This is a genomic window from Lysobacter tyrosinilyticus, assembly GCF_054779815.1.
The window spans coordinates 626,506-684,176 of record NZ_BAAGXN010000001.1; the positions used below are offsets into that span (position 1 = coordinate 626,506).

General features: G+C 65.4%; 36 protein-coding genes (2 of these 36 only partly in view). 17 read left to right on the forward strand and 19 right to left on the reverse strand.

The window, feature by feature from the left end; genetic code table 11:
- The 5 genes from ACYVGK_RS02640 to ACYVGK_RS02660 all read left to right on the forward strand — a co-directional run.
- Window positions 1-827 carry the 3' portion of an HlyD family type I secretion periplasmic adaptor subunit gene (locus tag ACYVGK_RS02640; protein WP_460731668.1) on the forward strand. It extends 571 nt beyond the left edge of the window, so 827 of the gene's 1,398 nt are visible here — the last part of the coding sequence; the start codon falls outside the window, past its left edge; its stop codon occupies window positions 825-827.
- Window positions 827-1,525 (forward strand): hypothetical protein, encoded by a 699-nt coding sequence (locus tag ACYVGK_RS02645; protein ID WP_460731669.1) that lies wholly within the window; start codon window positions 827-829, stop codon window positions 1,523-1,525. The genes ACYVGK_RS02640 and ACYVGK_RS02645 overlap by 1 nt, the downstream gene beginning before the upstream one ends.
- 50 nt (window positions 1,526-1,575) lie before the next feature.
- Entirely contained in the window at window positions 1,576-15,069 is a 13,494-nt protein-coding gene (locus tag ACYVGK_RS02650; protein WP_460731670.1) for a cadherin domain-containing protein, read from the forward strand.
- Window positions 15,066-15,617: a toxin-activating lysine-acyltransferase gene (locus ACYVGK_RS02655; protein WP_460731671.1), complete on the forward strand. Its 552-nt coding sequence runs from the start codon at window positions 15,066-15,068 to the stop codon at window positions 15,615-15,617. The genes ACYVGK_RS02650 and ACYVGK_RS02655 overlap by 4 nt, the downstream gene beginning before the upstream one ends.
- A 162-nt stretch (window positions 15,618-15,779) precedes the next feature.
- Window positions 15,780-15,971 (forward strand): hypothetical protein, encoded by a 192-nt coding sequence (locus ACYVGK_RS02660; RefSeq protein ID WP_460731672.1) that lies wholly within the window; start codon window positions 15,780-15,782, stop codon window positions 15,969-15,971.
- Between the two features lie 251 nt (window positions 15,972-16,222).
- On the opposite strand, the gene ACYVGK_RS02665 is transcribed toward ACYVGK_RS02660, so the two are convergent.
- The 4 genes from ACYVGK_RS02665 to ACYVGK_RS02680 are packed head-to-tail and all read right to left on the reverse strand — an operon-like array spanning window position 16,223 to window position 20,462.
- Entirely contained in the window at window positions 16,223-16,987 is a 765-nt protein-coding gene (locus tag ACYVGK_RS02665) for a DeoR family transcriptional regulator (protein ID WP_460731673.1), read from the reverse strand.
- Between the two features lie 34 nt (window positions 16,988-17,021).
- A complete protein-coding gene (locus ACYVGK_RS02670) occupies window positions 17,022-18,356 on the reverse strand; it encodes a D-tagatose-bisphosphate aldolase, class II, non-catalytic subunit (protein ID WP_460731674.1) in 1,335 nt (444 codons plus the stop codon).
- Between the two features lie 23 nt (window positions 18,357-18,379).
- Window positions 18,380-19,312, reverse strand: a complete 933-nt coding sequence (locus ACYVGK_RS02675; RefSeq protein ID WP_460731675.1) for an ROK family protein — start codon at window positions 19,310-19,312, stop codon at window positions 18,380-18,382.
- Window positions 19,305-20,462, reverse strand: a complete 1,158-nt coding sequence (locus tag ACYVGK_RS02680; RefSeq protein WP_460731676.1) for an SIS domain-containing protein — start codon at window positions 20,460-20,462, stop codon at window positions 19,305-19,307. Before ACYVGK_RS02680 ends, ACYVGK_RS02675 begins: the two co-directional genes overlap by 8 nt.
- 572 nt (window positions 20,463-21,034) lie before the next feature.
- On the opposite strand from ACYVGK_RS02680, the gene ACYVGK_RS02685 reads away from it, so the two are divergent.
- The 4 genes from ACYVGK_RS02685 to ACYVGK_RS02700 all read left to right on the forward strand — a co-directional run bounded on the left by ACYVGK_RS02685 (window position 21,035) and on the right by ACYVGK_RS02700 (window position 27,699).
- Window positions 21,035-24,043, forward strand: a complete 3,009-nt coding sequence (locus tag ACYVGK_RS02685) for a TonB-dependent receptor (protein WP_460731677.1) — start codon at window positions 21,035-21,037, stop codon at window positions 24,041-24,043.
- A 228-nt stretch (window positions 24,044-24,271) separates the two neighbouring features.
- Complete coding sequence (locus ACYVGK_RS02690; protein WP_460731678.1) at window positions 24,272-25,351, forward strand: RICIN domain-containing protein; 1,080 nt, start codon at window positions 24,272-24,274, stop codon at window positions 25,349-25,351.
- A gap of 162 nt (window positions 25,352-25,513) precedes the next feature.
- Window positions 25,514-26,878 (forward strand): Gfo/Idh/MocA family protein, encoded by a 1,365-nt coding sequence (locus ACYVGK_RS02695; RefSeq protein ID WP_460731679.1) that lies wholly within the window; start codon window positions 25,514-25,516, stop codon window positions 26,876-26,878.
- Between the two features lie 353 nt (window positions 26,879-27,231).
- The gene (locus tag ACYVGK_RS02700; RefSeq protein WP_460731680.1) at window positions 27,232-27,699 is read left to right on the forward strand and encodes a hypothetical protein; all 468 of its coding nucleotides are present in this window, start codon (window positions 27,232-27,234) and stop codon (window positions 27,697-27,699) included.
- Between the two features lie 45 nt (window positions 27,700-27,744).
- Here ACYVGK_RS02700 and ACYVGK_RS02705 read toward each other — a convergent pair whose 3' ends face one another.
- Complete coding sequence (locus ACYVGK_RS02705) at window positions 27,745-28,479, reverse strand: DsbA family protein (RefSeq protein WP_460731681.1); 735 nt, start codon at window positions 28,477-28,479, stop codon at window positions 27,745-27,747.
- A 185-nt stretch (window positions 28,480-28,664) separates the two neighbouring features.
- Here ACYVGK_RS02705 and ACYVGK_RS02710 point away from each other — a divergent pair, with 185 nt between their 5' ends.
- Both ACYVGK_RS02710 and ACYVGK_RS02715 read left to right on the forward strand, forming a co-directional pair.
- The gene (locus ACYVGK_RS02710; RefSeq protein WP_460731682.1) at window positions 28,665-30,257 is read left to right on the forward strand and encodes an FAD-binding oxidoreductase; all 1,593 of its coding nucleotides are present in this window, start codon (window positions 28,665-28,667) and stop codon (window positions 30,255-30,257) included.
- Window positions 30,258-30,421: 164 nt separating this feature from the next.
- Window positions 30,422-31,438: a hypothetical protein gene (locus ACYVGK_RS02715; RefSeq protein ID WP_460731683.1), complete on the forward strand. Its 1,017-nt coding sequence runs from the start codon at window positions 30,422-30,424 to the stop codon at window positions 31,436-31,438.
- Window positions 31,439-31,516: 78 nt separating this feature from the next.
- Here the strand turns inward: ACYVGK_RS02715 and prpF are convergent, their stop codons facing one another.
- The 7 genes from prpF to ACYVGK_RS02750 all read right to left on the reverse strand — a co-directional run bounded on the left by prpF (window position 31,517) and on the right by ACYVGK_RS02750 (window position 43,111).
- Window positions 31,517-32,704: a 2-methylaconitate cis-trans isomerase PrpF gene (gene prpF / locus ACYVGK_RS02720; RefSeq protein WP_460731684.1), complete on the reverse strand. Its 1,188-nt coding sequence runs from the start codon at window positions 32,702-32,704 to the stop codon at window positions 31,517-31,519.
- Window positions 32,705-32,770: 66 nt separating this feature from the next.
- A complete protein-coding gene (locus ACYVGK_RS02725; protein ID WP_460731685.1) occupies window positions 32,771-33,220 on the reverse strand; it encodes an SRPBCC family protein in 450 nt (149 codons plus the stop codon).
- 152 nt (window positions 33,221-33,372) lie between these two features.
- Window positions 33,373-35,985 carry a Fe/S-dependent 2-methylisocitrate dehydratase AcnD gene (gene acnD / locus ACYVGK_RS02730; protein WP_460731686.1) on the reverse strand — a complete coding sequence of 871 codons (2,613 nt, stop codon included), beginning with the start codon at window positions 35,983-35,985 and terminating at the stop codon, window positions 33,373-33,375.
- A 145-nt stretch (window positions 35,986-36,130) separates the two neighbouring features.
- Window positions 36,131-36,766, reverse strand: coding sequence for an ATP-binding cassette domain-containing protein (locus ACYVGK_RS02735; protein ID WP_460731687.1), 636 nt, complete (start codon window positions 36,764-36,766; stop codon window positions 36,131-36,133).
- On the reverse strand, window positions 36,753-37,472 hold the full coding sequence (gene modB, locus ACYVGK_RS02740; protein ID WP_460731688.1) for a molybdate ABC transporter permease subunit: 720 nt from the start codon (window positions 37,470-37,472) through the stop codon (window positions 36,753-36,755). The genes ACYVGK_RS02735 and modB overlap by 14 nt, the downstream gene beginning before the upstream one ends.
- Before the next feature lie 7 nt (window positions 37,473-37,479).
- Complete coding sequence (gene modA, locus ACYVGK_RS02745; RefSeq protein ID WP_460731689.1) at window positions 37,480-38,250, reverse strand: molybdate ABC transporter substrate-binding protein; 771 nt, start codon at window positions 38,248-38,250, stop codon at window positions 37,480-37,482.
- 139 nt (window positions 38,251-38,389) lie between these two features.
- Window positions 38,390-43,111, reverse strand: coding sequence for a DEAD/DEAH box helicase (locus ACYVGK_RS02750; protein ID WP_460731690.1), 4,722 nt, complete (start codon window positions 43,109-43,111; stop codon window positions 38,390-38,392).
- A gap of 206 nt (window positions 43,112-43,317) precedes the next feature.
- Between ACYVGK_RS02750 and ACYVGK_RS02755 the strand changes: the two genes are divergently transcribed.
- The 4 genes from ACYVGK_RS02755 (at window position 43,318) to ACYVGK_RS02770 (ending at window position 46,305) form a co-directional block, all read left to right on the forward strand.
- On the forward strand, window positions 43,318-44,010 hold the full coding sequence (locus tag ACYVGK_RS02755) for an alpha/beta hydrolase (protein WP_460731691.1): 693 nt from the start codon (window positions 43,318-43,320) through the stop codon (window positions 44,008-44,010).
- Between the two features lie 11 nt (window positions 44,011-44,021).
- Window positions 44,022-45,167 carry a sensor histidine kinase gene (locus ACYVGK_RS02760; protein WP_460731692.1) on the forward strand — a complete coding sequence of 382 codons (1,146 nt, stop codon included), beginning with the start codon at window positions 44,022-44,024 and terminating at the stop codon, window positions 45,165-45,167.
- Window positions 45,164-45,898: a LytR/AlgR family response regulator transcription factor gene (locus ACYVGK_RS02765; RefSeq protein ID WP_460731693.1), complete on the forward strand. Its 735-nt coding sequence runs from the start codon at window positions 45,164-45,166 to the stop codon at window positions 45,896-45,898. Before ACYVGK_RS02760 ends, ACYVGK_RS02765 begins: the two co-directional genes overlap by 4 nt.
- Before the next feature lie 116 nt (window positions 45,899-46,014).
- Window positions 46,015-46,305, forward strand: a complete 291-nt coding sequence (locus tag ACYVGK_RS02770) for a DUF6916 family protein (protein ID WP_460731694.1) — start codon at window positions 46,015-46,017, stop codon at window positions 46,303-46,305.
- Here ACYVGK_RS02770 and ACYVGK_RS02775 read toward each other — a convergent pair.
- The 4 genes from ACYVGK_RS02775 to ACYVGK_RS02790 all read right to left on the reverse strand — a co-directional run bounded on the left by ACYVGK_RS02775 (window position 46,282) and on the right by ACYVGK_RS02790 (window position 48,582).
- Window positions 46,282-46,764, reverse strand: coding sequence for a GNAT family N-acetyltransferase (locus ACYVGK_RS02775; RefSeq protein WP_460731695.1), 483 nt, complete (start codon window positions 46,762-46,764; stop codon window positions 46,282-46,284). The two genes, ACYVGK_RS02770 and ACYVGK_RS02775, sit on opposite strands and share 24 nt — an antisense overlap.
- An 89-nt stretch (window positions 46,765-46,853) precedes the next feature.
- The gene (locus ACYVGK_RS02780) at window positions 46,854-47,396 is read right to left on the reverse strand and encodes a phage tail protein (RefSeq protein WP_460731696.1); all 543 of its coding nucleotides are present in this window, start codon (window positions 47,394-47,396) and stop codon (window positions 46,854-46,856) included.
- Window positions 47,397-47,460: 64 nt separating this feature from the next.
- Window positions 47,461-47,991 carry a phage tail protein gene (locus tag ACYVGK_RS02785; RefSeq protein ID WP_460731697.1) on the reverse strand — a complete coding sequence of 177 codons (531 nt, stop codon included), beginning with the start codon at window positions 47,989-47,991 and terminating at the stop codon, window positions 47,461-47,463.
- Window positions 47,992-48,051: 60 nt separating this feature from the next.
- Complete coding sequence (locus tag ACYVGK_RS02790; protein WP_460731698.1) at window positions 48,052-48,582, reverse strand: phage tail protein; 531 nt, start codon at window positions 48,580-48,582, stop codon at window positions 48,052-48,054.
- 319 nt (window positions 48,583-48,901) lie between these two features.
- Here ACYVGK_RS02790 and ACYVGK_RS02795 point away from each other — a divergent pair, with 319 nt between their 5' ends.
- Complete coding sequence (locus ACYVGK_RS02795; RefSeq protein WP_460731700.1) at window positions 48,902-54,727, forward strand: putative Ig domain-containing protein; 5,826 nt, start codon at window positions 48,902-48,904, stop codon at window positions 54,725-54,727.
- A gap of 133 nt (window positions 54,728-54,860) precedes the next feature.
- Entirely contained in the window at window positions 54,861-55,781 is a 921-nt protein-coding gene (hemC, locus tag ACYVGK_RS02800) for a hydroxymethylbilane synthase (RefSeq protein WP_460731701.1), read from the forward strand.
- Between the two features lie 13 nt (window positions 55,782-55,794).
- Here the strand turns inward: hemC and ACYVGK_RS02805 are convergent, their stop codons facing one another.
- From ACYVGK_RS02805 to ACYVGK_RS02815, 3 genes are all read right to left on the reverse strand, one after another.
- Window positions 55,795-56,436, reverse strand: coding sequence for a DUF481 domain-containing protein (locus ACYVGK_RS02805; protein WP_460731702.1), 642 nt, complete (start codon window positions 56,434-56,436; stop codon window positions 55,795-55,797).
- 152 nt (window positions 56,437-56,588) lie between these two features.
- The gene (locus tag ACYVGK_RS02810) at window positions 56,589-57,536 is read right to left on the reverse strand and encodes a dimethyl sulfoxide reductase anchor subunit family protein (RefSeq protein WP_460731704.1); all 948 of its coding nucleotides are present in this window, start codon (window positions 57,534-57,536) and stop codon (window positions 56,589-56,591) included.
- A gap of 31 nt (window positions 57,537-57,567) precedes the next feature.
- Window positions 57,568-57,671, reverse strand: the 3' end of a protein-coding gene (locus ACYVGK_RS02815; RefSeq protein ID WP_460731705.1) for a ribonuclease E inhibitor RraB. The gene runs 247 nt beyond the window's last position; only the last 104 of its 351 coding nucleotides appear in the window; the start codon falls outside the window, past its right edge; the stop codon is at window positions 57,568-57,570.

A 57,671-nucleotide genomic window follows, 5' to 3' on the forward strand; every position in this document is an offset into this window, starting at 1 on the left:
GATTGCGACAAGAGGGCCTGCAGCGCAATGGCGATCGCGGCATGGTCGACGCCGAAGTCGTCAAGCTGGAACAGCAGCTCCCGTTGGCGACCGAGCAGCTCGCCAAGATGGAAGAGCTGAGCAAGGACAACTACGTGCCACGCCTGCGCGTTGCTGAGGTCAAGGAGCGCGTGATCGGCATGCGTCAGGACCTGGCGATCCGTCGTCAAGAACAGAGCAAGGCGGTGGCCGGCGAGGCGGCCGTCGGCCAGCAGCAGGCCAAGCTGCGCAGCGAATTTGCACGCGAAGCGCTGGACGCGTTGACCGAAGCCGAAGCCGCGCGCGCATTGCGCGCCGAAGAACTCAAGAAGGCGACCGACAAGGCCGAGCACACGCTGCTGCGCGCACCAGTCGCCGGCGTGATCCAGCAGTTGCAGGTCCACACCGTTGGCGGCGTGGTCAAGCCGGCGGACGCGTTGATGGTGCTCGTGCCCCACGACGGCGAGCTGGTGGTGGATGCGATGGTCCGCAACCGCGACGCCGGCTTCGTGCACAGCGGTCAATCGGTCGAGGTCAAGCTCGAGGCCTATCCATTCACTCGCTACGGTGTGGTCGAGGGTGAGATCGAACACATTGGCGGCGACGCTGTGCAGACCGAAAAGGAAGGCCTGCTTTTTCCTGCGCGCATCCGCATGCGCAAGCCGTGGATCCAGATTGACGGCCGTCGCGTTCTGCTTGCGCCGGGCCTGGCTGCTACCGCAGAGATCAAGACCGGGGATCGCAGAATCATCGAATTCCTGTTGTCGCCGTTGGCCCGCAAGGTGAGCGAGGCGGGAAGGGAGCGGTAATGAAGGTCTTGTCGCTCGCCATTCTTCTATGTCTGCCGGCTTGCGAACCACTCGCCAGCGCGACTGCTCAAGTACCACAACTTCAGGGATGGGAACAAACGATGTACGAAGCCGACGCCACCGTCGCAGTAGAGTTCAACGGCACTACAGACTGGGCCAAGCCCGGTCTCGATCCGCTGAACCCTCCCATATTGCGCATACCCCGAAGCTATCTGAGTCCAGCTGCCATCGAAGCAGTGCGCGACGACCGTCTGATCGCGCGCAACATCGAGCTCGCAATACCGTTCGAACGTTCCGGCTTCGCGAACACGGAGCACGAGCTTACCCAGGACGTACTGATCGTCACCCTGGCCGAATCTGCCGATGGCTGGGCGGAGCGCAGCCAGCGCGCGCTGAAATACGTCCAGCAGCTGCAAGGCACAAGTCATGATCCGGAGGCCGGGCTGGATCGCGTCGTCATCGACGACTCGCCCGGAATTTCGATCCGGCATCGCTATATCCATCCCAGTGGCCGCGACGACGAGTTCGTGCAGCTGGATTGCGTGAGCTTCGACGATCCAGCAACGCAGGACACCTGCCGTCTGGAAATCATGCCGGTGCGCAACGTCCTGGCATCAATCCACTTCAAGGCAAGTGGCGTCCACCAGTGGCAGCAGCGCGCGACAGAGCTAAGGCGGCTCGTGTCGAGCTGGCAATAACTGCGCTACCAACAAACAAGAACACATTACACAGGAAGTATGGGGCCTCCATGGATTTCTTGCAGTTCATCCAGAACCAACGCGCGCTGCTCAACGGTCCGAATCCGCTTCGCGGAAACGTCTATTCCAACCTGATCGAGTACTACAAGCAGAACTTCAGCGCGAGCCAGATTGCCGGCACGATCGAACAGCTGACCATGCAGGCGTCGATCACGACCAACTCCGGCGTGTACGGCGCCGGTGCAGCGATCGGTAACGCTGCTGCAAAGCTCAGAGCGGGTGAACGCTATAGCCTGACCCTCGACGACTTCTCTAAGAACATCATCGAGCGCATGCTCGATGGGATCGAGCGCGAACTGCTCACCGGACGCGATGGTCTGCTCACCGCGCAGGAACTGCATTACCTGGATTACTCCGTATGGAAGCAGCTCGGCATGGGGGAGCTGTTTCCAGGAAATGCCCAGCGTTGGGAGGATCGCCAGGCGGGATTCAACGCTATCGACAGCGGCAGCGTCATTTTTGATTCCGCCGTCTACGACAAACACCAGTACGGTGGAACTCCAATGGCCCCGACGCGGGCCATGCTTGAAGAGAACACCGCGGACTGGTCCCAATGGAAGTTCCCCTTCAAGCAAAGCACCTTCGCAGCGCTGCTGGTGCAGTTCGGAAGCAGTGCGCAGCTGAAGGCGTCGAGTTTTGGCTTCACTGACCAACAGTTGTATGCCCTGACTCCAGACCAGCGGACGTCCTACGTCACGTCGGCTGACGGTCGGTATCGCGGCTATCTGGAGACCAGTAACACGGGTGGCAAAAGCGCCGTGGCGTTCAAGATTGTCGACACGACGATTGGGGGCGATGGCGGGGAAGTCGTCGCCTACTACGACCCGAAGGCCGATCTCTACGGCAACCGCCTGTTCGGTCTGGCGAAGCCGGGCGCCGAGACGGTCGAGACACTCCTCAAGGCCGTGTTTGGCCGAAGTGACAAGGGCAAGCGCGAATATGAGGAGTTCCTGAAGATCGGGCATGACCAGCTCCTGAACTACACGGGCTTCATGCTGGATGCCGGCTCGCATCGAAATATCCTCCCTATCGCCTATAACCCACGCGTTCCAGAGATTCTGGAGCCGTTTCGATGCTTTATCGCCGGGACTCCCATCCGGCTCGCCAACGGCCAGACGACCGTCATCGAAAACATCGCGACCGGCGATGAGGTCGCGGCGTTCGATGGCTTTGGGCCGCTCGTGCCGGGCGTCGTCACAGCGTTGCTGAGAAACAGCACTGACGCTATCTTCATGCTGGAAGGAGGCGTCGGTGTAACGCCGTTCCATCCGTTCCTATGCGAAGACGGCACCTTCCACACCGTGGAAGAAATCCTGCGAGACGGGCTTCGTGTCGTGCGCGCGGGTGGAGACCTGGTGGCGCTGCGCGGGCAACGCATCGAGGGCGAGGAGCTGGCGAATGTCGGCGGTTATCGATCGAGCGAAGGTGGCTTCGTCGTCGACACCTACAATTTCACGGTCGCCGATTACCACACCTACGTTGCCGGTGGCTTCAGGGTCCACAACACGTCGTTGGTCGACGCGTTGCCCGGCGGGTTCGAGGCGCGCTTCGGCGTTACCCGCCCGGATGGAACACAGATGGTCATGGCGACCGGTCCGGATGGCCGCTTCGGCTTCTTCTCGGGCCACGACATCGATGGCGACGGCCATACCGATCTCGAATCCTACAAGATCATTCATCCCGATCTGGAAGGTCGAGAACAGAACAACACACTAGAGTCGGGGGAGTTCAAAGACCTCGACAACAATCATCGCTTCGATACGCTCGAGACCACCTATACGTACGGGTCCATCACCGTCACATTCACGCGCCAGGGTGAGGAAGGCACCCAGGACCGCGCGCGCACGGATTGGCGGACTGTCAACGACTCTGCGACGTTCCATGGGATCGATGTAGGCAGCATCGGCAACATTTTCGGCTCGACACTGGGCCGACTCCTCTCCGACAACCAGCTTGCTGGCACGATCAGCTCGATCGTACTGGGCGCAGTTGGCGAGAACCTGGCCGAAGCCTTCGCCAGGAGTGGAATGTCGGACATCGGCCTCGCTGACGCGATGGACGAGATGTTCGCCGATCTGCCCAATGACCTTCGCAACGGGGCCATCGGTGCGGTGTCGTCCTATCTGACGGCTGAACTGATCAAAGACCTCGGTCTGGAGGGCACGCTGGGCCAACTGGCACAGTCCGCAAGCTCGGCGGTCCTCACGCAGATCATCAAGAACGTGGCCGACATGGCCGCGGGCGTACAGGGCGTGACGGTCACCAGCAACATCAATCCTGCGATGTTGTGGAATGTGGTCGGTTCCTTCATCGGAACCAAGCTCGCCTCCAAGGTCGTCGACTTCGAGACCATGGAAGGACAGATCGGCGCCCAACTCGGCACGGCGGTGGGCGCGATGGCGGGGGCCAAGTGGGGCGCCGAGATTGGCGGAGAGATCGGCGGCTTCGTTGGCGCAGCGGTTGGCGCATTCGTGGGCTACATCCTCGGTGGACTTCTCGGAGAATCCATTGGGACGAAGCCACAGGCTCGCACCACAGTCATCTGGAGTGATCAGAGTCACAACTTCGTCATCGGAGACACGCGATCGAAAGGCCATGGGTCAAGGCCTGCAGCAGCGGCAGTTGCTCAGACGGTTGCCCACTCCCTCAATTCGATCATCGATGCCACTGGCGCCAAGCTCGTGAATGGTGCCGAAGTCCGCGCTGGCGAGTACGGCTTCAAGTCAAAGGACTACGTCTACTGGTCCGCGCCGAACGTCAAGTCGCGCAACGTCCAGGACATCGTCCAGCACGGCATCTACGTGGCGGTAAGCGACATGGTTACCCGCCTCGTAGGCGGCGACGTCTATAGCAAGCGAGCGCTGGTATCCAGCATGCGGCTCACGGGTGCGCCGGCGTCTGCAGAGATGCCGAACGTTTCCGGGTCGTTCGACCTCAACGGACTGTTCGGCGACATCGCGATGGCGCGGGACTTCGCCCGCTATCTTGAAAACCGCGCCTTCATCCAGGCTTCCATCCTGGCGGATCCGCACAGCACCTTTGCGGCTGGTTGGGCGGTGACTCTGGCGCGTGCCAGCGAACTGGGACTGCGTAAGCGCAGCTTCACCGACTGGATCGGCGGATTCGGTGCATTCCTGGATCAGATCAACGATGGCACCGTCGATGGCGTTGCAGCAACGCCTGGCAACGTGGTGATGCACCTGGAGGACAACGCGCGATTCTTTGCAGTCCTCGGCGCCGACGGCAATCTGGCGCGGATCATCGAGGACACTGTCGATACCCAATCGAAGGAGCGTATCGCCGGTACCACGGGTAACGACGCCATCACGGTCATCCTGGACACGATTACGAACGCGTCCGGATTGACGATCAACGACGCCGCCGCCAGTGGACCTCATGTCATCGACTTCACCGCCATCATCGACGGTGGCGCCGGCGACGACGTGATACGCGTTGGAGACCTCGGCAACGATGCGCTTGGCGGCGACGGAAACGACGTGCTTGTCGGCGGAAGGCTCGATGACTGGCTGTTTGGCGACGCAGGCAACGACACGCTGTTCGCGGCCAACGTGGCCAACACCGGCTTCCAGATCACCGACACCGCGGCCGAAGCCGCTGCAGTTGCCGGTTGGGGCGGCAATGGCGACGTGCTCGACGGCGGCGATGGAGACGATCGGCTTTACGGCAGCGCGGGCTCGGAGTGGCTCAAGGGCGGCGCGGGCGTAGACCGCCTGGTGGGCGGAGCGGGTGGCGACATTCTCGAAGCGGGCGCAGGAGACGATCGTGGCCCGAACGGTGAAGCGACCATTCTGGGCGGCTCCGGTTCCGATCAGTACATTTTCGGCTTTGGCGACGGCAAAGACGTCGTCTTCGACGAAGCCAACGCGGATATGTCGCGCGGTACCCAGGACCCGCTGGAACAGCTTTACCAGCAAATCCGAGCCGGCACGCAGGCGCGCAACTGGGCCGGCGGCGGCGCCTACGAAATCGACGGGTCGGTCCGCGGCGGCGAAGATGCGATCGCGTTCCGCGCCGGCGTCACGATGGCGAACATCGTGCTGCGCCGGTCAGGCAACGATCTGACCATCGCGCTGATGGCGCCGGATGCCAACGGCAACGGCGTGCTTACCGGCGACGAACTCACCGTGCAGGACTGGTTCCTGGCCGGACGCCGCGTCGAATGGTTGCGCTTTGCCGATGGCGAAGAAATCCGCCTCGGCGACATTACGTCGATGGTGATCGGCAGCGGCGAATCCGACGTGATTCTCGGCAGCTACGGTGCCGACTTCCTGTACGGCGGTGCCGGCGATGACGTGATCCGCGCGCTCGCGGGCGACGATTTCGTCAACGGCGGCTCGGGCAACGACTTCGTCGCCGGCGACGGCGACAACGATTGGGTATTGGGTGGCTCCGGCAACGACACGGTGTTGGGCGGTAGCGGGCACGACACGTTGTTTGGCGACGCGGGCGACGACTTTGTCTACGGTGGGCTGGGCGCCAACTCGGGCTCGGATCTGATCGCCGGCGGCCGTGGCAACGACACCGTGGTGGGCGGCGCCGGCGACGACGTGTTCCGTTACTCGCGCGGCGACGGCCAGGACGTTGTGATGGACGACTTCGTCAACAACTGGGATCTGGTCTGGCGGAGCGGCGTCTACGTCAACGGTTACGTGCTCCAGGCCAACGGCACCGTCACCAAGGACGGCGTCGTGTATTTCGATGGCTCCAAGTGGGTGGGCCAATACGACTGGAACGACGAAACCCAGACGTTGAAGCGCCACGGTGGTGCGGTCGACGGCAACATCGCCAGCAACGCGGGCACCGACACGCTCGAGTTCGGCGTGGGCATCGACATCCAGGACGTGCAGCTGCGTCGCAACGGAAACGATCTGCAACTGGCGATCGGCGACGAGAACAGCGTTTCTGCGTTCGATGCCGCTAACGATCAGATCACCATCAAGGACTGGTTCACGGTCGGCAAGTCGATCGAGAATTTCGTGTTCGCCGCGACCGGAAGACATGCGGTCGACACGATGAATCTCGACGGTGGCAGCGAGGGCGACGACACGGTCGCGGGCACTGCCGGTGCGGATTGGCTGACTGGCAATGGCGGTGATGACTTCATCGACGGCGGCATGGGCGATGACATCCTGGCCGGCAATGCCGGAAACGACACGCTCCGGGGCGGCACCGGAGTGGATGTGTTGTTCGGTGGCGCCGGTGACGACGTGCTTGAAGGCGGCGCGGGCGCGGACTTCGTCGGAGGTGGCGAAGGCCTGGACATCGCGTCGTACTCGACGCAAGGAACCGGTCTGCATGCCTACCTCGATTCCACCTATTCCCGTTTCAACACTGGGGATGCGTTGGGCGATTCGCTGGTATCCGTCGAAGGATTGCAAGGTTCGGCTGGCGGCGGTAACCACCTCGGCGGCGACGGCGGCGCGAATGTGCTGATCGCTACCAGGAACGACGTGCTCTACGGCGGCGCCGGCGACGACAGTTACGAGGTGGGCAGCGGCGACACCGGTGTGCGCATTGCCGAAGGTCGCTACCTCATCGAAGAATTATTCACGAGCAGTGGCGCATTCAATGCCGACACATTCCAGGCCAGCTGGGATGTTCTGCAGACCATCGTCGGCGATGAACGTCGGGGCATCCCCGACCGTTACATCTACAAACTCACTATCACCCGCAAGGCTGATGGCGCTGTCATCTACTTCGATAATTCCATCACATCCACCTCGGAAGCGCCGGCGGTCCCAGCGTTCTCGACCTGGAATACGCAGAACATCGACAGCAAGTTGCTGGCGACGGGCAAGGGAAGTCAGGTCATCCGCGAGGCGTTCGGTACCGGCGATGGCGGCCGTGACCAGTTGGTGCTGGAAGCGGGCATCAGTCTGTCGGACTTCACCATCACGCGCACGGCTGGCGGTCTGTCTGTCGCGGGCAGCAACTTCTCGGTCGCCATCGACGGCGGCAGCGCCGCCGTGGAAACGCTGCAACTCAACGATGGCCTTTCGGCCGATCTGAGCAAGCTCGTTCTCACCGGCGAGAACGCCACCACCGACGGCGACGTGATGTTCGGCACCACAGGTGCGGACACGCTGGACGGCCTGGCCGGCGACGACGTGATTTCCGGCCTCGCCGGCAACGATACGCTGCGTGGTGGCGACGGCAACGACACGCTGGAGGGCGGCATCGGAGCCGATACGTTCGACGGCGGCAACGATAGCGTCAGCGCAGGCGCGGCAGCCCAGGCAGGAACCGCGTACGGCGACACGATTCGTTACATCACCTCGGATGCGGGCGTCATCGTGGATCTGGCGACGTCCACGGCCAGTGGCGGACATGCCACCGGTGACGTGATCGCAAAGGATGCCAATGGCGTCAGCTCCATCGAGAACGTCTCGGGCAGCGACGGCTTCGGCGACACCTTGTCGGGCGACGCGCGTGCCAACCGGCTGGCGGGTTACGGCGGCAACGACGTGCTGGATGGCCGCGCCGGCGACGACGTCCTGGTGGGCGGCGCCGGCGATGACACGCTTTACGGCGGCGACGGCGCGGATGGTCTCTCCGGCGACGATGGCAACGACCATCTCGAAGGCGGTCTCGGCAAAGACCTGATCAGCGGCGGCTTCGGCAACGACACGCTGCTGGGCGATGGTGGCGACGACCAGCTTAGCGGCGATGAAGGCGACGACACGCTGTACGGCGGAACCGGCAAGGACACGCTGGGCGGTTGGGACGGCAACGACGTGCTGTTCGGCGATGCCGACGACGACAAGCTGGCCGGTGGCGCGGGCAACGACCTCCTTGATGGCGGCGCCGGCAACGACATCCTCGGCGGCGAAGCGGGCAACGATCAGCTCAAGGGCGGCACCGGCGACGATACCTATGTGTTCGATGCCAACAGCGGCGCCGACACGATCATCGATGCCAATGGCCTAAAGAACGAGATCGTCATTGCCGACGTCGATGCGTCGCGCATCTGGTTCAGCCGTTCCGGAAACAACCTGCTGATCTCAGTCATCGGCGGTTCGACCGTGATCACGCTGGACAACTTCCTGCTCGGTGACGCTTCCAGTACGAAGATCTACAAGATCACCACCACCAGCGGTGCGCTGTTCTTCAATGCGGCGACGCCGCTGATCGACGCCATGGTGCAGGCTTCGGCCGCTGTTCCGGCTGCAATGCCGCAGTCCGTGTCCGATCTGCTGAACACCTATTGGCATGCCGGCGGCAAGGCGGTTCCCACGGTCGCGGACCAGACCCGCGTCACCGACGAAGACGTCGTGATCTCGGGCCAGGTCAACGCCGTCGACCACGACGACAACATCACCGGCTACGCCCTGTCTAAGGGTCCGAGCCTGGGCGCGGTCGTGCTTGATGCCAACACCGGTGCATGGACCTACACGCCGGGCGCCAACGCCAACGGGCAGGACCAGTTCGTAGTCAAAGTCACCGACGCGAACGGCAACAGCGTCGAGCAGCGGATCGATGTCGAAGTACGTCCGGTCAACGATGCTCCCAACGCACTCACCGGCCCGGCGACGCTGGCGGTCGACGAAGGCGCCGCGAACGGCACCGTGCTGGGTACGTTCACCGGATCCGATGTCGACGGCGATACGCTTACCTTCCAGCTAATCGACAATGCCGGTGGCCGCTTCGCGCTCACACCGGGAGGGGTGCTCAGTGTCGCCAATGGCAGCGCGCTCGATTACGAAGCTGCCACGAGCCACACCCTGCGCGTACGCGTAACCGATCCGGCCGGTGCCTTCTTCGAGAAGAGCTTCGTGATGGCCGTGCGCAACATCAACGAAGCGCCGTACATCGTCGCGCCGCCGTCGACGACGGTGCCGGCGGTACTCGCCGAGAACGCTACAGGCGGTACGGCCGCAAGCTTCGTCATGGGCGACCCGGACAACACCACGCCGAGTCTGGTGCTGACGAGCAATCCGAACGGCTGGCTGGAAGTGGTGGGCAGCAGTGTGCGAATCCGCAGTGGCGCCACCATCGACTTCGAACAGCTGGCCGCGGGTGCGACGCTGGAAGACACCGATGGGGACGGCATCAAGGAGATCCGTTTCAACGCCGCGGTTCGCGCTACCGACGGCACGCTGACCTCAGGCCAGGACACGCTATTCTCGTTCCTGATCGAAGACGTCAACGAGGCGCCGACCAACCTCACCCTGACCCCGAGCGTCAGCTCGGTCGCCGAACGCGATCGCCCTGCCTCGGGCGCCACGCGTCCCGCGATCGTGCTCGGGACGCTGGCGGCATCCGATCCGGACACCGCCGGTAGCAGTGACTTCGCGACCTTCGCCTACACGGTGGTCAACGACAGCCGCTTCGAAGTCGTCGGCAATCAGCTGCGATTGAAGGCCAACCAGTGGCTCGACTACGAGGCCGGCGCCACAGTCACGGTGCGTATACGCGTCACCGACCGGGGTGGCCAGGCAGGCGGCTTGAGTTACGAGAAGGACTTCAGCTTCACCGTCGACAACCGCGACGACTATCTGTACGGCACCGCCAACGGCGAGACGCTGACGGGCCAGGCCAATCGCGACGTGATCTATGGCTACGGCGGCGCCGACACGCTACTGGGCGGCACGGGCAACGACGACCTCTACGGCGGCGATGGCAACGACGTCCTGCAAGGCCAGGACGGCGACGACCAGCTGTGGGGCGAACTGGGCGACGACACGCTGCAGGGCGACCTGGGCAACGACACGTTGCGCGGTGGCGACGGCAACGACCTACTGTATGGCGGCGCGGGCAACGATGCGCTCTACGGTGAAGTCGGCAATGACACGCTGTATGGCGGCGCTGGCAACGACATCCTCGACGGCGGGCTCGGCAACGACACCCTGCGCGGTGATGCCGGCGATGACCAGCTGCTCGGCGGCGACGGCGACGACACCTTGTTTGGCGATGCAGGTGCCGATCGCTTCGATGGCGGTGTTGGCTACGACACGGTCACGTATCAATCGTCCGGTGCCGGCGTGAGCCTCGACCTGACCATCGGCGGCACACTGAACGATGCGGCGGGCGACACGTATGTCGGCATCGAACGCGTGGTCGGTTCGAGCTACGCCGACACGCTGATCGGTGGCACCGGCGACGACGTGCTCGAAGGCGGCAATGGCGACGACGTGCTGCGCGGCGGCGCCGGCAACGATCTGCTCGACGGCGGCGCCGGCAACGACGTCCTCGATGCCGGCCCGGGCGGCGACCAGCTGATCGGTGGCGCGGGCAACGACATCCTGATCGGCGGTACCGGCAGCGACGTGTATCTCATCGACTTGAACTCCGGTGTCGACGAGATCCAGAACTACGACCCCAACGGCACCGACATCGATGCCATCGGGTATTCCGGCATCAATCGCAACCAGCTGTGGTTCGCACGCAGCGGCGACGACCTGGTCATCTCGGTGATCGGCACCGCGGTACAGACCACGGTCAAGAACTGGTACCTGACCGCGACTGCCTCCGATCGCGCCAACTACAAGATCGACTTCATCGTCTCCGGTTCGCACTACTCCGACACGATCGACGCCGAGGCGCTGGTCGCCCTGATGGCCGGCTACACCAAGCCGGCCACGCAGGCGGCCTACGACACGCTGCACGCCAACCTCGCGTTCGAGAACCGCTGGAAGCAGTACTGGGACGCCAATGGCGAACCGGTGATCTCGAGCGTAGCCAACCAGACAATCAACGAAGACGGCACGCTGACGCTACAGTTCACGGTCACCGACGACATCACGCCGGTCACCGGCCTGACGGTCGTCGCCAAGGCGCTCAAGCCCGGCACCCAAACGCTGGAGACGGTGCTGGTCAACACGCCGACCGTGAGCGCACCGGACGCCAATGGCGTGCGCACGGTGACGGTCAGCACCAAGGCCAACACCAGCGGCCAGGTGCAGATCAGCCTGCAGGCTACCGACCCGGGCGGTCTGGTCAGCGAGCGCAGCTTCCTGCTCACCATCGATGCGCGTGCTGATGCGCCGACGATCAGCGTGGCGAAGGCGGTCGCGGCGACGCCGACGCTGGACTCGGGCACGCTGGCGCTGGACATCCAGGCGGCCCTGGCCGACCAGGACGGTTCGGAGACGCTGGAAGTCCGCATCTCCAATCTGCCGACCGGCCTGATCCTCAACCAGGGCACCAACCTGGGCAACGGCGTGTGGAGTCTGACGCCGGCGCAGCTGACCGGCCTGGCGATCGTGGGGCCGAGCGCCTGGTCGCAGGATCTCACTGGCGCCAGCGCGTTGACGGTCACCGCCATCGCGCGCGAAACGTCCAACGGCAACACCACGCAGACCACGCGTTCGCTCGCCTTTGTAATCAATGCGCGACCGACGGATATCGCCGCCGACCGCACGTTGGCGATCAACGAATCGACGGCGACGGCGGCCGTGGCCAATGGCACGCTGGTGGCCAACTTCTCGCGCACCGATGCCGACAACGATGCTGCGAGCTACTCCCTGCTCAACGATGCGGGCGGCCGCTTTGCCCTCTCGAGCGCCGGCGTGCTCACGGTGGCCAATGGTGCGCTGTTGGATCGTGAGGCCGCGGCCTCGCACGTGATCCGCGTACGCGTCACCGACTCGGGCGGACTGACGTACGACAAGGACTTCACGATCACCGTCAACAACGTCAACGAGGCGCCGACCACGCCGACGGTGAGCAGCCAGCTGATCGTAATGGCGAACGAGAACACGGCTCTGGCGGGACAGGTCGTTGCCAATCTGGCGGCCACCGATCCCGATGGCACCGCACCCGTCTTCGTCATCACCAGCGATCCGCGTGGCTGGTTCACGATCTCCGGTAGCCAGCTGAAGATCGCGTCCGGTTTGAGCTTCGACTTCGAGGCGCTCAAGGCCGCCGGACTCACCGTAGGCGACAGCGACGGCGATGGCCGTCAGGAAGTGGTGTATTCGGCGGTGGTGAAGGCCACCGACGGTACCCTGGATTCCGCGTCGACCCGCACGATCACGCTGCGTATCGAAGACGCTAACGACACGCCGTACGACATCACCGGTGATCGCGCGCTGACGGTTGCGGAGAACGTCGCCAACGGCACCCTGATAGCGAATTTCGCCGGCGCGGATCCGGACGTGGGGGACGGGCTGACGCTGAGCCTGGTCAACAATGCGGGTGGTCGTTTTGCCATCACCCCGGCCGGCGCTCTGACTGTGGCCAACGGCGCACTGCTCGATTACGAAGGGGCGACGTCGCACACCATCACCGTTCGGGTGACCGATGCCAGCGGTGCCACCTTCGACAAGAACTTCGTCGTTGGCCTCACCAACGTCAACGAGGCGCCATCCGCCCCGGTCGTGACGTCGCAACCGATCACGATCAGCGCCGAGGGAACGAGCTTGGCCAACCAGGTGGCGGCGACCTTGTCCGCTACCGATCCCGACGGTACTGCTCCGGGCTATCAGCTGGTCAGCGATCCCAAGGGGTGGTTCACGATCTCCGGTAACCAGCTCAAATTCGCGCCCACTTTCAATTCCGACTTCGAAGCCCTGGTGGCAGCCGGTGGCGTCACGCTGACCGACGCCGATGGGGATGGGCAACTGGAAGCCTCGTACGCGGCGACGGTGCGGGCCACGGACGGCAGCCTATCGTCCGTCGGCACCGCGACCGTCACCGTGCGGGTCGAGGACGTCAACGAAGCACCGACTGTCAACGCCGCAAGCTTCACCGTCAACGAAAACTCGCCGGGCGCCGGACAGACCCTGATCGGAACCATGGGGTATTGGGATCCGGACAGTCAGTCATACAACCGCGATCCGCGGTTCTCGCTGACTGGCGGCGACACCGCGCGCTTCTCGGTCAACGCCACCACCGGCCAGCTCTATCTCCAGGGATCGCTCGACTACGAAACCGCGACCAGCCACCAGGTCCAGGTGACGGTGCGCGACCGCGCCGGTACCGGCTTGAGCAGCAGCGCCTGGGTGACCATCAACGTGGGCCCGGTGGATGAGCGGCCCTACATCCAGTTCGCCAATTCGCGTCTGTACAAGTCGGATCCGGAAGGCTCGGCGACGTCGTTCGTGGTGCTGAGCGTGGAGAAGTGGCACTTCTGCCAGGACTGGAACACCGATACCTGGAGCGGTGCGACCACCTACAACGAGTACTGGGTGCCGGAGCAGGTCTCCACGGCAGGCGCGCTGCAAACGTACGGTGACGGTACGGGCGCGATCCTGCTCAAGGCCACGTTCACGGAATGGATCTCCGGGGATGGGGAAGATCCGCGCGGTGGCGGCGCCGGTTATTACCTGGTCCAAGACGACACCGTCAGCTACAAGGTCACCGTGGTCTCGCAAGATCAGGCCGGCAATCGCAGCGATCCGATCGTCATCAGCGTCACGCTGCAAGGCCAGTCCCTGGCCCCGATCGTTCTCGATCTCGACCGCAACGGCCTCAACCTCGTCAGTCCGAACACCAGCACGACGCTGTTCGACATGGACGGTAACGGCACCACCGAACGCACCGGCTGGGTCGGAGCGGGCGATGGCCTGCTGGTGCTCGACCGCAATCACGACGGACGCATCAACAACGGTACGGAAATCTCCTTCGCCGGCGATGTCGCCGGCGCGGTTTCCGACCTCGAGGGTCTGGCCGCTTACGACAGCAACCACGACGGCCAGCTGTCCGCACTCGACGCACGCTTCGCCGAATTCCAGGTCTGGCAGGACGCCAACCAGGACGGTATCAGCCAGGCCAACGAATTGGCATCGCTGTCCGATCGCGGCATCGAGTACATAGCACTCGCCGGCGTGCGTACGGGAGCACAGGCTCGTCCGGACGCCAACGTGATCTACGCGAATACCACCTTCGGCTATGCCGATGGCAGCGCTGGCGTAGCGGGTGACGTATTCCTGGCGTACCAGACGAGCGTCGCGAGCCTGCTGGCTTCCGCCGGTGTCGAAACGTCGGTGCCCGCGACGGTGGTTGCATCGGACCCGCCGCCGAGAATTGTGAACTGCGAGTTGCGGGAAGTGGACGAAGAGGTACCGTCGACTTCGATTGGTGTCGACGACCGTAGCGAACGTGACCGAGGAACCGGCGATGCCGCACCAGGCCGCGTCAACCGCACTGCCGATCGGGATCTGGTGGAGCAACACAACGTTGCACCGCGGGCGGCCCTCAAAGATGCACCTGATCGTCCGGAGCCTGTCGTGCAACAGACTGCTCCGCGCCGACTGACTGAAACGGCACCGGAGAAGATCGTGCACGCATTGGCCGCGGCTGAGTCGTCACCGGAGGACTTCGAACCCACAGACGTCGCTACACGCTCGGCATTGCACGATGGCCTCGCGATCGCACAGAAGAAGCGCTTCCAGATGATCGAAGCCATGGCCACGTTCTCTGCCGAGCCGTTCGTGCAGCAGGACTTCGGCGCAAACATCAATGACCCACGTGCGCTTGAACTTTTGACCGCACTTCCCGATTACAGGATCGCCAGCCGATGACCGACTCCATCCAAACTACCCCCGCGTCCCCTGCCGGTGCTCCGCATACCATCGCCGAAGCGCTGGGTCAGATCGTCTGGCTGCTGAGCCAATCCCCCCTGCATCGCGAGTTGAAGCTGAAGGACCTCGAATGGTCCTTCATGCCCGCAATCGTGAAGGAGCAGTTCCGGATCTTCCGGTTCGGCCCGCTGGCCGCTCTGGACGGCGTCAATCTGGAGTCTTTCCAGAAGGCTGGCATGAGCCGAGAGGGCCTGGAGCAACTACCGCTGGGCATTGCCGTCTGGGCGTACCTCTCTGAAGCGGCCGAACAAAAGTTGGAGCAAGGCGAACACCTTGCACTTGAGGACTGGAAATCCGGCGACCGACTCTGGCTCGTGGAATTCGTAGCGCCGTTCTCCAGTAGCGACAACAAACTCGGTGAGGCGATGATGTTCGACCTGATGCAAGGACCGTTCAAGGGCAAGACCTTCTATCTGCACCGCACGGATCCGAACACTGGCCGCCGGGACAAAATCAAGCTCAACGGAGTCCCGGCCGAGATGGGGTAGTGAGCCAGCCCTCGTCACTACTGTCCCTCCGGCGTTTGTTTGCCAAGGGCCGCAGGTGGGTTCAACAGTTCATTCAAGCCGAAGCCGTTTTGCGGCACGACGGCTTAATTCAGGCGTTCGCGAACCTCCGCTTCGATCCGAAGCGGACACCGTGCTTGCGTCGTGCTGCCGGACTCAAGTTCGCAGGCCTTCCCGAATCACGAGTTCGGCCTGACCGCCACGCTGGACGTGGGTGTGGAGGCGCGGTTGAACAAGTCGGTTAGCCTGTTCGGTTCGCTGTCCTATGGCGAGCGCCTGGCAGGAAGCAACTCCGAGCAGCGACAGGCGAATGTGTGTGTGCGCATCCGCTGGTGAGTGGGCGCTACCAACATCGTCTGTGCACGTAGTCGATCTGCCAAAGAGAGCCCCGGATGTCCGGGGCTTTCTTTTTTAGTGTTTCGCGCCGCATCTCAACGGCGGAGCTGCCGAGGCTGCGAAACACGGGGCCGTAGCCTCTTGGGCGCTTGAAGGCCGCTTCCAGCGCCGGCCAATTTATTCTTTAAGTGAGTGGCCAATTTTTGCTTTAACGAACAGCTGCTGCGCAGTGCCTATCCGCTAGCCGATGGCTAGGCGATGATCACTTCAATCCCCAGCCGCTGCAGTCCCTCGCGATATTCGGGGCTGATGCTTTCGTCGGTAATGAGCGTGTGGATCTCGTCGAGCTTGGCGATGCGATGCAGGCTGACGCGGCCGAACTTCGAGGCGTCGGTTAGCACCACGATCCGACGCGCACGTTCGACCATGCGGTGGTTGAGGCTGGCTTCGGCCTCGTGGTGCGTGGTCAGGCCGAACTGCAGGTCGAGGCCGTCCACGCCCAGGAACAGGGTGTCGAAGCTGTAGTTGCTCAGGCTCGCCGCGGCCTGGCCGCCGTGCAGCGACAGCGAATGCTTCTGCAGGCGTCCGCCGGTCAGCAGCAGCTGCACGCCTGACGCATTGGCCAGTTCCCAGGCCACGTTGAGGCCGTTGGTCATCACCGTGACATCGTTGTGATCGCGCAGATGCCGCGCCAGCATCACCGTGGTCGAGCCCGAGTCGATGATGATGTTCTCGCCCGACTTCACCAGCTGTGCCGCGCGCGCACCGATCCGTTCCTTGAGCGGGAGGTTGAGCGCGTCCTTTTCGTGGATCGCCTGTTCCTGCGGCGGCGTGCGCATCAGGGTGGCGCCGCCATGGTTACGCGTGGCCAGGCCCTGCGACTCGATATGGGTGAGGTCGGCCCGGATCGTCACCGCCGAGACCCCGAAGCGCTCGACCAGCTCGGTCACCTGCACGTTGCCGTGCTGGACCAGCATTTCCATGATCTGTTGCCGGCGTTGACGAGTGTTTCGCATGGCGCTGCTTCTTGGGCTCGATGAGGGCGAAAGCTTACCGTTCCGAAAGAATCGGTGCTTGCGAGTTTGCGTTTTCGTTGCGCGCGCCAGCCTGGTTGCGGGCGCAGGCGCGGGCGTACTCGGCCAGGCGGCCGGCGATCCGGTGCTGGATCAGTGCGTGCGGTTCCGGCTCCAGGCGGCCTTCGACGATCGCGGCGTGCTGCTCGGGCAGGAACTGGCTCAGCAACGTCAGCGGGATGGCGTGGCGCTGCAGATTGTCGAGCAGCCGGGTCACCGCGCCGCGCACTTCCGGCTCGCCCCAGTAATAGCGACAGCGATCGCTGAGCGCATAGCGGCGCAGCAGGCGCAGTTGCTGCTCGTCGCCGTGGTAGTGGTTCTGCCAGTGCTTCGGTCGCGCGAGCATGCACCGCTCCAGCACCTCGGGCAGGTGCGATTGCGCCGTTTCCGGCAGCAGCTCACTTTCGATCGCCGCCAGTGCAAACAGTGCTTCGCGATAGGCGAACGTAGCCGCCGGGCCGACCTTGAGGATCGCGAAGTGGTCGCGCACCAGCGCGTGCAGTGAGGCTTCGCGCTGGTAGTCGGTGGAGTGCGCCTCGAACACGATGCGCGGCTGCGTCTCGACGAAGTCCGACAACGCGCCCGCGGCCTGCGGGTCGTAGTGGTGCACGTCGCTGTGATCGAAGTCGACGCCGGGCTGCACCACCATCGCGATGACTCGCTCCCATGCGGGCAGCAGGTCGGGCGTCGCGAAGGCTTGCCGATGGATCTCCAGCGTTATTGCCGCGGCGTTCGGATCCGTCACCGCGAGGCCGCCGGCCAGCGAGGCTTCGCCGCCGGGCACCGGCACTTCGGTGCCGATCACGTACACCGGCGGCGGCAATCCGGCCTCGTCCGCCGTGCGTTCGGCGATGCGCGCCAGTTCGGCCGAACGCGCGGCCACGATCGCGTCGGGCAGCGGCGTGGGGTCATCGGCGCAGGCCATGCTGCAGTCGAGATGGATCTTGTGGAAGCCGGCGGCGACGTAGGCCCGGATCAGCTCGCGCGCATGCACCATGGCTTCCGCAGCGGGAAGCTTCTGCCACGCGTTGGGGCCTAGGTGATCGCCGCCGAGGATCAGGCGTTCGATCGGAAAGTCCTGCGCGCGCGCCAGCTGCAGCACATAGTCGCGGAACTGCGCGGGCGTCATGCCGGTGTAGCCGCCGAACTGGTCGACCTGATTCGACGTCGCTTCGATCAGCAGCGGGGTGTCGTAGTGCTTCGCCACCTGCATGGCGGCGAGCAGCACCTGGTCGTTGCTACAGCACACGCTGTACAGGCCGACATTCTCGCCATGACGGTGGGCGGCGATGAGCGATTGGACGGCGGACACGTAGGGCTCCGGCAGAAAAGGGATCAGGAAATCACAGCGTGTTGGCGTGCCAGCAATGCAGCGCCCCGCGCACCGCCGGCATCGCCGAACTTCGGTGGCAGGATCGGCGGTACGCGCACGCCAGCGAACAGATGCGCGGCCACGGCAGCAGGCAAGTCGTCATAGAGTCGTTCGCACTTGGACAGGCCGCCGCCGAGCACGATGACGTGCGGATCCAGTGCGAGCACCAGGCTAGCGAGGCTGTGGCCGAGCAGGTCGCGATGGATCGCGATTGCCTGGCGCGCGATGGTGTCGCCGGCGTCGGCGCGCGTCACGATCGCGCCGGCATCGATCGCCACGCCGTCCAGATGCTGATGAATCAGTGCCAGCCCGCTGCCGGACACGTAGCGCTCCACGCAGCCCCGCAGCCCGCAGGCGCAGTCGAGCAGCGGCAATGCATAACGTGCGAGCAGCGTGGCCGGTGCGGTCCAGTGGCCCCATTCGCCGGCAATCCCATTGCCGCCTGCGATCAGGCGTCCTTCGACGCAGTAACCACCACCGGCACCGGTGCCGAGGATGGCGCCGAACATGCTCGGATAGCCTTCGGCGGCGCCGCCATTGGCTTCCGATAAAGCGAAGCAATGACAGTCGTTGCCCACGTGCAGCGGACGCTGCAATCGCGCCTGCAGATCCGCGACGACCTGCTGTCCAGTCAGCGCGGGCACGTTGGAGCTGAGCTGGCGACCGCTGATGCGATCGCGCACACCGGGCAAGCCCAGGCCGACGGCGGCACACACGCTGCCCAGTTCGGCATCCGTGGCTTCGATCAGTCCGGCGACGGTGCGCAGGAACTCGGCGTAATCGCGGGTCGGCGTGTCGATGCGGCGCCGATGTCGCTCCTGCATGGCGGCATCGTAGGCCACCAGTTCGATCTTGGTGCCGCCGATATCCAGGCCATAGCAGACCGACTCAGCCATGGCGATGGATGGTCACGCCTTTGACGACGCGATTGACGGTGCCGTCGGGGAACGGATTGTCGGGCGTAAGGCCGAGCGCCGCCGAGCGGTTCAATGCATAGAGCTGGGGCATGACCAGCCACACCGGCGCGAGCCAGGCATCGGGCAATTCCGGTGCGGGCAAAGTGAAGTCGCCGGATGCGTCGTCACCGGCTTGGGGTCCTACCGATAGCACCTGGCCGGCAACACCGTCGCGACGCAATTCTTCCAGCAGGTCCTGTTCGTACAGCCGCGCGAGCGGTTGCGCGCTGCGCAGCATCACCACGAGCGTGTCGGTATCGAGCAACGACTTGGGACCGTGGCGGAAGCCCAGTGGCGTATTCGCCAGCGCCGGAACACGACCAGCCGTGAGTTCCAGCACCTTGAGCGCGGCCTCGCGCGCCAGCGCCTCGAGCGGACCGCTGCCCAGGTAGATCACGCGCGAATACGCGCGCTGCGCCAGCGTCGCCACGGCTGACTGCCACTGGGTGTGTGCCTGGCGAGCGAGCGTTGCGAGCGTGCGCAGACGTTCCAGACGCTGCGGCCATGCGCTGGTGTCGAAGGCGGCGAGCGCAGCCAACTGCATGCAGGTCAGGCTACTCGTCATCGCGAAGGCGCGGTCGCAGCTGGCCGGTGGCATCAGCAGGGTGAACGTATCCGCGCGGCCATGACCACGGCGCGCGAGTTCGCCGTCGTTGTTGCAGGTGATGTCGAGGAAGCGCGTGGTGGTGACCGATGCGCGCACCAGTTCCACGGCGGCCACGCTTTCCGGGCTGGAACCGCTGCGCGCGAACGACACCAGCAGCGTCGGGCGGTCGCGTTCGAGATACAGCGCCGGATGTGTCAGCAGCGTGGTCGTGTGGATCGCGCGTACTTCCGCCGGCCAGAACGCATTGATCTGGTCCGCGACCATTTCGGCGATGAAGCCGGAGCTGCCGGCGCCCGTGAGGATGACGCGGTGATCGGGTTGGTGCAGCCACTCGCCGAGAAATTCGTCGAGGCCTTCGCGCGCCTGCTCGAGCGCATGCGCGAGTTCGCCCCACAGAGTGGGCTGTTGGGCGATCTCTTCGGCGGTATCGCGTCCGCCGCGTTGTTGCCATGCGGCCAGGTCGGGGAGGGGGGTGGCGTCCATTCGTGATTCCAGTTGGTCCAGCGCACGATCAGATTTTTCTTTCGAAATGTCAATCATCGAAAGCAAAAGGAAAGTTTTTGATTGCGTCATTAAGACGGCAAGCGGCCCAGGGAGTTCCGGCGTGGCGGCTTAGCGCACGGCTGGGAGGCTCAAAATCACGCGAAATAGTAAGTTTTGCTCCGCACAAAATTTCGATTTAGATGACAAATCCTTCTTTTTACTTTCAATTTATTGACATTCTCAAAAAAGCTGGCCTAGAGTCGGCCGCAATGGTTTCGAATGCCCGCCAATGCGGGAGCTGGGGGAGAGTTTGGAAACCCATAGGTGGCTCCGGACAGTGCCGGCTCTTGCGTCTAAGGCAGCGACCGTCGCGTCCATTGGTGACGACTCCCTGTCTGCGTTTCTGATCGGACAGGAGGGCGCGACCGCCATTCCCAACGCATAACCGCGCTTCACCCATTCCCCTTCCGACTGCGGCCCGACGGCCGCGGCCCAGGACCGTTGTTGCCTCACGCCAGCCATCCATCCGTGCAGCGCCGTGCGCTGCAGACAGTTCGAATCAGGAGATCAAGATGTTGCCTGCAAGCCGCCGCCATCGCTCCATACCTGCCACCACCCTCTCCTTGGCACTCAGTGCTGCATTGGCCGCCGCTTTCCCGGCCGCTGCGCAAACAGCGGAAGTCGCCGCGCAGGCGACCGCCAATAGCGACAAGAGCGACAGCAAGGACAAGCCGACCGAACTCGAACGCGTCGAAGTCACCGGCTCGAGCATCAAGCGCATCAACGCCGAAACCGCCTCGCCGCTGCAGATCATCAGCAAGCAGGAAATCGAGAACATGGGTGCCCGGACGCTGCTCCAGGTACTCGACAACCTCCCCGCCGCGCGTCCGGCGCAGGTGGACTCCAAGTCGCTGTTCACCGGCTCCGACGGCGCGTCGCAGGCCAATCTGCGCGGCCTCGGTGCGCAAGGCACGCTGGTGCTTTTGAACGGTCGCCGTCTGTCGTATTACGGCGCGCCAGCCGGCTTCCAGACCCAGTTCGTCAACATCGACGCGATTCCTGCGGCCGCGATCGAGCGCATGGAAGTGCTGACCGACGGCGCCTCGGCCGTCTACGGCTCCGATGCGGTGGCCGGCGTGATCAACGTGATCACCAAGCGATCGTTCAAGGGCGCCGAGCTCAACCTGACCACCGACAAGTCGTCGCGGATCGATTCCTACGGCGAGCACCAGGCCAGCATCACCGGCGGCTTCGGCGATCTCGACGAGGATCGCTACAACGTCTACGGCACGCTCAACCTCTACCGGCGCGATCCGATCCCGCTGCGCGACGTGTACGACAAGAAGCCGGACCAGTACTACGTCAACAATCCGAACTACATCACCAATTTCCGCCTCAACACCGGCAGTGCGCCGGGCGTGTTCAACCCCGGCACGTATTTCGCCTTCGATCCGACGACCGGCGCGCGTGTCCAGGAAGCGGCGCCGGGTTGCAACAACGTGATCCCTGCGGCGGGAGGTACGCGCTGCGTGTGGCAGACGTGGTTGAACAACGAGATCGATGGCGGCGCCGAATCCGAGCGCATCACCGCCTACGTCAACGGTCACTTCCTGATCGGCGAGACCACCGAAGCCTTCGCCGAAGCGACTTACACCGACATTGATCTGCGCGCCAACGGCGGCACGCCGCGCGCCTTCAGCACCACCACCGGCAATCCGAGCAGCTGGTTCTCGCGCAACACCGGCACCAACGTCAATCAGTTCTTCTACCCGTACCTGGGTCCGAACAACGACTACAACCATGCAAGCCCCGCGCTGAAGGCGTTGATGGGCGGCGTAGTCGGCATGCAATACCTGTTGCAGGACGCGGGCGACGATTACTTCGGTCAGCGCAATACCGACAAGAGCTATCGCGCGCTGGCCGGACTGCGCGGCAGCTTCGGCGATTGGGATTGGGAAACCGCGTTCGCCACCGCCGGCACGCATTCGGTCACCTACCAGACCGTCAACGTCAACCTCGACGGCTTCGCCAAGGCATTCGGCCCGTTCACCATCGACCCGGGCACCGGCCGCGTGATCATCTCCGACCACCCGGCGTACAAGTTCGGCGAGATCAGCGACGCGAACGCCGCGCTGTTGCGCGAGGCCTACCCGACCTTCGATATCCAGTCGTGGACCCGACTGCATACCCTGGACGGCAAGATCGAAGGCCCGGTCTACACCTTGCCGGCCGGCGAGGTACGCGCGGCCTTCGGCTTCAACCTGTCGCGCGAAACCTTCTTCACCCCGGGCAACGACGACGCCGCCAACGGCAAGATCACCCAGCAGGGCGGTTCGTTCTTCGACGGCAAGCGCACCACCAGCGCGCTGTTCGCCGAAGCGGTCGCGCCGATCACCGAGAAGCTTGAGGTCGATGCGGCGCTGCGCCTGGACAAGTATCCGAACTTCGACACCAACTTCGCGCCCAAGATCGGCGTCAAGTACCAGGTGCTGCCGCAATTGCTGCTGCGCGGCACCTATTCGGAAGGCTTCCGCGCGCCGAGCCTCGCCGAATCCGGCACCGGTGGCGTCTTCGCCCAGCTCGGCGGTTACCGGGACGAGGTCCGCTGCAACGAAACCAACGCGATCGCCAACCTGCTGCTGCAGTCGAACCGCGCTATGGACGTCGATCTGGGTAATTCGTTGTTGAACACCGATTGCAGCCGCACCGTCGCCCGCATGACCCAGCCGAACAAGGATCTGAAGCCGGAAAAGGCCAAGATCTCCACGCTGGGCTTCGTGTACGAACCGACCCAGTGGCTGTCGGTGTCGGCTGACTACTGGTTCATCTACCGCCGCGACCAGATCGCTGCGCCGGACTTCAGCAAGCCGGAAGACATCGCGTCGATGACGCGCAATCCGATCAGCGACACCGATCGCGCCAACCTGGCTGCGCTCGCCGCGATGTGCGCCGATCCGGCCAGCGGCGTGACCTGTCCGACCACGCTGCCGAACTACAGCGTGGGCAACGTGTCGAGCGTCGTCGGTCAATACAAGAACCGCGGACGTACCCTGATCGACGGCTTCGACGTGGATGCACGCAGCCGCTTCTCGCTCGGCGGCTGGGGTGGGCTGAACGTCGGCCTCGCGGCAACGATCGCACGCCGCGCCGAGTACTACATCGATGACGAGGTGCGCTGGTACTACGGCAATTCCGTCGGCTACTACGGCACGCCGAGGGTGCGCGCCACGTTGAACGCCGACTGGAGCCTGGGCCACTGGACCACCAGTGCGTTCATCAACTATGTCGGCTCGACCAAGTGGGCCTGGGACCGGATCGACGCGCAGGACAACAATGCGGACTCCTGCACTGCAGGTTACGTGGATTTGCAGCCCAGCAAGTGCGACGGCGTTCCGTCCTGGTGGTCGGCCAACCTGGGCGTGAGCTGGCAGCCGTCGGAGAAGCTGCGGGTTGGCCTGAACGTCAAGAACCTGTTCGACCGCAGGCCGTTCTACGACCCGAACAGTTCCTTCGGCGACATCAGCGACTACACGAACCTGTACGGCCGCATCTACAGCGTGTCGCTGGACTACAAGTTCTAGTTCCGGATCGCGCCGGTTCTGCCGGCGCCATCACCCACGGGTGATCGCAATCACCGCTGCAGCGCAGCGGTGACTCGGCCGGCGGCGCCTCGATGAGGCGTGCCGGATGGGCCTCGAGTCGAAGCGGTGCGGCGAAACAGAAAGACAGCCGCACCGAGGCGCTGATGGAGTTGCAACACGCATTGCCGCAAGCAACCACTTCAGTATCCAGACAAGGAGGAAACCGCAATGATCGGAAAGTCGATGTTCAAAGGAATCACTTCGTTGTTGTGTGGTGCGCTGGCCTTGGGGGCCAGCTTCACCGCCGCCGCGACCTATGTGCCTGGCAGTTATGTGTACTGGAATTTCGACGGCGTCACCGGCCTCAGCGACGTGGCTTACTCGGTGACCGTTACGCGCGATCCCAGTCACGCTGCGCAGGTGTTCTGGTCCAACCAGGTCGACTTCAGCAATGGCGTCGGTGCCTATGCCGGCATGCAGACCAATGGCGGCGCCCAGCGCATGTTCCTGTTCTCGGTATGGGATGTCACCGAAGCCGTGCCCGGCGCGGGCAGCTGGTGCGAGCCGTTCGGTGGCGAAGGTGTGGGCATGAGCTGTCGTCGCTGGGGCGACTGGAAGCAGGGCGACACCTACGAGTTCCACTACGTGGCCGAAGGCAACGGCTGGTGGGGCATGACCGTCACCAATCTGACCGATCACACCTCGTTCAAGCTCGGAAGCATCAAGGTCGGCAGCGACACGATGAAGCCGGGATCGATCAGCTGGACCGAGTATTTCCGTTGGAACGACGCCGCTTCATCCTGCGAGAGCGAGCCATTCTCACGCGCACGCTTCGACGCACCGCTCGGCAACAACGGTTCCCGCGTCGCGCGGATCACCGGCACGGATATCAAGCCGGAATGCCCGGCTTCCAGCACCGTGACCACGACGGGCGGCTATGCCGTGCAGACCAATGCCATCGGTAATTCCGTCATGAGCACGATCGCCGGCAGCAATGGCAACTGCCTGGATGTCGCCAACGGCAAGGTGATCTCGTATCCCTGTCATGGCGGCGATAACCAGCAGTGGGTCTATTCGCATGACGATACGCTGCGAGCCAAGGACTACAGCTGCGCCATCGTCAGCGGCGGAAGTTCCGTGCGAGCGGGTTCCTGCACGAGCTCGCGTCGAACCTGGCGGGTCAATGGCACGCAACTGATCGAGCGTTCGTCGGGCAAGTGTCTGACCGCCGGTGGCAACGGCACTACGATTGCCACGTGCAATGGGTCGGCGAACCAGCAGTGGAGCGTTCCCGCTCGCGAGCAGTGAACAGAGTAATGGTGGGCCGGAAGCCGCCGATTTTGTCGGCGGCTTCTTTTGAAAGTGCTGAACAACGAAAGCCCATGGCAGCCAGCAGCGCCATGCTGAGAGACGACGACCCGAGCGGCCGAGCAAGGAAGATCCGGCTGCGACTCCTGAGGAAAGATTGCAATGAACCGTAGAGATTTCATCATCACCGGCGCCACGCTAGGCGCGGCGAGCCTGCTGCCGATGGCGCCGGCGTTCGCCGCACGCCATCGCGACAAGCTACGTATCGGCCTGATCGGTACCGGTATGCGCGGTCAGACGCATCTGGCTGGAATGCTGGGACGCGACGATGTCGATGTCGTCGCCTTGTGCGATATCGAGCCGATCATGCTTGGCCAGGCGTTGGCGATGATCGACAAGGCCGGTCGCAAGAAGCCGGCGACCTACGGCGGCGACGGCGACGTCAATGCTTGGAAACGGCTGCTCGCGCACAAGGGCGTGGATGCGGTGATCATCGCCACGCCATGGGAGTTGCACGCGCCGCAGGCGATCGCGGCGATGGAGGCGAAGATCGCGGTCGGCTGCGAAGTCGTCGCCGGCATCACCCTGCAGGACCATTGGGATGTGCTCAACACGCAGCTGCGTACCGGTACGCCGTACATGCTGCTGGAGAACGTTTGCTACCGCCGCGACGTGATGGCGATCCTGCAGATGGTGCGCGCCGGCCTGTTCGGCGAACTGATGCATCTTCAGGCGGGTTATCAGCACGACCTGCGTGGAGTGAAGTTCAACTCGGGCAATCCGGATGAACCCTACGGTAGTGGCGCCGAGTTCGGTGCGCGCGGATGGTCGGAGGCGCGCTGGCGCACCGAGCACTCGGTCGAGCGCAACGGCGAGCTCTATCCGAGTCACGGTATCGGCCCGGCCGCGATGTACACCAACATCAATCGCGGCAACCGCTTCACCCATATCAACTCGTTCGCGACCAAGACACGCGGATTGCACGATTACATCGTCGGACACCCGAAGGGTGGTGCCGATCATCCCAGCGCGAAAGTGCAGTTCAAGCTGGGCGACGTGGTCACCACCACGCTGCGTTGCGAGAACGGCGAGACCATCCTGCTGCAGCACGACACCTCGTTGCCGCGTCCGTACTCACTGGGATTCCGCGTGCAGGGCACCCACGGCTTGTGGATGGACGTCAACCAGAGCATCCACGTCGAAGGTCGCAGCAAGCCGCACGCGTGGGATCCGGCGCAACCGTACCTGGACGAGTACGACCATCCGCTGTGGCGCAAATACGCGGACAAGGCCGCGGGCGCCGGACACGGCGGGATGGACTGGTTCGTGCTGCATGCGTTCGTCGAGGCGCTCAAGCGCGACGAGCCGATGCCGATCGACATCTTCGATGCGGTGACCTGGAGCGCGATCACGCCGCTCTCGGAGCAATCGATCGCCTCCGGCTACCAGACCCTGGAGTTTCCTGATTTCACGGGCGGGCGTTGGCAGGAGCGCAAGCCGATCTTCGCTTTCAACGATCGCTATTGAACGAAAGGCGCCCCTCATCCGCCCTTCGGGCACCTTCTCCCCGCTGTGCGGGGAGAAGGACAAGCAAATTCAGCGCGTTGTGATTTGCCCCTCGCCCCGCTTGCGGGGAGAGGGACCGCGTTGCGCAGCAACGCAGGGTGAGGGGCGGGGTTGCGCCATCGAATGCATCTCTTCGACAAGGCGCAGATGCAGAAGCACCGCCACGCACGTGCCTTGATGTTTGGCTATAGTGCGCGCCTTTCGCCCGGGTCTCCGGGCGATCCCGTCGTCGCAACTTCCGTCACCACGTGCACGGATTGCCACGCCGCGGCGCGCGCTTCCGCACGCCGCCATCATCAAGGAGCAATACTCGCATGCAAGCCAGTACGATTCTTACCGCTCTGCTCGCCCTCGGCGGCATCTCTACCGCCCACGCCGGCCAGTGCAGGCACGTCCGTTTCGATGTGATCGAAGTGCCCGCGACCGCGGGCTGCACGTTGGGCGCGTCCTGCTGGATCGGCCAATTCGATGGCGATCGCTGGAGCGGCACCACCGAATTCGCGCTCGATGGCTCCAACGCCGGTCCTGCCGCATCGGCGGATTTCATCAGCTACACCGGCCCGTTCGTCTACGCCACGGCCAAGGGAACGCTGACGGTGCGCGAAACCGGCGTGTACAACGTCGGCGAGGGCAAGCCGCAGAGCGGCGGCGTGGTCGGTTATCAGCAGATCGTCAGTGGTACCGGCGAGTTCGCCGGCGCAACCGGTCAGCTGTTCACCGGAGGTCGTGCCGTCAACGGCGTGTTCCGCACCAAGGTCACCGGGCAGGTCTGCCGCAAGTGATCGCGTTTCCCGGGATGGCGCACGCCATCCCGGGCTTTTCGCGCATCAGCCGTCGACTGCGCAGCCCTGCGCATCGCAGCTTGCCGCAAATGCCGCTGCTGCCGGCTTCGATGCGGCGGCGCCAGCCACACGGGTGCTCAGGTGCTCGACGAGCGCCTGGGGGCGCCCGAGATAGTTGCTGAGTTCCAGCACCGCCGGTGCTTCTCCTTCCAGTTGCAACACGATCGTCGGAAAGCCGCGACCGCCGACCTTGGCGAGCAGGCTGCGACTGTGGGTGATGTGTACGTGGAAGCGTTCGTGCGAGACATGCGCGAGTACCTGCGCGAAGGCCGATGCGTCCAGGCCGATCTCTGTCGCCACCAGTTGCAGCACCGCGGTTTCGACGATGCGCAGGCCGCGCACGTAGTGCGCCTTCTGCAGCGCATGCAACAGATCGAAGCCGCGCCCGGCGAGTTCCTCGGCGGCGAGGATCGCGCGGATCGGTGGCTCTGAATCGAGCACCGCGGAGGTGTCTCGCAACAAGCCCTCGAAGTAGGCCTCGCCGAACGGTTGGCCGCTCAGTTGAGCGATGCGATGGTCGTGTGGCAGCACGAATTCGCGCCATTGCGCATCGACGCGACGTCGCGCCGCGCCCGCCATCATGCCGCCAGCATGCAACGACACCGCGAGGTTCGGCACCGTGCGCGCGGCTTCGATGAGCGGGGCGGCGGCGTAACACCAGCCGCAAAACGGATCAAAGATGTAGTGCAGCGTGGCTGCGGAAGCGTCCTGCCGGGTCATTTCGTTCCTTCGATGGTGGGTGGATGAAGCGTGGCCGGTGAGCTTAGCGTTTGACGTAACACGCGCGCTACGCGGGCGTGCGCCATACGCCTTCGTAGCGAAAATCTACCTGTCAAAATTGTCATTGCATATTCGCGGGCAACAGCTAAGATGCGCCCGCTTTCATGGATTGAAACGGACAAGTTATGGACAACAACAATGGCTCTGCCTTTGTCGAACTGTCGCGCGAGCAAGCTTTGTCGCGCTATGGCATCGACACCGGCGCCGCGACGCGTCGCTTCGCCGGTGCCTTCATCGTCAACTCGGTGGCTGACGTCGCCACCATCGTGCATCGCGCCAATCGCAACGGTTACAAGCTGTGGCCGATTTCGGGCGGACGCAATTTCGGCTACGGCACCTCGCTGCCGGTCGAACACGACTGCTACGTGCTCGACCTAACCCAGCTCAAGGGCATCAGCTTCAACGCCGATTCGCACTCGGTCACGATCGAACCGGGTGTCACCCAGGGCGATCTGGCCGAATTCCTCGATCGCCACGAACTGCCGTACCTGGTACCGACCACCGGCCTGGGCCCGAACGGCAGTCTGCTGGGCAATGCGCTCGACGGCGGCTACGGCCTCACCCCGATCATGGATCACTTCGACGCGATCTCCGACGTCGAAGGGCTGTGGGGCAACGGCGAACCGTTCCGCCACGGCTTCAGCGAACTGGGTTGCGAGTCGATGGCGCAGGCCTGGCGCCATGGCATCGGCCCCTCGTTCCAGAGCTTGTTGCGCCAGGGCAATCTCGGCATCGTCACGCGCGCCACGATCCAGCTCGCCCGCGTGCCGGAAGCCTCGCGCGTGCTGGTGATGGAGTGGCGCAGCGAAGCCGACTTCGTCGCCGCGCAACCCGAACTGTCGCGCCTGATCGAAGACATCCCTGGCATCGGCGGGATCATCTCGATGAATGCTCCGCGCATCCTCTCCACCCATGCCGACGCGCCGCTGGGCGACGCACGCAAGGGCGAGGAACGTACTCGCTATCTCGCCCAGCTGGTGCGCGAACGCCAGATTGCGGCCTGGACTTCGGTCGGCACGCTGTACGGTTCGCAGAAGCTCGTCGCTGGCGCGGTGCGCGATCTGCGTCGTCGCCTGCCGGCGGCGCGGGTGTGGGCGTTCTCGGTGCCGATGATCCGTCGCATCGCACGCCTGTCCAAGCTGCTGCCGGCGAGCTGGTTCCCGGCGATTCGTCGCAACATTGGTGCGCTGGTGAATACCGCCGGCACCATCGAAGGTCGTCCGATCGTCGCGTTCCTGCGCATGGCCTATGCGTTGGATCGCAGCGGGCCGGTGATGTCGGCCGAACGCCATCCGGCCCGCGATGGCCAGGGCATCCTGTGGTTCGCGCCGCTGGTGCAGATCCATTCCGCCGGCGTGCGCGGGTATGTCGAATGGGCGAGTCGCGTGTTGGCCGAACACGGCTTCGATCCGCTGCTCGCGGTGACCACGCGCTCGCCGCGCGTGCATTCGGCGACGATTCCGCTGCTGTTCGACAAGGACAACGCGGAGCAGGTCGCACGCGCCAAGGCCTGCTATCGCGCACTGGTGCGCGAGAGCATCAAACAGGGTATGCCGCCCTACCGGATCGGCGTCGACTACATGGATGAGATCCAGCAGAGCAACGACAGTGCGTATGGCGCGACGCTGGCGCGGATCAAGGATGTGCTTGATCCACACGGGATCGTTGCGCCGGGGCGCTATCTGTCGAACCGCGACGAGCAGCGGCAAGTGGCGTAACGCCTCTCCTGGGCGCGGCGAGTTGTCGCCGCGGCCTTCCAGACAGTTCATCAGACAGCGCGGGCTGCATCGTGGCCGTGGGCGTTCGTGCATGAACACACCGTATCGGAAGCGGCTTCGTGGCCGTTTCGATCGCAAATCATCAAAGCAAGGAGCGAGCAGTAATGCAGGGAATCAAGGCAGTAATCGCGCCAATCGCGGCCGGCGCATTGGCGTTGCTTGCGGGCAAGGCGCAGGCGCATGAAGCCACGGTAGGTCTCGAGGCCTACCTCGCTCGTCAGGCGCAGACCTATGTCTGTCAGACCGCGGGCAACCATTCGGTGACGCTGCTGGTGCCGGCGAAATCTGCGCGCCATGTGATCGCACGCGGTGGTCATCTGGGCCCGTGTGCGGTGCGCGGTGACCGCCTGGCGTTGGGCAACGGCTACGTCACCAGCTACGCGCAGCTGACGCCTTCCGGTGTGCCGTGGGCCATCGGCTTCGAATTCCCGGCGGCGATGCTCGACAACCTGCCGACGCTGGGCAACGACGGCCTGAACTGTTTCGACGTCAACGGCGACGGCGAGATCAATGTCGAGGGCGGTCACGGCGAGCATGAGGAATGCGCCGGTGGCCACGCGCGCGCGCTGGAAATGCCGATGCAGCAACGCGTTGCACCGTTCAAGTGGGGTCTGGTCAACTGGAATCCGCACGGCCACGAGCCGGAGCACGTGTACGACAAGGCACACTTCGACTTCCACTTCTACACGCAGAGCTACATCGAGCGGAACCTGATCCGCGTCGGTCCGTGCGGACTGGTGGTGAACTGCGACGACTTCGCCAAGGGCCGCAAGCCGGTGCCGGCCGGCTACATCCATCCGGATTTCCTGGAAGTCGGTGCGGTGGAATCGCGCATGGGCAACCACCTCATCGACGTCACGTCGCACGAGTGGGATCCGCACCACGGCTCGTTCACCCAGACCTGGCTGTTCGGCAGCTACGACGGCAAGGTGACGTTCTGGGAGCCGATGATCACGCGCGACTACCTGCTGTCGAAGCCGTTCATGTGCGGAAAGATCAAGCTGCCGCAGCGCTATCTGGTGGGCGGTTACTATCCGACCGAATACTGCATCCGCTATCGCGCGGAGCGTCGCGACTACACGGTGTCGCTGGAAGGCTTCGTCAAGCGCGAGCCGAATTGATCGAGGTCCAGCTCCGGGCTTGCAAAGGTTTCGACGATCGTCATTCCGGCATTCGCCGGGATGACGATCGGGGTCAGGTCAGAACGAATCGCCGGGTACGCGCACCGCGCCTTCCATCAGCACGCGCGCGCTGCGGCTCATCACGGCCTTGGTGACGGTCCATTCGCCATTGGCCTGGCGCACTTCGGCGCCGACGCGCAACGTGCCCGAAGGGTGACCGAAGCGCACCGCCTGGCGTTCACCACCGCCTGTGGCCTGGTTCACCAGCGTGCCCGGGATCGCCGCCGCGGTGCCGATGGCGACCGCCGCGGTACCCATCATCGCGTGATGCAGCTTGCCCATCGACAGCGCGCGCACGTGCAGGTCGATCTCATTGGCGGCGATGTGTTTGCCACTGGACGCCACGTAGTCCTGTGCCGGCGCGACGATGGCGACCTTCGGCGTGTGCTGGCGCTTGGCCGCGTCTTCGACCTTGGCAATCAGGCCCATGCGCACGCCGCCGTAAGCGCGGATCGTTTCGAACTTCGCCAGCGCGGCCTTGTCGTCGTTGATCGCCGGTTGCAGTTCGGTGCCGGTGTAACCCAGGTCGGCGGCGTTGAGGAAGATCGTCGGAATGCCGGCGTTGATCAGTGTCGCCTTGAACGTGCCGATGCCCGGCACTTCCAGGTCGTCGACCAGGTTGCCGGTCGGGAACATCGCGCCGCCGTCCTCGCCCTCATCGGCCGGATCGACAAATTCCAACTGGATCTCTGCGGCCGGAAAGGTCACGCCATCGAGTTCGAAGTCGCCGGTCTCCTGCACTTCGCCATCGGTGATCGGCACGTGCGCGACGATGGTCTTGCCGATGTTGGCCTGCCAGATGCGCACCGTGGCGATGCCATCGCGCGGCACTTTGGCGGGATCGATCAGACCGTTGGCAATCGCGAACGGACCGACCGCCGAGGACAGGTTGCCGCAATTGCCGCTCCAATCGACGAAGGCGGTGTCGATCGAGACCTGGCCGTAGAGATAGTCGACGTCGTGATCGGACACATCGGACTTCGAGATGATCACGCACTTGCTGGTGCTCGATGTCGCGCCACCCATGCCGTCGGTGTGCTTGGCGTAGGGATCGGGCGAACCGATCACGCGCATCAGCAGCGCATCGCGTGCCGGACCCGGTGCCTGTGCAACGGCGGGCAGGTCGTGCAGGCGGAAGAACACGCCCTTGCTGGTGCCTCCACGCATGTAGGTGGCGGGGATGCGGATCTGCGGGGCGTGGGGCATTGGTATTCCTGCTCGAATAGGCGTTTACGGCTCTCGTAGACTGACCCAGCCTACGGACGCGTGTGGTTACGGATTGTCTGGGATATTCGGCTCGACCAGCTGCGCGAGCAGGTTCAGCGACTCCTGCCAGCCGAGGTAGCAAAACTCCGTCGGGATCGCGTCGGGGATGCCCTGCTGGACGATATGCAGCTCGGTGCCGCACATCACGGATTTCAACGTCACGGTGATTTCCATCTGGCCAGGTAGCGCCGGATTTTCGAACTGGTCGTTGTAGCGAAGCTTCTCGTTCGGCACGAGTTCGAGATAGGTGCCGCCGAACGAATGACTGCTGCCGGTGCCGAAGTTGGTGAACGACATGCGGTAACTGCCACCGATGCGCGCATCCATCGAATGCATCTTGCCGGTGAAGCCGTGCGGCGGGAGCCACTTCACCATCGCGTCGGGGTCGAGGAACGCGCGGTAGACGCGCTCGGCGGGGGCCTTGAGGACGCGGTGCAGGGTGACGGTTCCGGGCATTTCGCTACTCCTTGTCATGGAAGTTGATTCTGCTCGTCATCCCCGCGAACGCGGGGACCCAGTGTCGTGGCTTCCAGCCTGGAGCCGTTGGGTTGACCGGCTTCGCCGTTGAAAAGCGCTTCCGCGTTCGCGGGAATGACGAGCTAAAAAGCTTATGCCGCCTGTGCCGACTCGAGGAAGTCGTTGGCGAAGCGCTGCAGCACGCCACCGGCTTCATAGATCGACACTTCTTCGGCGGTATCCAGGCGGCAGGTCACCGGCACTTCCACGCGTTCGCCGTTCTTGCGGTGGATCACCACGGCGAGCGTCGCGCGCGGAGTTCGCGCACCGATCACGTCAAAGGTTTCGGTGCCGTCGATGTCGAGCGTGGTGCGATTGGTGCCGGGCAGGAATTCCAGCGGCAGTACGCCCATGCCGATCAGGTTGGTGCGGTGAATGCGTTCGAAGCCTTCGGCGACGATCGCTTCCACACCAGCCAGACGCACACCCTTCGCCGCCCAGTCGCGCGAGGAACCCTGGCCGTAGTCGGCGCCGGCGATGATGATCAGCGGCTGGCGGCGATGCATGTAGGTCTCGATCGCTTCCCACATGCGTGTGACTTCACCTTCCGGTTCGACGCGCGCCAGCGAGCCCTGCCTCACGCTGCCATCAGGTTGGCGCACCATCTCGTTGAGCAGCTTCGGATTCGCGAACGTCGCGCGCTGCGCGGTGAGGTGGTCGCCGCGGTGGGTGGCGTAGGAATTGAAGTCTTCTTCCGGCAGGCCCATCTTCGCCAGGTATTCGCCGGCGGCGCTGTCGAGCAGGATCGCGTTCGACGGCGACAGGTGATCGGTGGTGATGTTGTCGCCGAGCACCGCGAGCGGGCGCATGCCGCTGAGCGTGCGTTCGCCGGCCAGCGCGCCTTCCCAGTACGGCGGGCGGCGGATGTAGGTCGACATCGGGCGCCAGTCGTACAGCGGGCTGATCTTCTCGCCGTGTTCGACGCTGAACTTGAACATCGGGTCGTACACGCGGCGGAAATGGTCGGGCTTCACGCTCGCGGCGACGACGGCATCGATCTCCTCGTCGCTCGGCCAGATGTCCTTGAGCGTGACCGGATTGCCCAGCGCATCGACGCCGAGCACGTCCTTCTCGATGTCGAAGCGCACCGTGCCGGCGATGGCATAGGCGATGACCAGCGGCGGCGAGGCGAGGAAGGCCTGCTTCGCGTAGGGATGGATGCGGCCGTCAAAGTTGCGGTTGCCCGAGAGCACCGCGGTCGCGTACAGGTCGCGCTCGATCACTTCCTTCTGGATCTGCGGATCCAGCGCGCCGCTCATGCCGTTGCAGGTGGTGCAGGCGAAGCCGACGATGCCGAAGCCGAGCTGCTCCAGTTCCGGCAGCAGCTTGGCTTCTTCCAGATACAGCTGCACGGCCTTGGAACCGGGTGCGAGCGAGGTCTTCACCCACGGCTTGCGAGTGAGGCCGCGCGCGTTGGCATTGCGTGCGAGCAGGCCGGCGGCGATCACGTTGCGCGGGTTGCTGGTGTTGGTGCAGCTGGTGATCGCGGCGATGATCACCGCGCCGTCGGGCATCAGGCCTTCGGCTTCCTGCGCGCGCGCGGCGTCGAGATTGCCGGCGATGCCGCGTTCGGCCAGCGCCGAGGTCGGCAGGCGCTTGTGCGGATTCGACGGGCCGGCGAGGTTGCGCACCACGGTCGACAGATCGAAGCTCAGCATGCGCTCGTACTGTGCGGTCTTGAGTGCGTCGGCCCACAGGCCGGTCTGCTTCGCATAGGTCTCGACCAGCTTGACCTGCGCGTCGTCGCGACCGGTCAGTCGCAGGTAGTCGAGCGTGTTGTCGTCGATGAAGAACATCGCCGCGGTCGCGCCGTATTCGGGCGCCATGTTGGAGATCGTCGCGCGATCGCCCAGCGTCAGCGCCGCGGCGCCTTCGCCACGGAATTCCAGGTACGCGCCGACGACCTTCGATTGGCGCAGGAATTCGGTCAGTGCGAGCACGACGTCGGTCGCGGTGATGCCAGGCGCAGGCCTGCCGGTGAGCTCGACGCCGATGATGTCGGGCAGGCGCATCCACGATGCGCGGCCGAGCATCACGCTTTCCGCTTCCAGACCGCCCACGCCGATCGCGATCACGCCCAGTGCGTCGACGTGCGGCGTGTGGCTGTCGGTGCCGACGCAGGTATCGGGATAGGCGACGCCGTCCTGCGTGAAGATCACCGGGGACATCTTCTCCAGATTGATCTGGTGCATGATCCCGTTGCCCGGCGGGATCACGTCAACGTTGCGGAACGCCTTCTTCGTCCAGTTGATGAAGTGGAAACGGTCTTCGTTGCGGCGGTCTTCGATCGCGCGGTTTTTCGCGAAGGAGCCCTTGTCGAAGCCGGGCGCTTCCACCGCGAGCGAGTGGTCGACGATCAGCTGCGTCGGCACCACCGGATTGATCTGCGCGGGATCGCCGCCCTTGTCCGCGATCGCATCGCGCAGGCCGGCGAGGTCAACCAGCGCGGTCTGGCCGAGGATGTCGTGGCAGACCACGCGCGCCGGGAACCACGGGAAGTCGAGGTCGCGGCGGCGTTCGATCAGCTGGATCAGATAGTCGTTGAGCCTGGCCGGCTCGGCGCGGCGCACCAGGTTTTCCGCATGCACGCGTGCGGTGTAGGGCAGCGTGTCCCAGGCGCCGGGCTTGAGGGCTTCGACCGCGGCGCGTGCGTCGAAGTAGTCGAGCGACGTGCCCGGGAGCGGCTTGCGGAATTGGGTGTTCATGATCTGGCCTGGAGACGTGGCGGGCGACGCGACGGGGCGCCGCGGAGGCTTGCGGGAAGGAAGCAATTATCCCGCAATCGGCCCGGAGGCGTAGCGCCGGGCCTCGCCCGACGCCGCGAGGAACGCCCGTCGCGCAGGCGCGGCGCTAGGTCAGACGGCCGTGATTCATCGTCAATACGCGGTCGGCGAGGAAATCGACTTCGGTCCGCGCATGCGTCACGTACAGCATCGGGATGCGGGTCTCGTCCTTGACGCGCTTGAGGAACGGCAGAATTTGCTGCTTCAGGCGCTCGTCGAGCGAGGACAGCGGTTCGTCGAGCAGGAGCAGGCGCGGCGAATACAGCAGCGCGCGGCCCAGGGCGACGCGCTGGCGTTCGCCGCCGGACAGCAGGGCGGGGCGGCGTTCAAGCAGGTGGCCGATCTCGAGCAACTGCAGCACCGTGTCGAGCGTGAACAGCCGCCGTTCCGGCGCCAACCGTGCATGGCCGTACAGCAGGTTGTCGCGCACGTTCAGATGCGGAAACAACTGCCCGTCCTGGAACACGAGGCCGAAGTGGCGCTGCCAGGCCGGCACGAACACGCGCTGCGCGCGATCGACGAGCACGTCGTCGCCCATGCGCAACTGTCCGGACTGCGGCTTCAGCAGCCCGGCGATCAACAGCAGCAACGTGCTCTTGCCCGAGCCCGATGGCCCGCAGATCCCGGTGACGCCACCGGCGATCTCCGCGCATGCGCCGAGCTCGAAGCTGCCGCGCGCATAGGCGAGATCAAAGCTCAGCATGTGCGCTCCGATGATCGGCGAAGCCGAGGCGGCGTTCGGCGCGCGCGCTGATCCAGTGGCTCACCAGCAATGCAGCGACCGCGAGCGCGATCGACAGCAGGGCGAGCCGCATCGCGCCGGCTTCGCCATCGGGCACGTGGGTGAGCGAATAGATCGCCAGCGGCAGGGTGCGGGTTTCGCCGGGGATGTTGCCGACGAAGGCCATGGTTGCGCCGAATTCGCCCAGGCTGCGCGAGAAGCACAGCACGCAGCCCGCAATCAGGCCGGGCATCGCCAGAGGCAGGGTAATTGTGGCGAATACGCGCCAGGGCCGTGCGCCCAGCGTCGCGGCGGCATGTTCCAGGCGCGCATCGATCAGGCGGAACGCGAGCCGGATCGGCTGCACCATCAACGGAAACGCCATCACCGCGGAAGCCAGGACCGCGCCCTTCCAGTTGAACGCGACGACCACGCCGAAAGTCGCTTCGAGCCAATGTCCTAGCGGGCCCTGCGTGCCGAGCAGCAGCAGCAACAGATACCCGGGCACCACCGGCGGCAATACCATCGGCAGCTGCACCAGCGCGTCAATCAGGAACCGCCCCGGCACGCGGCGCCGCTCCAGCCACCAGGCCAGCGCGATCGCGAAGGGAAGACAGATGACCGTCGCGCACGAGGCAACTTTGGCCGAAAGCCACAGTGCCTGGGATTCTTCTGGCGACAGCCACATGGCCGGATTAGTGCTTCAGCACCGTGAAGCCGTGGCGCTTGAAGATCGCCATCGCCTGCGGGCTGCGCAGGTAGCGCAGGAACGCGACGGCTTCGGGGCGCGCATTCGCCACCAGCGCGAACGGATACACGATCGGCGCATGCGACTCCGCCGGGAACGATGCGACCACTTCGACCTTGTCGCTGATGCGCGCATCGGTCGCATACACGATGCCGGCGCCGCATTCGCCGCGCTCGACGAAGGTCAGCGCGGTACGCACGTCGTCGGTGCCGACGATGCGGTCCTGCAGCGGCTGCCACCAGCCCAGCTTCTCCAGCGCTTCCTTGGCGTAGATGCCGACCGGGACTACGCCCGGTTCGCCGGTGCACAGCTTGCCGCTGAAGGCCTCGGCGATGCGGAAGCCGGATTGCATGCGCGCGTGGAAGCGATGGCCTTTCGGCGCGATCAGCACGAGCGTGTTGCCGAGCAGGTTGTCGCGCGAGCCGTGGTCAATGCGCCCGCGCTGGTCCACGTAATCCATCCACTTCAGGTCGGCGGAGGCGAAGATGTCGGCTGGCGCGCCGGCTTCGACCTGTTTGGCCAGCGCCGACGACGCGCCGAACGCGAGCGTGGGGGCGGGATGGCCCGCGCGCTGCCATTGCTCCGCGATGTCATTGAGCGCGTTGGTGAGGCTGGCCGCGGCGAAGACGCGCGCCGGAGCTTCGCGCACGGTGTCAGTTGCCTGTGCAGGGCCATACACCAGCAGCAGAAGAAGCGCGAGGATGCGAAGAATATGCATGGTTGGAGACGGATCCTCGATTGAAGGTGCCTGCCGCACCGGGCGCCGGCATTGTAGAGCGGAGCTTGCTCCGCTGCTGTTCTGCGGCCCCCAGGAATCTGCGAGCAAAGCAGCGGAGCAAGCTCCGCTCTACAAGGCGCTACGCGTCGGGAGCGGTCGCGTCGTGGTCGAGCCAGGCGCGCAGCGTCGCGGTCAGGTCGAGATCGGTGGCGTGCAGGTCCGGCTCGCGCATCAACACCTTGTGCGCGCTGCGCTGTTCGGTGGCATCGAGTTCCGCGAGCCACGTCACCTCGCCTGCCACCAGCGTCGCCACCGGCAGGCCATCGCGCCACAGCATGCGCGCGCCGAGCTGGCGCGGAACCTTGGTGCCCGCGACGACGGTACCGATCAGGTTGAGCGGGTCGAGCGCCGACAAGGCCAGCCATTCGCCATCGCTGGCGCGCTTGCGCATCTGGCGCAGCGCCGTGATCGCCTCGGGCAGGGCGAACTGTTCGCCGGACAGGCCCGCGATGAAGCGGCCGCCGCGGATCTCGCCACGGGCTTCGAGGCGGTGGTACACGCGCAGCAGGTCGCGCCATGCCGGCAGCCAGGCGGCTTCACGTTCGAGTAGGCGCCAGCTGACCACGCCGTAGCGGCGCAGCAGGGTGCGGGCAATGTGTTCGAGGCTTTCGGGTTCGAGTTTCTCTTTTTGCCCGTCATTCCCGCGAACGCGGGAAGCCAGTGGCGTTGCCCTTGCGGCGTCATCGAAAGGCGCTGGGTCCCCGCTTGCGCGGGGATGACGGCGTGTGAGCGTCCAGCGCCCGGCATCCTCGATGCCGAGCAGTGCGGTACGGCGGCCGCGACGTCCGAAGGCGTGCGAGCGCTTCGACTGCGGCACCAGCAGTGCGCGCAGGCCGGCGAAGCTGTCGCAGGTCACGCGGCCGCGGGCGACCAGTTCGGCGAGCGCGTCTTCCAGCTCGGTATGCAGCAAGTGCGCACCGATGACGAGTTCGTCGAAGAAGGATGCGCCGTGGTCCTTCAGGTAATCGGCGACGCGCTGCGCACGCGACGATAGCGTCGGACCCTCATCGAGCGACGCCGCGGTCAGCGGTGACCAGTGCGACAAGTGCCGGCGCGGCAGCAGCACGATGGGCGTGGCACGCACCGGTGCGGCGCGCGCGGCAGCGTTGGATTCCGCACTCGCGCCACGCAACCGCGTCCAGGCGATGCGACCCGCGGTGCACAGGTCGTCGAGCCACGAGATCGAATAGTCGTTGACGCGCGCGGGCAGCAGTTCGCTTTCCCAGGCGCCGGCCGGCGCTTCGAACCCTTCCAGCTGCGCGAGCACACCGGCCAGCGCTTCCGGGCCGCTCACCCGCGCCGACTTCGCCACGCGCTGCCACGCGAACAGGAAGCGCATGAAGTCGCGCGGTTCCACCGGTTCGATTTCGCGGCGCAGCTTGCCGATGGTGTAGCGGTGGATGCGGGCGAGCAGGTGGCGTTCGCACCATTCCTCCTCGATCGCGTGCGGCGTGAAGCGGCCGCGCATCACGTAGCCCTCGCTTTCCAGTGTGAGCAGGGCGATGTCGACGTCGGTCTGCGCCACCGCGTATGCCGTCGCGAGCGCGGCAGCGGGTGTGGGGCCCAGGCCGGTCATGCGCGAGCGCAGCAGTTCGACCAGCGCGGTTTCGCGGGTCCAGGTTTCCTGGGCGAATTCGGCGGGGGCTTGGATGGTGGGGGTGCGCTTCGCGTCGGGGTGCAGCGCTGCAGCTTGTGGCAAACGTTCCGCGGCGACCCACAGCTTTTCCCCTTCTCCCTCCGGGAGAAGGTGGCGCGTAGCGACGGATGAGGGTTCGGCGGAGTGGGGATCCTCGCCGATCGCAACGGCGGTACTGAACTCGTATTGCGAGGTTTCGGCTTCGTCACTTCGCCCGACCCTCACCCCAACCCCTCTCCCGAGGGGAGAGGGGCTTAAGAGCGTCGCCCGATGATCTTTGGCTAGCGTGTGCAGCCATTGCGTCCACGCGTTGGCTTCTGCCTCGCCTTGCGTCACACACCCCAGCCCCATCAACGCATCATGCATCTCATCGGCATTGCGCACCTGCGGCCAGGCTTGTTCGCGCACGTCTTCGATCGCGCCCGGATCCAGCCGGCCGAGATCGTCGGCGCTGTCGGCATCGGCGTAGCGGCGTGCCATCACCGCCTGGGTGCGGCGCTCCTCCAACGGCGCGTCGTCGAGGAAGGCGTACGGGCGGGCATTCAAGGCTTCGGCGGCGAACGGCGAGGGCGCGGTGAGGTCGCGCGCGATCACTTCGACCTCGCCCGTCTCCATCCGCTGCAATAGCGCGAGCCAGCCGTCGGTATCCATCGCCTCGTGCAGGCAGTCGTCGAGCGTCTGCGCGACCAGCGGGTGATCGGGGATCTCGCGCTCGCCGACGATGTTTTCCTGGCAGGCGACCTGATCCGGGAACACCGTGGCCAGGAGGTCCTCCGACTTCATGCGTTGCAGCTGCGGCGCCACTTTCTTGCCGCCGACGAAGCGCGGCAGCGCGAGCGCGGTGGTCGCGTTCCAGCGCCACCGCACGCCGAACAACGGCGCGTCGAGCAGGGCCTGGATTAGGACATGTTCGGCCGAGGCCGAATGCAGGTACTTGGCGACTTCGATCAGCGGGAAGCTGTGGCTGGTGGACAGCGACAGCACGATCGCGTCCTCGGTCGCCGCCGCCTGCAGTTCGAAATTGAACTTGCGACAGAAGCGTTTGCGCAGCGCCAGGCCCCAGGCGCGATTGAGCCGGCTGCCATAGGGCGAATGGATGATCAGCTGGGTGCCGCCGGATTCGTCGAAGAAGCGCTCCAGCACGACCGTCTGCTGTGTCGGCAGCGCGCCCAGCGACGCGTACTGCCGCACGAGATAGTCGGCGAGCTGCAACGCGGCTTCGGGTGCCAGGCCGATCTGCTCATGCAGATAGCGGGCGACGCGCACGCTGCCGGGTTCGGTCGATTCCACCGCCAGCAACGCGGCGACCTCGCTGCGCAGGCGTGATACGCCCAGTGAAAGTTCGTCGCTGCGTCCCGGCGCTTCGCCGAGCCAGAACGGAATCGTCGGTGGTGCGCCCTGCGCGTCCTCGACCCGCACGCGTCCGGGTTCGACGCGCAGGATCCGGTAGCTCGCATTGCCAAGCTGGAAGATGTCGCCGGCGATGCTCTCGATGGCGAAGTCTTCGTTGATGGTGCCGATGTTCTGTGACTGCGGCTCGAGGATGACGCTGTAGTCGGCCATGTCGGGAATCGTGCCGCCCGACATCACCGCGGTCATGCGCCCGCCCGTGCGTCCGCGCAGGCGCTTGTGCACGGCGTCGCGATGCAGGTAGCCGGCGCGTGCGCCCCGACGGGTGCTGAAGCCGTCCGCCAGCATCTTCACGGTCGCGTCGAAATCCTTGCGGGCCAGCTGCGCGTATGGCCAGGCGCGGCGGAACCAGTCGTACAGCGCATCCTCTTCCCATTCGCGCATCGCGCACTCGGCGACGATCTGCTGCGCGAGCACGTCGAGCGGCGCGCGCGGGATGATCAGGGCATCGAGTTCGTTGCGCCGGACGCAGTCGAGCAAGGCCGCGCATTCGGCCAGATCGTCGCGCGAAGACGGAAACAGCCGGCCCTTGGGCACGCCGCCGACGTGGTGGCCGGAACGGCCCACGCGCTGCAGAAATGCGGCGATCGCACGCGGCGAAGCGAGCTGGCAGACCAGGTCGACATCGCCGATGTCGATGCCCAGTTCCAGCGACGCGGTGGCGACCAGCACCTTGAGCTGCCCGCTCTTGAGGCGCTGCTCCGCATCCAGGCGCAGTTCCTTGGCCAGGCTGCCGTGATGCGCGGCGACGTGCTCCTTGCCCAGTCGTTCGCCGAGGTGGCGCGCGGCGCGTTCGGCCATGCGCCGGGTGTTGACGAAGACCAGCGTGGTCGCGTGCTGTTCGACCAGTTCAGCGATGCGCGAGTAGACCTGCTCCCACTGGTCGTTCGACATCACCGCCTGCAACGGCGTGGGCGGCAGCTCGAGCGCGAGATCGCGGCGTTTCGCGTAGCCGATGTCGACGATCTCGCAATCCGGTGTGCCATCGCCATCGACGTAGGCACCGCCAACCAAGAAGCGCGCGACTTCGTCGACCGGCTTCTGCGTTGCCGACAAGCCCACGCGGGTAATGCGGCGACCGCACAGCGCTTCCAGCCGTTCCAGCGATAGCGCCAGGTGGCTGCCGCGCTTGCTCGCGGCGACGGCGTGGATTTCGTCGACGATCACGGTCTTCGCGGTCGCGAGCATCGCGCGGCCGGAGTCCGACCCTAGCAGCACGTACAGCGATTCGGGCGTGGTGACCAGGATGTGCGGCGGCTTCTTGCGCAGCTGCGCGCGTTCGCCCTGCGGCGTATCGCCGGTACGCACCGCAGTGCGGATCTCGACGTCGGGCAGGCCCAGGCGGGCGAGTTCCGCGCGGATGCCTTCCAGCGGCGCTTCGAGATTGAGGTGGATGTCGTTCGATAGCGCCTTCAGCGGTGAGACGTAGATGACGTGGGTCTCGTCGGACAGCCCCTGTGCCAGTCCCTCGCGCACCAGCGCATCGATCGCGGAAAGGAAGGCGGTGAGGGTCTTGCCCGAACCGGTCGGCGCGGCCACCAGGGTGTTGCGGCCGGAGCGGATGGCCGGCCACGCCAGCGTCTGGGCCTCGGTCGGCCCCGGGAAGGTGCGCTCGAACCAGGACGAGACCGCGGGATGGAAGCTTGTCAGTTGAGAGCTGGAGAACGACACACCGCGATTATCCCGCCCCACGGCCGGTGCGGCCTGAATGGTCGTGGCGGCATCTGAAAAGTTCAGGCGGATCTGGCCCGGCATGGGGTGAGCTTGGGAGCAGGCGGTCTCAGCCGGTGAGATTCGTGGCCAGGCCGGCCTGCCGTACCCGCGACGTACCTGTCCAGTGATGCCGCGCCCGCGGCTGACCATGGTGAAGCGCGGGCTTTGCCCGCAATGGCGCTCAGGTGACGACATCCATACACCGCCATCGGATGACAGCCCCGATTCCCGCCGCGCACAATGCCGGCATGAATGAATCCGTGACCACTCTTCTCGAAACCGTCGAACACGAAACCGGCCCGAACCCGCAGTGGAGCGTGTTGTGGCTGCATGGCCTGGGCGCCGATGGCCATGACTTCGCCCCGATCGTGCCCGAGCTCGTACGCAAAGACTGGCCGGCACTGCGCTTCGTGTTCCCGCACGCGCCGGTGCGCGCAGTGACGATCAACAACGGCGTGCGCATGCGCGCCTGGTACGACATCCGCGACATGAACCTCGCCAATCGCGCCGACGAGACCGGCGTGGATATGTCGGTGCTGCAGACCGAAGCGCTGATCGCGCGCGAAGCCGAGCGCGGCATTCCGGCCTCGCGCGTGCTGCTGGCGGGTTTCTCGCAGGGCGGCGCCATTGCCCTGGCCACCGCGTTGCGCCGCACCCAGCCGCTGGCTGGCATCGTCGCGCTGTCGACCTATCTGCCGATGGTCGAGCGATTGGTGAAGGAAGTTACGACCACGGCCCCGTCGCAACCGGTGTTCATGGCACACGGCCAGTTCGATCCGGTCGTGCCCTACGCGGGCGGCGACTTCAGTGCGCAGAAGCTGCGTGCATTGGGCTTCGCCGTCGACTGGCATGCCTATCCGATGGCCCACCAGGTCTGCGCTGAGGAAATCCGCGACCTGGGCGATTGGATGGGCCGTCGCTTCGCCGCAGGAGCTGGCTGACCCCGCCCGCCATGACCGGCTTGGACTCACGCGAACCCTGGCTGCCTGACATGTGCCGGCTGCCGCGCCTCGCCGTGATGCTGGGCATGGCCGAATTGGTCGTCGTGGTGCTGGCGCTCGCCCCCGGCGGCGCGCACTGGGACCTGGAACGCTTCGTCACTGCCAGCGGCTTCTCGCTATGGCTCGCGCTCACCGCGGCGGTGCTGCTGTGCGTGTCACGACAGCGGTTGTCGCGCCTGCCACTGCCGATCGGTACCGCCCTGGCCTTGCTGGGCGGGGGTGCGATCGCTGCGCTGGGGGCGTCGATGGCTTTCGTGATCGACGGCAGCCTCGGCTACGGGCTGGTGCCGCGCAATGTGTCGATGCTGCGCTTCGTCTGGGGTTCGGCGGCGATGACCACGCTGATCGTCGCGGTCGTGCTCCGCTATCTGTACGTCAACGACGGTTGGGCCGCGCAGGTGCGCGCCAGCGCGCGTGCCGAGGCCGACGCGCTGCAGGCGCGGATCAAGCCGCATTTCCTGTTCAACAGCATGAATATCATCGCCGGCCTCGTGCGCAGCGATCCGGTGGTGGCTGAGCGCGCGGTGCTCGACCTGTCCGATCTGTTCCGCGCCGCGCTTGGGGCGGGCGAGTCGGATTCGACCCTGCGCGAGGAGATCGAGCTGTCCGAGCGCTATCTCGCTATCGAGCAGCTGCGCCTCGGCGAGCGCCTGCGCATCGTCTGGCGCAAGGCCGAACCGCTGCCCTGGCGCATGCCGATGCCGCGCCTGGTCCTGCAACCCTTGCTGGAAAACGCGGTACTGCATGGCATTTCCCGCCTGCCTGGCGGTGGCGACATCGAGATCGAGCTGGCCCAGGTGGGTGACGAACTCGCGATCTGCATCCGCAACCCCGCACCGGCACCGCGCGAGGGCGACATCCTGCCGACGCTCGGGAACGCCCCCGTGGGCAACAACGGGGCGCAACGGGCTGGCAACCGCCATGCGCAGTTCAGCATTGCCCAACGGCTGCGTTATGCCTACGGTCCACGCGCGAGGATGACCGCGGCATGGGACGAGGGCTACTATCGGGTCGACCTCAAGCTGCCGGTCATCACCGGTCGCCTGGGAGCCATGGAAACAAGCAACAAGGGCACCGGACAAAAGAGGACCGCATGAAAGTAGTCATCGCCGACGACGAGCCGCTGGCCCGCGAGCGACTGCGCGGTCTGCTGGCCGACATCAAGGGCGTGGAGGTCGTCGCGGATGCCGCCGACGGCCACGAAGCGCTGCACGCCTGCGCCACGCATCACCCGGACCTGCTGCTGCTCGACATCGCCATGCCCGGCATCGACGGCCTGGAAGCCGCGCGCCATCTCGCCGCATTCGAACCGCGTCCCGCGGTGGTGTTCTGCACCGCCTACGACGCACATGCACTGTCGGCGTTCGAGGCCGAAGCCATCGATTACCTGGTCAAGCCGGTGCGCCCCGAGCGTCTGGCCGCCGCGATCGATCGCGTGCGCACGTTCGCGGCCGGTCGCGAGCAACAAGTTGCCACTTCGCCCGCGCCCAGCCAGCGCCGCACGCACCTGTGCGCGCGTCTGCGCGGCAGCCTGCGCCTGATCCCGATCGAGGACGTGCATTACCTGCACGCCGAAGAGAAGTACGTCATCGTCCACCACGCGCGCGGCGAGGACCTGATCGAGGAATCGTTGAAGTCGCTGGAAGAGGAATTCGGCGAACGCTTCGTCCGCATCCACCGCAACTGCCTGGTCGCGCGGCACGAGATCGTCGAACTCAAGCGCAGTCCCGACGGTCACGTGCAGGCGGTATTGCGCCACGGCAAGCAGCCGCTGGAAGTCAGCCGCCGCTGCGTGGCGGGATTGCGCGACACGCTCAAGCACCTCTGATTCGACATACGTTCGACGCGCGTGTGCCGCGCGCACGACGGTTGTGCCGTATTGTCGAAGCGGTCACTATGCGGCCCTTCGCGCCGCAACTTTGAGCAGGCGCTTCCGGGAGCGCCATGGAACTGCTGACCCTCGATCACTTCGCCGGTTGCGTCAACGACACCTTCGCCGCGCACCTCGACGGCGTCGAAGTGCCGTTCGTGCTGGTCGAGGCCAGGCCCCTGCAGGCGAAGATCGCCGGCGCGATGCGCGTGCCGTTCTCGCTGCTGTTCCGCAACGGCTCGCCCTTCCTGTTCCCGCAAAAGACCTATGTGATGCGCCACGAGCGCATCGGTGAAGTCGGCATCTTCCTGGTGCCGGTGGCGCAGGAACGCCAGGGCTTCCTATACCAGGCCGTCTTCAACTGAGGCCGACTGCCAGCGCATGAGCTGGTGGGTGTCGGCTTCGCCCTCGGCGCGGAAGCCCAGGCGTTCGTAGAGCCGGCGCGCCGCGAGGTTGTGGGTCGCCACGTGCAGGTACATGCCGCATCCGTGCCGGATGGCCTCCTCCTGGCTGCCACGGATCAATGCGCTGCCCACGCCGCTGCCCCGCAGATCCGGCAATAGGGCGATGTCGACGATCAGATGCTCGGGCGTCGCGCGCTGCAGATAGTAGCGACCAACCGGTCCGCGCCCATGCCGTTCGATCGCCAGGAACTCGGCGTCGGCGTAATGCGCCAGGTAGTGCCGATGCTGCAGGGCGAATTGCTGGTCGAGGAAGTCGCGCTTGATCTGGTCCGGCCACGGCACGGGGGCCAGTTCGGCTGCACGGGTGCTGGCATAGAGCCCGCGTAGCCACGGCAGATCGTCATTGTGCAGAGGACGCAAGGAATACCCGCGCTCGAGCAGCGACGCGGGTGTCCGGATATCGCGAACTGACGCCGGAAATGCAGGCAATTCCGGCGCCATCGGTGGCTTCAGCCGAACGACGGGAAGACGCCCTGCAGGGCGATGCAGAAGTTGGTGCCCAGGTACGGCTGCTCGTTCTCGTGCGGCAGGCCGCCGCCGTTGAACGGGCTGATCATGTTCGGCGCGAACTGGGTGTTCGTGGTGCCCGGCGGCAGGAACGGCAGCGTCGTGCCCACGGTCACCGACGACAACGCGTTGCCCGCACTCGGCGACGACGCACGCTTGCTCGCGTCGGACTGCGAGAACAGGGTCAGCGTGTGGTTGTGCGACGGGATCTCGTTGTTGGTGAGCGTGACCGAGCTCGTGCCGAAGGTTTCGCCGATCGTGCGCGGGGTGAGTCCGGGAGCCTGGCCCTGCTCGCAGCCTGCACGCGACGCGAAGTTCGGCAGCTGGAACGTGGTCTGGCCATTGCCGCCGTACTGGGTGCCCAGCAGCGAGAACAGGGCGGTGTTCTGCGCGATCGGCAGCGTCGCGCCGTTGCAGAACGCCCAGCCGCGGGGGTTGAAGTTGAAACCGAACAGCTGGATTTCGCCGATAAAGGGTTCAGTCATGACGTTCCTCCATGGAGGTGCGGCGCTTCAGTCCTGCGCCGCGCGTGAATGCGGGACGGACGAATCAGTTCTGCGACGGGAAGATGCCTTCCACCGCGATGCAGTACTGCACGGTCAGGGTGGGCATGCAGTTCTCGTGCGGTTGCGAACCGACGCTGTTGGTGACGGTCTGCGGAGCGGCCGGAATGCCGGTGAGGCCGGTGATGTCCGTGGCGTACATGGTGTCGCCGCTCACCGTGCCTGGCATGACCGATGGACCCGGCGCGCTCGCCGTGGCCGCGGCGCTGGTCGCATTCACGGTATGCGTGTGCGCCGGCATCTGGGCGACCACCAGAGTCACGCTCTCGGTGCCGGATAGCTCGCCGATGATGCGGTTGGTCAGGCCCGGGCCCTGGCCCTGATGGATCGGCAGGCGTCCGCGCAGATCGGGCACGGCAAAGGTGCTCTGGCCGTCGCCGCCGTAGGTGGTGCCGAGCAGAACAAACAGGGCTTCGTTCTCGGCAATGGACAGCAAGGCGCCGTTGCAGGTCTGCCAGCCCAAGGGTGTGCGGCCGAAGCCGAACATGCGGATTTCGCCTAGAAAAGGAGTGCTCATGAAATGTCCTCTGGAATCTCGCGGAAGAAGGCGCGCCGTGGCGGCGCCGGTTCGCGGTGATCAGTTGCGCGAAGGGAAAATGCCCTGCAGCGCGATGCAGAAGTTGATGCAGCTGTAGGGCTGCATGTTCGGATGCGGCTGTGTGCCGCCGGTGGGCGACAACGTCTGCTGATTCAGAGGTACTTGTGCCCCGCTGGACGGGCCGTAGATCGAAACATTCGGCGCGGCGTACAGGTTGCTGCGCGGATTGCGGGTGGTGCCGGCCGTCGTTGTCGCGGCGACCCCATGGGTGTGCGTCGGGAGGTTGGATGGCAGCAGGGTGACGTTCTCGACCCCGCCGGTCTGGCCAATCTGGACCGACGGCGGTTGCCAGCCCGGGTCCACCGACGTGGCATAGCCGATCGGTGTGCGCCCGCGCATGTCGGGCAGTGCGAAGTTAGTGACGCCGTTGCCGCCGTATTGCGTGCCCAACAGCGAAAACAGCGCTTGATTCTGGTTGATCGGCAGCAGCTGGCCGTTGCATTGCGCAAAGTACTTCGGTGCGAAACCGAAGCCGACCATCATGATCTGACCGATGAAATACTCGCTCATCGAAGCCTTCCCCTCTGGCTGACCGGCGCCTCGTGCGCCGCGGCGTACTGTGACCGCGAACGCGGTTTGGGACAAGTACAGGGCGGAGCGGCCCTCAGACGCTTGGCGGCCCCCGGGGTGGGGGCGCACTTCCGTTGGGCGGGTGTTCCTGCTCAAATGTGAGCGAGTTGGCGGTTTGCCTGCCAGGACGGCTGCATGGGCTCGCGGCTTCAACGCTCAGAGAGACGTCGCGCAAGACGTTGCAGAAGGAAGGCAAGCAAGTCTCAGGGATCACGATCGGTTCGCCTGTTGCGACCGATCCACGTGGGGAGCGGGGAAAATGCAAGTACAGCACGCGGGTCGCGCACTTGGCGCGAAGTCGTTCTTTGGGTTGCACGTATTGCTGATGTGCTTGGGCCTGCTCTGGTCCTCGCTGGCATTCGCGGCGCCTTCGGTTACATGCCCGACGAAAACCGCAACGGTCGCCAACGGCGGCAGTGTGGTGATCGACGTCAGCACCTGCGACGACCCGGACGACTTCGGACTCGGCGCCACCGTTACCCCGCCCAGCCATGGCTCGATCATCGTCAGCACTGTTACGCCGCAGACGGTGACGTACAGCCACAACGGCGACAGCGCCACCAGTGACACGTTCGTGATCAATGACGGCCAGAGTCCGGAAGGCCAGATCACCTTCACCATCACAATCACTCCGCCGGCTTCGGCGATCGTGGTGTCGCCGGCCATCCTGCCGACGCTGACCGCGGGGACGCCCTTCAGCCAGACGCTGACGTCCAGCGGTGGTACTGCGCCCTATACCTACACCGTGACCTCCGGGACCTTGCCGGTGGGTCTCTCGCTCAGCTCCGGTGGCGTGCTATCAGGCACGCCGACCCAGCGCGGCGGTTACAGCTTCAACGTGCGCTCGCAGGATTCGATCAGCGACTTCGTGGATAAGGGCTACACCGGCACGGTGCAGAACCCGAGCCTGAGCCTGACCACGAACACCGGCACCGCCTTTCAGGGCATCGCGTTCTCGCAGACGCTGTCGACCAGCGGCGGCGTCGCGCCGCATAGCTATCTGCTCGAGACCGGCAGCTTCCCGGCCGGCATCAGCATCTCCAGTGCGGGTGTCGTCAGCGGCACTACCGCCGCTGCGGCAGGCAATTATCCGGTCACGCTGCGTGTTACCGATTCCAGCACTGGTCCCGGCAGCTATTTCGAACTTGAGAGCTACACGCTGACGGTGAGCCCGGCGCCGAGCGTTTCGATTGCCGTAGCTCCCGCCAGCGTGAACGAGGACGGCGCGAGCAATCTCGTCTACACGGTCACACGCAGCCTCAACCTGTCCTTTGCCACGGTCGTCAACATCACCACCACGGGCACGGCGACGTCGGGCGTGGATTACACCGGCGCGGTCGCGACGGTCAGCATTCCGGCGAGTGCGACGACTGCCACGATCACGATCGATCCGGTTGCCGACGCGGCGACCGAGGCCAACGAGACGGTGATCCTCACCGTGGCGGCCGGCACCGGCTACACTGTGGGTGCGCCGGCCAGCGCCACCGGCACCATCCTCAACGACGATGTGATCACGATCAGTCCGGCATCGCTGCCGGGCGCGACGGTCGGCACCGCATACAGCCAGACCCTCACCGGAAGTGGCGGCACCGCGCCCTACACCTTCGCCGTCACGGCGGGCGCGCTGCCAGCCGGATTGACCCTGGCGTCGGGCGGCGTGCTGAGCGGTACGCCCACCGCCGGCGGCACCTTCAACTTCACTGTCACCGCGACCGACAGCACCAGCGCCACCGGGACGCGTGCGTATTCGCTGACGGTTGCCGCTCCGACGATCAGCGTCTCGCCGACGAGCTTGCCCAGCGCTACGGTCGGCGCGGCGTACAGCCAGGCCATCACCGCCAGTGGTGGCACCGCGCCGTACAGCTTCGCGATCACCGCGGGTGCATTGCCGGCCGGCATGACACTGGCCAGCAACGGCACCCTGTCGGGCACGCCGACCTCCGGCGGCACCTTCAACTTCACCGTGACGGCAACGGACAGCAGCACCGGTACCGGGCCCTATACGGGAAGCCGCGCCTACTCGCTCACCGTCAACGCGCCGACCATCAGCCTCGCGCCGACGACGCTACCGGCCGCAACCGTTGCCTCCGCCTACAGCCAGAGCATTACGGCCAGTGGCGGCACCGCGCCGTACACGTACGCCGTGACTGCGGGTGCGTTGCCGGCGGGCCTGAGCCTGAGCAGCGCCGGTGTTCTGTCGGGTACGCCCACGTCTGGCGGCACGTTCAACTTCACGGTCACTGCGACGGACAGCAGTACCGGCACCGGGCCGTTTGCCGGTAGCCGTGCCTACGCGCTCACCGTGAACGCGCCGACGATCAGCATTTCGCCGGCGACGTTGCCCAGTGGCACCGAAGCCTCGGCCTACAGCCAGACTGTCAGCGCCAGCGGGGGCACCTCGCCGTACACCTTCGCGATCACCGCGGGTGCGTTGCCGGCGGGCCTGACCCTGAGCAGTGCGGGTGCGCTCTCGGGTACGCCGACGAACAACGGCACGTTCAACTTCACCGTGACCGCGACGGATAGCAGCACCGGCACCGGGCCGTACACCGGCAGTCGCGCGTATTCGCTCACCATCGCGCCTCCGCCGGCGCCCATCGCGAATGCGGTATCGGCGACGGTGGTGTTCAACAGCGGCGCCAATCCGATCACGCTGAACATCACCGGCGGTACGCCCACATCCGTCGCGGTGGCTTCGGCGGCCAGCAACGGCACGGCGATCGCGAGCGGCACCAGCATCACGTATCAGCCGAATACGGACTTCGTCGGCACGGACAGCTTTACCTACACCGCGACCAATTCCGGTGGCACTTCGGCGCCGGCGACCGTGACGATCACCGTCACCGGCCCGCCGTTGCCGATCGCGAATGCGGTGTCGGCGACGGTGGCGCATAACAGCGGCGCCAATCCGATCACGCTGAACATCACCGGTGGCACGCCCACGTCGGTGGCGGTGGGTACCGCGCCGGCGCACGGCACGGCGATCGCGAGCGGCACCAGCATCACCTATCAACCGACCGCGGGTTACGCCGGCCCGGACAGCTTCACCTACACGGCGACCAACCAGAGCGGCACCTCGGCGCCGGCCACGGTCAGCATCACGGTCAGTGTTCCCACGATCGCGGTGTCGCCATCGACGGTGCCGGCCGGTGTTGCCGGCACGGCGTACAGCCAGACGCTCAGCGCGAGCGGTGGCACGTCGGCGTACACCTTCAGCCTGCAGGCCGGCGCGTTGCCGGCCGGCGTGAGCCTGAGCAGCGCGGGCGCGCTCTCGGGAACGCCGACGGTTGCCGGCACGTTCAACTTCACCGCGCGTGCGACCGATGCGAATGGCTTTACCGGCGATCAGCCCTACTCGCTGGTGATTGTCGCGCCGACCGTCACGGTCTCCCCGGCCACGCTGTCGAATGCGACTGCCGGTTTCGCGTACACCCAGACGTTCGTTGGCAGTGGTGGCGCCGCACCCTACAGCTTCAGCCTGGTATCGGGCTCGTTGCCGGTCGGAATGAGCTTCAGCAGCGCAGGCCTGCTCTCCGGAACACCGGTTGTGGCTGGCACATTCAATTTCACCGTTCGTGCCACGGACTCGAACGGCTTCACCGGTGATCACGCGTATTCGCTGACGGTCGACGCACCGACGATCACGGTGTCGCCGTCGACGCTGCCAAGCGCGACCGCGGGTGTCGCGTACAGCCAGACCTTCGTGGCCAGCGGCGGCGCATCGCCGTACAGCTTCAGCCTGGTGTCCGGCTCGCTGCCGGTCGGCATGAGCTTTAGCAGCGCGGGCGCGCTCTCCGGAACGCCGCTCTCGACGGGCACGTTCAACTTCACCGTTCAGGCGACGGATGCGAATGGCTTCACCGGAAGCCGTGCGTATTCGCTGACGGTGACCGCTCCGACGATCACGGTGGCGCCGGCCTCGCTGCCGAATGCCACGACGGGTGTCGCGTACACCCAGACGTTCACCGCCAGCGGTGGTGTCGCGCCTTACAGCTTCAGCCTCGTGTCGGGCTCGCTGCCGGTGGGCATGTCGTTTAGCAGCGCGGGTGTGCTCTCGGGTACGTCGGTTACCAGCGGCACGTTCAACTTCACCGTACGGGCCACCGATACCAATGGCTTCAACGGTGACCACGCGTATTCGCTGATCGTGATCCTGCCGACGCTGACGATTGCGCCGTCGACTCTGCCGAACGGCGTGGCCGGCGTCGCCTACAGCCAGACGCTCACCACCAGCGGCGGCACCGGGCCGTACAGCTACAGCCTGGTGTCCGGCAGCTTGCCGGTCGGCATGTCGTTCAGCAGCGGCGGTATGTTCAGCGGCACGCCGGTGGTGACGGGTGCGTACACCTTCACCGTGCGTTCCACCGACACCGGCTCTTCGGCCACCGTCGATGCGGCTTACACCGTCACCATCGTGTCGCCGACCCTGACGATGACGCCGGCGGCCGGCGCCCTGCCGGCAGGAACGGGTGGCAGCGCGTACACGCAAACCTTCGTCGCCAGTGGCGGCACCGCGCCGTACAGCTACGCGATCGTCGCCGGGGCATTGCCGGCCGGGCTGACCCTGGCCAGCAACGGCAGCCTCAGTGGTACGCCGAGCGTCGCCGGCAACTTCAGCTTCAGCGTGCGTGCGACCGACAGCACCGCGGGCACGGCGGCGACCGTGACGCAGGCTTATACGCTGTCGATCTCCGCGCCGGCGATCACCATCAATCCGCCGACGCTGCCGCATGCGATTTACGGCGTGCCGTACCAGCACGTGCTCAACGCGGTGGGCGGCACCCAGCCTTACGCCTTCGCGATCACCAGCGGCGCACTGCCGGCCGGTGTGACCTTGAGCAGTTCGGGCACGATCAGCGGCTCGACGACGGCCACCGGCAGCTTCACCTTCACCGTCCGGGCCACCGATGCGGTGGGCTTCACCGGTACGCGCAGCTACACCATCCAGGCGGCGCAGCGTCCGGATCCGACCCACGATCCGGATACGCGTGGCCAGCTCAATGCCGAAGTTGACTCGAGCCGGCGCTTTGCCAGTGCGCAGGTCGATAACTTCCAGCAGCACCTGCAGAACCTGCATGACGATCGCGGCGGTGCGCGCTTCAGCAACGGGCTGACGTTCACGACTAGCTCGAAGTGCATGGATGCGATGGGCCGCAAGCCGGGCGACGCCTGCAACCTGGTCGCCTCCAACGACGGCGGTGGCGGTTACACCGGCGCCGAACCGAACGCGGCCGCTTCCGAGTCGAACGGCTCCGCCTTCGGTGCCTGGCTGGGCGGTGTCATCCGCTCCGGCAACCAGGATGGTCGCGGTGGCGGTGAAGGCTTCGACTTCGAAAGCGATGGCGTCAGTGCGGGTCTCGATTACCGCGTCAGTCCGGAGTTCGCGATCGGTGGTGGCATCGGTTATGGCCGCGACGACAGCGACATCGGCGACAACGGCAGCCGCGTAGAAGGTGATGCCTACACGCTCGCGCTTTACGGCAGCTATCACCCGGGCGAGACGTTCTTCCTCGACAGCCTGTTCGGTTATCAGCGCCTGTCGTACGACCTGCGTCGCTTCGTGAGTGCCAATGGCTCCACCGTGCAGGGTTCGCGCGATGGCTCGCAGTGGTTCGCGTCGGTTTCGACCGGTGCTGTGGCCCGAAGCGATGCCTGGCTGTTCTCGCCGTACGTACGCGTCGATATCTCTCGCGCCACGCTGGACGGCTATACCGAACAGGGCGATCCGATCTACGCCCTGGCCTACGGCAGCCAGGATGTGGATGCCACGACCGGCAACGTCGGCATGCGCCTCGCGTACCACCACGCCACGACCTGGGGTGCGTTCGCGCCGCAGCTGCGCCTGGAGTACCAGCACGACTTCAAGGCGGACAGCACCGTGACGATGCATTACGCGGACCTGCTGACGGGACCGGTTTACCGCGCGGATCTCGAGGGCTTCAAGCGCAACCGCGTCATGTTGGGGCTGGGGGCGCTGATCGACCTGCCGCGCGACTTCGGACTGCGCCTGGAATACCGCACGTTGTTCACCAACGACCACAGTGACGACGACGCGGTGATGTTCAACCTCGAGAAGAAATACTGATCGAGGGCATGCGGTAGCAGACGATCGGGGGCCCAGGCCCCCCGATCGTCGTTTTGGGCGCCCGAAACCCCTCTAATAGGGGCCGGCCAGCGCCGGCAGCCGACCCACCGCCCCGACCGGCCATAATGTGCGGATGAAATTGCTCCGCATCGCCACCCGCAAGAGCCCGCTCGCCCTCTGGCAGAGCGAACACGTCGCCGCCGCCCTGCGTGCCGCCCATCCCGGGCTGGAAGTCGTGCTGGTACCGATGAGCACCCGCGGTGACGAGGTGCTGGACCGCTCGCTGGCGGCGATCGGCGGCAAGGGCTTGTTCCTGAAGGAGCTCGAGCTGGCGATGCTGCGCGGCGAAGCCGATTGCGCGGTGCACTCGCTCAAGGACGTGCCGATGGAGCTGGAACCGGGCTTCGCCTTGCCCGCGATCCTGCAGCGCGCCGATCACGCCGATGCCTTCGTCAGCAACCACTTCGACGACATCGCAGCGCTACCCGAGGGCGCCGTGGTCGGCACCTCCTCGCTGCGCCGCCAGGCACAATTGCGCGCGCTGCGTCCCGACCTCCAGTTGCGTGACCTGCGCGGCAACGTCAACACGCGCCTGGCGAAGCTCGATGCCGGCGACTACGACGCGATCGTGCTCGCTTGCGCCGGCTTGCAACGCCTGGGTTTCGATGCGCGCATCCGTTCGCGCCTGGACGCGCCGGACTGGCTGCCGGCGCCGGCCCAGGGCGCGATCGCAATCGAATGCCGCGACGACGATGCCGCGACGCGCGCGCTGTGCGCGGCGCTCGACCATGCCACCACGCGCACCTGCGTCGAGGCCGAGCGCGCCATGAACCTGGCCCTGCATGGCAGCTGCCACGTACCGGTCGCGGCCCTGGCGCGGCTGGAAGGCGAGCACCTGGTGCTCGACGGCCTGGTGGGTTCTGCCCATGACGGCCGCACCGTGCATGCCCAGGCGCGTGGTCGCGGCGACGCGCCGGAAGGCCTGGGCCTGGAAGTCGCGCAGCTGCTGCGTGCGCAGGGCGCCGGCGAGCTGCTGGACGCCGCTCACGGCTGAGCGGGCAAACTGCTCAGAACTGTCGACGGAGACCGAGCCACGCCTCGGCGGTGTCGGTTCCGCTGGAACCGCGCGAGTCGTAGCGGATCACGTAATCGGTCTCGAGTTCCCACTCGCTGGGGAGTTCGACATCCAGCCCCAGCATCTGCTTGACGAAGCGTTCGCCGTTGCCGGTTTCGAACAGCACGCGTTGCTTCCATTGCGCCCATTCGCCTAGGCGCTGGCCCAGGTTGACGCCGCCGCGGAAGACCGGGCCGGGCACCGACACACCATCGTCGTAGAGCGGCGCGAAACGATAGCCGGCGCCGAACTCGACCCCGACCTGGGTATCGCGTTCGCGCACGAGCTGCAGTCCATAACGGGTGCCGATGCGCCAGTCGTTCGAGTAGGCGGCGCGCGAATCGCGCGCGCGTGCCGGCGCGCTGAGTGAACGAGCGACACGCACGCCCGGAAGCCGCGGCTTCTGTCGCGACGCCAGAGGCAGGGGTTCAAGCTGACGCTGCCACTCCTCGTCGCCGCAGCGCACCTGCAGGCAATCCGGACGCCGGTACCAGATCGGATCGATCTGGATCGCTTCCACGGGCACGGCCTGCTGCACCGGCAATGGCGCGGTGAGGAACGGGCTGACGATGGCGAGGAAGCCTGCGGCGAGCATCGCGATTCAAACGTTGGTCACACGCGCCGATTATTGCCGACCTTGGCGCGGGATTCCGGCCCTGTGGCCCAAAACCCCGGCGCTGCTGCTAACCAAATCGAATAACCACCCGGTCAAACGAAAGCACCTGGGCCGGGATCTTGCGGCTTCGCTCAGTAGTACAACGTCACCAGATGCCGTGCTTCGGCAAAGAACAGCCAGCGCTCGACTACGGCTCCCAGGAGCGCACAGCCCGCCGCCACTGCCAACCAGGGCGCCGCGTCCAGATGCACGAACAACCACACCGGCAGCATCAGCAGCACCGGCAGCACCGCGAACAGGATCACCGCGATCCAACGCAGCTTGCGCGAATGCTTGCGTGCCACGACGAACCCCATTTCGCGCGTGAGGTAATTCGTCTCGGTGTGTGGACGCTCGAACACGCCGACCTCGCGTCCGGGCAGACCCACGGCATCCCCGCGTGCCATGGGCAATGGCGTGGTGTCGATGTCATGCCAGTAGCGTTGCTTCACCACGGCCAACACGATCGCGACGAACACGCCCACCATCGCGACACCGTTGTCCACGTTGCCTTGCAGGCCAACGATCGCGGCACACAACAGGCCGCCGGTAAGCAGCGCGAACAGCAGATACACCGGCACGACGGCGCGGTGCCGCCAGGCCGGAATCGGGGGCAGCGAGGCGTAGATCATCGCGGTGCAATACACGGTGACAGGCGCGGCCGCGAGCAGCAGCAGGGCACTGACGGTGCCCAGCACGTTGCCCTGCGCAGTCACGGGGTGCGCCGCGATGCTCTTGCCGAGCAGGACCATCGCGAGGCCCAGCGCGGGCAGATAGGTGAGCAACGCCATCACGCCCTCGCGCGACAGCCACGACGTGCGCCACTGCGAAAACGCGCGCCAGGCGCGCCCGGGCTTGCCCAGGTGACCGAGCGAGCTGATTAGACCGATCGTGACCAGCACCAGCCCCAATGCCAGCGCGACCAGCAGCGACAACGGTCGTCCCCAGCCCAGCACCGATGCCAGCGCGGTCCACGTCAGCAAACCGTAGCCGGCGCCGGACAGGGTGGTGAAGAAGATGACGGAGAAGGCGGGATGCATGCAGCGTTGTCGATGCGAAAAGAAGGAGGGCTTAGTGCGCGGCGTCGATCGGTCCGACGTCCATGCCGTCGTACGAACCCAACCGGTGCTCATTGGCAAATGCGTACAGCGCCTGGTTGCGCGCGTCGAGCGTGT

Coding starts and splice junctions, on each gene's coding strand:
- ACYVGK_RS02645 (WP_460731669.1), top strand. CDS start 827: ATGAAGGTCTTGTCGCTCGCCATTCTTCTATGTCTGCCGGCTTGCGAA.
- ACYVGK_RS02650 (WP_460731670.1), top strand. CDS start 1,576: ATGGATTTCTTGCAGTTCATCCAGAACCAACGCGCGCTGCTCAACGGT.
- ACYVGK_RS02655 (WP_460731671.1), top strand. CDS start 15,066: ATGACCGACTCCATCCAAACTACCCCCGCGTCCCCTGCCGGTGCTCCG.
- ACYVGK_RS02665 (WP_460731673.1), bottom strand. CDS start 16,987: ATGCGAAACACTCGTCAACGCCGGCAACAGATCATGGAAATGCTGGTC.
- ACYVGK_RS02675 (WP_460731675.1), bottom strand. CDS start 19,312: ATGGCTGAGTCGGTCTGCTATGGCCTGGATATCGGCGGCACCAAGATC.
- ACYVGK_RS02680 (WP_460731676.1), bottom strand. CDS start 20,462: ATGGACGCCACCCCCCTCCCCGACCTGGCCGCATGGCAACAACGCGGC.
- ACYVGK_RS02685 (WP_460731677.1), top strand. CDS start 21,035: ATGTTGCCTGCAAGCCGCCGCCATCGCTCCATACCTGCCACCACCCTC.
- ACYVGK_RS02690 (WP_460731678.1), top strand. CDS start 24,272: ATGATCGGAAAGTCGATGTTCAAAGGAATCACTTCGTTGTTGTGTGGT.
- ACYVGK_RS02695 (WP_460731679.1), top strand. CDS start 25,514: ATGAACCGTAGAGATTTCATCATCACCGGCGCCACGCTAGGCGCGGCG.
- ACYVGK_RS02700 (WP_460731680.1), top strand. CDS start 27,232: ATGCAAGCCAGTACGATTCTTACCGCTCTGCTCGCCCTCGGCGGCATC.
- ACYVGK_RS02705 (WP_460731681.1), bottom strand. CDS start 28,479: ATGACCCGGCAGGACGCTTCCGCAGCCACGCTGCACTACATCTTTGAT.
- ACYVGK_RS02710 (WP_460731682.1), top strand. CDS start 28,665: ATGGACAACAACAATGGCTCTGCCTTTGTCGAACTGTCGCGCGAGCAA.
- ACYVGK_RS02715 (WP_460731683.1), top strand. CDS start 30,422: ATGCAGGGAATCAAGGCAGTAATCGCGCCAATCGCGGCCGGCGCATTG.
- prpF (WP_460731684.1), bottom strand. CDS start 32,704: ATGCCCCACGCCCCGCAGATCCGCATCCCCGCCACCTACATGCGTGGA.
- ACYVGK_RS02725 (WP_460731685.1), bottom strand. CDS start 33,220: ATGCCCGGAACCGTCACCCTGCACCGCGTCCTCAAGGCCCCCGCCGAG.
- acnD (WP_460731686.1), bottom strand. CDS start 35,985: ATGAACACCCAATTCCGCAAGCCGCTCCCGGGCACGTCGCTCGACTAC.
- ACYVGK_RS02735 (WP_460731687.1), bottom strand. CDS start 36,766: ATGCTGAGCTTTGATCTCGCCTATGCGCGCGGCAGCTTCGAGCTCGGC.
- modB (WP_460731688.1), bottom strand. CDS start 37,472: ATGTGGCTGTCGCCAGAAGAATCCCAGGCACTGTGGCTTTCGGCCAAA.
- modA (WP_460731689.1), bottom strand. CDS start 38,250: ATGCATATTCTTCGCATCCTCGCGCTTCTTCTGCTGCTGGTGTATGGC.
- ACYVGK_RS02750 (WP_460731690.1), bottom strand. CDS start 43,111: ATGCCGGGCCAGATCCGCCTGAACTTTTCAGATGCCGCCACGACCATT.
- ACYVGK_RS02755 (WP_460731691.1), top strand. CDS start 43,318: ATGAATGAATCCGTGACCACTCTTCTCGAAACCGTCGAACACGAAACC.
- ACYVGK_RS02760 (WP_460731692.1), top strand. CDS start 44,022: ATGACCGGCTTGGACTCACGCGAACCCTGGCTGCCTGACATGTGCCGG.
- ACYVGK_RS02765 (WP_460731693.1), top strand. CDS start 45,164: ATGAAAGTAGTCATCGCCGACGACGAGCCGCTGGCCCGCGAGCGACTG.
- ACYVGK_RS02770 (WP_460731694.1), top strand. CDS start 46,015: ATGGAACTGCTGACCCTCGATCACTTCGCCGGTTGCGTCAACGACACC.
- ACYVGK_RS02780 (WP_460731696.1), bottom strand. CDS start 47,396: ATGACTGAACCCTTTATCGGCGAAATCCAGCTGTTCGGTTTCAACTTC.
- ACYVGK_RS02785 (WP_460731697.1), bottom strand. CDS start 47,991: ATGAGCACTCCTTTTCTAGGCGAAATCCGCATGTTCGGCTTCGGCCGC.
- ACYVGK_RS02790 (WP_460731698.1), bottom strand. CDS start 48,582: ATGAGCGAGTATTTCATCGGTCAGATCATGATGGTCGGCTTCGGTTTC.
- ACYVGK_RS02795 (WP_460731700.1), top strand. CDS start 48,902: ATGCAAGTACAGCACGCGGGTCGCGCACTTGGCGCGAAGTCGTTCTTT.
- hemC (WP_460731701.1), top strand. CDS start 54,861: ATGAAATTGCTCCGCATCGCCACCCGCAAGAGCCCGCTCGCCCTCTGG.
- ACYVGK_RS02805 (WP_460731702.1), bottom strand. CDS start 56,436: ATGCTCGCCGCAGGCTTCCTCGCCATCGTCAGCCCGTTCCTCACCGCG.
- ACYVGK_RS02810 (WP_460731704.1), bottom strand. CDS start 57,536: ATGCATCCCGCCTTCTCCGTCATCTTCTTCACCACCCTGTCCGGCGCC.